This window comes from Umezawaea sp., from assembly GCF_057122925.1.
The window spans coordinates 1-55,832 of the sequence record NZ_DBNGPQ010000157.1 but is presented as its reverse complement, the minus strand read 5'-3'; the positions used below and the strand labels follow the sequence as shown (position 1 = coordinate 55,832).

Sequence of the window (55,832 nt, the reverse complement as noted above, 5' to 3'; positions counted from 1 at the left end):
AGGGTTCGATCGGGTGAACATCGAACGTGTTCTTCTTCACCAATCGTTTTCTCCACGGGATCCGGCGCGGACGTCGAATGCGACACGCCCGAACCGACTCGTTTCGACGCTGGACCGGAAGCAGCAACGGCACGCGTCTCCGGGGGCGATGGCGCGCGGTCGCGGACGACGCGGGACGACCGTCCGGCCTGGACTTACGCCCCCGCGCGCCCAGCGCCGGAACTGTGGGAACGGCGGGCGCGCGGCGCCCCGGTCCGGGCCACTACCACCATTCGCCGGACGACGCAGCCACCCCCGTCCGCGTACGACGCCGCGTCCGCGGACTGTGCCAGGATCGGATGTCCCGCCGCTGCGGGCCGTTCTCGCCCCTACTACCACCCGCACTCCACGGGGAGACAGCGTTGACCTCCAGATCACCGAGCACGGCGGAGCTGGTCCACCTCGTGCTCGCCCGGTTCGGCGCGACCGACGCGGCGGGGGTGGCCCGCCTCTTCGCGCCCGAGGTGGAATGGCGCGCGCCGGACGTGACCAGCGCCCGGTGGACCAGCGGGATCCGCACCCGCCGCGAGGTCGAGTCGTTCTTCCTCTCCGCGTTCTCCGCGCTCGACCTGGAGGGGATCTCGGTGCACCGGCTCCTGGTGGACGGCGAGGACGCCGCGGTGCTCGGCCGGATGCGGTGGCGGCCCACGAGCACGTCCGACGTGGTCGACGCGGACTTCTCGCTGTCGCTGTCGGTCCACGACGGCGAGGTCGACGGCTGCTGGCTGCTGCACGACACCCTCGCCGTGGCGATGGCGCTCGGGGCCGTGCGGACGTGGTCGCCGTGACCGACGGCGCGGTCCAGGCGGCGGACACCCGCGGTCGGCTGCTGCGCGCCGCGGCCGAGGTGTTCGACCGGCACGGCTTCGCGGGGGCGAGGCTCCAGGCGGTGTGCGCCGGGGCGAACGTGACGAAGGGCGCGCTGTACTGCCACTTCCCGTCGAAGGAGGCGCTGGCGGTCGCGCTGGTCGAGCGGCAGTCGCTGCTGTGGCGCGACCTCGCGGACCAGGTGCTGGCGGGCCGCACGCGGCCCGCGCAGGCTCTGGTCGACCTGTCCTACGCCTTCGCCGACCGGGTCGACCACGACCTGACGGCCCGCGTCGGCACCCGGCTGCTGCACGAGGGCGCGCTGTTCGACCGCACCGCGGCGGGGCAGCTCATGGGGTGGGTGGCGGTGGTCAGGGACGTCCTGCGCCGCGCCGACCGGGCGGGCGAGCTGCGCGGCGGGCTGGTCCTGCGGCACGTCGCCGAGCAGGTCGTCTCGGGGCTGCTGGGCGCGCAGCTCCTGTCGCAGGCCTTCAGCGCCAGGCAGGACCTGCGGGTCCGGCTCGGCCGGTTCTGGCGGGCCACCCTCCCGCAGCTCGTCGTGCCGCACGTCCTGGACGCGCTGCGGTTCGACCACCCGCCCGCACCGGGTCCGCCCGCGCCGCGCACGTCGGCCGACGTGGCCGTGCGGTCACCGCGCTAGTCCGCGGCCGTGAAGCCGCTCAGCCCGAACTTGCGCTGGGCGCGCTGGTAGAAGGTCGTCCGGCCCAGCCGGACGACCTTCGCCGCGGCGGGCAGCACCTCGATGTCGATCACGGTGCCCGCGCCGACGTGGCCGATGAGCAGCCCGTCGGCCTCGACGCCCAGTTCGCCGCCGGTGACCTCCAGCGCCAGCTTCTCGCCGCCGGACAGGAACACCGCGCGGTTGAACGTGGAGTGCGGGGCGACGGGGGTGATCAGCAGGCCCTCGGCGCGCGGGGAGACGATCGGGCCGCCCGCGGAGAAGCTGTACGCGGTGGAGCCGGTCGGCGTGGCCACGACCACGGCGTCGGCGGAGTAGCTGACGAACGGGTGGCCCTCGACGTGCAGGCGCACGGCGGCCATGCCGTTGCCCGGCACCCGGATGAGCGCGATGTCGTTGAAGGCGACGGAGTTCTTGTCGCCGGTCACCGCGCGCAGGCCCGAGCGGGGTTCGGTGGTGTAGCGGTGCTCGTCGATGGCGCACAGGGCGTCGGACAGCTCGGGCGGGTCGATCTCGGCCAGGAACCCGAGCTTGCCGAGGTTCACCCCGAGCACCGGCGTCCGGTCCGGGATGCCGAGCCGCATGGCCCGCAGCATCGTGCCGTCGCCGCCGAGGCTGACCAGCAGGTCGACCCGTTCGGCGAGTTCGTCCGGGTCGACGGCGGAGACCGCGCCCCTGGCGCGCTCCACCTCCGACTCGACGCCGAACAGCTTGATGTCGCGGGACCGCGCCCAGTCGACCATGGTGCCGATCACCTGGGCGCAGTCCCTGCGCGGGTGCAGAACGAGACCCACCGCACCGATCTCCGTCATGACCCGGACTCTACGGGCGGGTCAGCTCGCCTGCGGGGCCTTCATCGCGAGGGTGGCGAGCATGTCGCGGCCCCGCTGGGCGTTGGCCGGGATGCTCAGCACGTCGTAGCGGCGCGCCACGACCTGGCTGGTCGACACGAAGTCGCGCTGCCCCCTCGTCGCGGCGTAGCGGGCGGCGGAGGTCACCATCCCGAACACGACACCGGCGACCAGGCCGATCAGGATCGGCGCGAACCCCGCGTTCGGCGTGAACAGGCTGAGGAGCAGACCTACGAACAGGCCGAGCCACGCGCCGGAGGCCGCGGCACTGCCGAGCACGCGACTCCAGGTCAGGCGCCCCGCGACGCGTTCGACCAGCATCGGCTCGACGCCGACGATGGTGATGCCCTGCACGGGGAACGCGCTGTCGGCGAGGTGGTCGACCGCGCGCTGGGCCTCCTGGTAGGTGCTGTAGGAAGCGATCGGCCATCCCTCGGGCAGCGTCGGGATGTTCACCGTCGACGGGGACTGCATGAACGCTGTCATCTCACTCACCTCTGTGAACGACCCCTCGTTGGGGCGTTTCGTGCCAGTACATCCCCTTCAACGCGCACGCCGCGCCGAATCGTGCCCCTCACGGGGACTTCACAGGGGATTCTCAGCCGACCCGGCCACCGTGTTAGCTTAGGTTTACCTAAACACTAGAACGAACGGGTGAACATGAAGCGCGCCGCCATCGGGCTCCTGACAGCCATCCTGACCGCTTCGCTGGCCGCCTGCGGCAGCGCCTCGACGCCGGAGACGGGCGGGACGTCCGGGGCCGCGGGCACCGCGTTCCCGGTGACCGTCGACACGGCGTTCGGCCAGGTCACCGTCGAGAAGGCGCCGACCCGCGTGGTCGCGCTCGGCTGGTCGGACGCCGAGACGGCGCTGGCGCTGGGCGTGCAGCCGGTCGGCGCGAGCGACTGGCTCGCGTTCGGCGGCGAGGGCGTCGGACCGTGGGCGAAGGGCCTCTACGAGAAGGCCCCGACGATCCTCGGCACCCAGGAGCTGAGCTTCGAGGCCGTGGCGGCGCTCCAGCCCGACCTGATCCTCAACACCCGCTCGAACCTCGACCAGAAGACCCACGAGACGCTGGCCAAGATCGCGCCGACCATCGCCGCGCCCAAGGACGTCATCCCCTACGGCACGACCTGGCGGCAGCAGACCGAGCTGGTCGCCAAGGCGCTCGGCAAGCCCGAGAAGGGCGCGGAGCTGATCGCGGGCGTCGAGAAGGAGTTCAAGGACGCCGCGGCGTTCGCCGGGAAGACCGCCGTGGTCGGCGCCTTCTTCGGCGGCAAGTACGGCGCCTACGTGCCGGGCGACAGCCGGGTGGACTTCATGAGGGAACTGGGCTTCGGCACCAAGAAGGACATCGACGCGCTGGCCGGGGGCACGTTCTACGTGGACATCTCCACCGAGCAGCTCGGCCTGCTCGACTCCGACCTCACGGTGATCTTCCCGATCGGCACCGACGCGGGCGTGCTGAAGGCCGACCCGGTGCTCAACGGCATCCCGTCGGCGAAGGCCGGGCACCTGGTGATCCTGGAGGACAAGGCCCTGTCGGACGCGTTCTCCAGCGGATCGACCCTCGGCACCTCCTACGCCATCAAGAACGCGGTGCCGCTTTTCTCCGCAGCATTGCGGAAGTAAGGCCTTTCCGCGCTTATCGACCGTGGGAACTTCTCTCCCACGGTCGAGAAATTCACTGACATCTCAGGTCAATTCACGGACTTGAGTCCCACTTTAGAGTGATCATCATTAGGGCATTGGAGTTAACCACTCCGGGTCGGCGCGCATCGTTCGCGCCGACCCGGGAAGTTCACCCGATATAGTGTGATCCGTCCACCATGTACACCGTGTGTGCCTGACAACAGCGCTGGTCACACCATGGAAGGACGCCGTTTTGGCCGCTTCCGCCTACACGTCGAGCCTGGTTAACGTCCTCACCGCAACGAACAATCCCATTGTTCGTGAATTGATTCCCACTACGCGCCCCGAACGGCGCGCAAGCGGATAGGCGGTATGACGGGTGACTGTGACGGACAACCCCTCGTCGGACGTGGACGCGACTCGTGCGCAATCGAGCTTGGCGACGGCCGCGGCCAGGAACCTGGCGACGACGACCAAGTCCGTGCCGCAGATGCAGGGCATATCCTCGCGGTGGCTGCTCAAGGTCCTGCCGTGGGTGCAGGCCGCGGGCGGTGCCTACCGGGTCAACCGGCGGCTGAGCTACGCGGTCGGCGACGGCCGCGTGACGTTCACCAACACCGGGTCCGAGATCCGGGTGATCCCGCAGGAGCTGTGCGAGCTCCCGCTGCTGCGCGGGTTCGACGACGACGCGGTGCTCGCCGCGCTGTCGCTCAAGTTCGTGCAGCGCGAGTACGCCCCCGGCGACCTCATCGTCGAGTCCGGGCAGCGCGCGGACGCGGTGTTCCTCATCGCGCACGGCAAGGTCAACAAGATCGGCGTCGGCGAGTTCGGCGACACGACCGCCCTCGGCGTCCTCGCCGACGGCGACCACTTCGGCGGCGACGTGCTGGCCGGTCCGCAGGGCGAGTGGGGCTTCACCGTCAAGGCGGTCACCCCCGTCACCGTGCTGACCCTGGACTGGCACTCGTTCGAGGAGATGAACGGCGCGGCGGGCGGCCTGCGCGAGCACATCCAGCACGCCCGTGCGCGCGGCGAGAACGCCAAGCGGGACGAGAGCGGCGAAGCGGCCATCGAGATGTCCTCGGGCCACGAGGGCGAGGTGGAGCTGCCCGCGACGTTCGTCGACTACGAGCTGTCCCCGCGCGAGTACGAGCTGAGCGTCGCCCAGACCGTCCTGCGCGTGCACAGCCGCGTCGCGGACCTCTACAACCAGCCGATGGACCAGGTCGAGCAGCAGCTCCGCCTGACCATCGAGGCGCTGCGCGAGCGCCAGGAGCACGAGCTGATCAACAACCGCGAGTTCGGCCTGCTGCACAACGCCGACCTGAGCCAGCGCATCCACACCCGCTCCGGCCCGCCCACCCCGGACGACATGGACGAGCTGCTGTCCACGGTGTGGAAGGAGCCCAGCTACTTCCTCGCCCACCCGAGGGCCATCGCCGCGTTCGGCCGCGAGTGCAGCAGGGTCGGCATCTACCCGGCGTCGACCGACCTCGGCGGCCACCAGGTCCCCTCGTGGCGAGGCGTCCCGATCCTGCCGTGCAACAAGATCGGCGTCAGCGCCACCCGCACCAGCTCGATCCTGCTGATGCGCGCGGGCGAGCAGAACCAGGGCGTCGTCGGCCTGCACCAGACCGGCCTGCCCGACGAGTACCAGCCGGGCCTGTCCGTGCGGTTCATGGGCATCGACGAGAAGGCGGTCATCTCCTACCTGGTCAGCGCCTACTACTCGGCGGCCGTGCTGGTCCCGGACGCGCTCGGCGTGCTGGAGAACGTCGAGATCGGGCGCGAGGGCTGAGAGCGGTCGAGTCCGTCCGGCGTAGGCAAGACAGGAGATGGGAACACACGTGACGGTGACAGATCCGGGTCTCGACGAGGTCGTGGCGCCTTCGAGCCTGAGCACGAGGGCCGCGCGCAACCTCGCGTCGACCACCAAGTCGGTCCCGCAGATGCAGGGCATCACCCCCCGGTGGCTGCTGCGCGCGCTCCCGTGGGTCGAGGCGGGCGGTGGCGCGTACCGGGTGAACCGCAGGCTCACCTACGCCGTCGGCGACGGGCGGGTGAGCTTCACCAGCACCGGGACCGCCGTGAAGGTGGTGCCGCAGGAGCTGCGCGAGCTGCCGGTGCTGCGCGAGTTCGCCGACGACGGCGTGCTCGCCGCGCTGGCCGAGCGGTTCCAGCAGCGCGAGTTCGCCGCGGGCGAGGTGGTCGTCCAGGCCGGGCGCGCGGCCGACGAGGTCGTGCTGATCGCGCACGGCAAGGTCAGCGCCACCGGTGTCGGCCAGTACGGCGAGGAGACCTCGCTCGGCGTGCTCGCCGACGGCGACCACTTCGGCGACGAGGTGCTCACCGGCACGGTCGACGAGTGGCCGTTCACGGTCAGGGCGGTCACGCCGGTGATCGTGCTCGTCCTGCCGTGGCGGGAGGTGCGGGCGCTCAACGGCCAGGCCGACGCGCTGCGCGCGCACATCGAGGCGTTCGTCGCGCGGTCCGGCAAGCCGAGCAACCGGGCCGGTGAGGCGTCCATCGAGCTGTCCTCCGGCCACGAGGGCGAGGTGGAGCTGCCCGGCACGTTCGTGGACTACGAGCTGTCGCCGCGCGAGTACGAGCTGAGCGTGGCCCAGACCGTGCTGCGGGTCCACACCCGCGTCGCGGACCTCTACAACAAGCCGATGGACCAGCTCCAGCAGCAGCTCCGGCTGACGGTGGAGGCGCTGCGGGAACGGCAGGAGCACGAGCTGCTGAACAACCCGGACTTCGGGCTGCTGCACAACGCGGACCTCAAGCAGCGGCTGCACACCCGCACCGGCCCGGTCACGCCGGACGACATGGACAACCTGATCAGCAGGCGCCGCAAGACCGCGTTCTTCCTGGCGCACCCGCGCACGATCGCCGCGTTCGGCCGCCAGCTCAACCAGCGCGGCCTGTACCCGACCCCGGTGGACTACCAGGGCACCAAGGTCAACACGTGGCGCGGGGTGCCGATCCTGCCCTCGAACAAGATCCCGATCAGCTCGCACGGCACCAGCTCGATCCTCGCGATGCGCGTGGGCGAGCAGGAGAACGGCGTCATCGGCCTGCACCAGACCGGTCTGCCCGACGAGTACGAGCCGGGCCTGTCGGTGCGGTTCACCGGGATCGACGAGAAGGCCGTCATGTCCTACCTCGTCAGCACGTACTACTCGGCGGCCGTCCTCGTTCCCGACGCGCTGGGCGTGCTCGAACACGTCGAGATCGACCGCTGACAGCGCTGATGGAGGACTGGCAATGACCGAAGTCGAGGACAAGCGGGCGATCCGCTCGGCGCACGAGGTGCTGTCGTGGAGCCGGTTCGGCGTGGAGCCCGCCCTGAAGGCGGCGGTCGAGAGGCTGCCCGAGTCGATGGGGATCATCGCCGGCTACCACTTCGGCTGGCGCGACGAGCACGGTCAGGCCACCGGCGCCAACGGCGGGAAGGCCATCCGCCCCGCCCTGACCCTGCTCGCGGCGGAAGCCGTGGGCGGGGTCGTCACCACCGCGATGAGCGCGGCGGTGGCGGTGGAACTCGTGCACAACTTCTCGCTGCTGCACGACGACGTGATGGACCACGACACGACGCGGCGGCACCGGCCCACGGCGTGGAGCGTGTTCGGGATCAACTCGGCGATCCTCGCGGGCGACTCGATGCTGATGCTCGCGCTGGACGAACTGGCGTCCAGCGGGCACCCGTCCGCCCAGCAGGGCATGCGGATGATCAGCGTCGCCGTGCAGAACCTGCTGGACGGGCAGGCCTCGGACCTCGCGTTCGAGGAGCGCGGGGACGTGGACCTGCTGGAGTGCGTGCGGATGGCCGAGGGGAAGACCGGCGCGCTGCTCGGGTGCGCCTGCGAGATCGGCGCGCTGTTCGGCGGCGGGAACCCCGATCAGGTGGCCCACCTGCGGGGGTTCGGCGAGGCGCTGGGGCTCGCGTTCCAGTTCGCCGACGACCTGCTGGGGATCTGGGGCGACCCGGAGGTGACCGGGAAGCCGGTGTTCTCCGACCTGCGGAACAGGAAGAAGTCGCTGCCGGTGGTGGCGGCGTTGAACTCCGGGACGGAGGCCGGGCGGGAGCTGGACGCGCTGTACCACTCGGACGTGCCGCTGTCCGGGGACGACCTTCGGCGGGCCGCCGACCTGGTGGACCTGGCCGGGGGGAGGGCGTGGAGCCGGGCTCGGGCCGATGACCTGCTGGATCGGGCTCGGGAGCACCTGACGGCGGCCGAGCCGTCGGCTCGCGCGGCCGCGGAGTTGGACGCCGTGGCTGAACTGGCGTCGCACCGGGACTTCTGAGGGTGGCGTCCGTGCCCCGCGTTCGTGGAACGCGGGGCACGGTGTTCCTCTCGGCAGCCTCGGCTTGCAGCGGGTGCGGCCGATGTGACTCGGGGACCCCTCGATGTGCCCCTTGATCGGCCATGGTCACCTATTCGTCGGCCTTCTTCGCCGACAGGGTGACTTCGACACCGCAATCCACGACTTCCCCGGCGCTGGGCGTCTGCCCGGTCGTGATCCAATTCCGGTCGTTGATCAGCAGCCTGCCCTGCCCACTGGCGTCGCGCTCCAGCAGCACGTACAGCCCGCTCGCCTGCATCGTGTCCTGAGCCGCCTGGTGCACCATCCCGACCACGTTCGGCACCGTGCACGTCTTCACCGCGGGCTTGCTCGGCTCGGCCGCGGACGTCCGCGTCATGACCTGCGTGGTGCTGACGGTCCCGCTCGACGGCCCCTGCGAGGGCGACGCCCCGCAACCCGCCACCAGGAACACGGGCACGGCGACCAGAACTAATCGGACCACGACCACGACAGACCTCCGATGCGTCGACTCGCCCGGCACCCCAGAGTGGCACGGGACGCTTCACCTTGCTTGAACATACCGCCCTGGTTATATTGCCGATATGGCATCTACGTTCGCGGTGCTGGCCGATCCCAGCCGCCGGGAGATCCTCGACCTGCTGCGCGCGGGCGAGCGCCCCGTGGGCGACCTGGTCGACCGGCTCACGCTCACCCAGCCGACGGTCTCCAAGCACCTGAAGGTGTTGCGGGAAGCGGGTTTGGTCGACGTGCGCCAGGAGGCGCAGCGGCGCTGGTACCGCATCCGACCCGCGCCTCTGGCCGAGGTCGACGCGTGGCTCGCGCCGTACCGGCGGATGTGGGAGAACAGCCTCGACGCCCTCGAACGCCACCTGGACGCGATGCCCGACGACCCGACCCCGCCCGACCCGACCCCGCCCGGCCCGACCCCGCACCACGCCACCCCGCCCGACCCGACCCCGCCAGACCCGAACCCGCACCACGCGGCCTCGCACCACGCGATCCCACCCACCTCGACCCCACGCGACCGGACCCCGCACCACCCGACCCCGCCGGACCCGACACCGCACGGCTCAAGTCCACCGGCCCCGAGCCGACCCCGCACCGCCCCGCACGAAGGGAACCAGGGATGACCGCGAAGCTGGAGACCCTCGGCGGAAGGCCCGTGCTGAGGTTCGAGCGGACGGTGGCGCACCCGCCCGCCAAGGTCTGGCGGGCGATCACCGAACCCGGTCACCTCGCCGCGTGGTTCCCGGCGGAGGTCGAGCTGGACCTCTCCCCCGGCGCGACCGTGACGTTCACGTTCCCCGACCAGGCGCCGGTGGACGGCACCAGCTCGGGCGAGGTGATCGAGGTCGACCCGCCCAGGGTGTTCGCGTTCAGCTGGAGCGGTGACGTCCTGCGCTTCGAGCTGTCGCCCAGCGGCTCCGGGTGCCTGATCCGGTTCAGCCAGGTGATCGGCGGCCACCGGAGTTCCGCCGGGCGGAACGCCGTCGGGTGGGACGTGTGCCTGGACGCGTTGGACGCCCTGCTGGACGGGCGGGAGTTCGAGGCGCCCACCGCGTGGCTGGAGCCGATGGAGGCGCGCATCCGGGAGTTCGGGCTGGACGAGGGATCGGTGGAGGGCAACCGGATCCGGTTCGTCCGCGACCTGGTGTGGAAGCCCGCGGGCGAGGTGTGGGCGCTGCTGGTGGAGGACTCCTCGCCCGTGGTGGGCGGGGAGCCGCCCGCGCGGGCGACGAACGCGTACGTGCCGGTCGAGCCGCTGACCGCGGTGTCGCCGCCGCACGTGCTGGCCTACGGGCCGGTGCGGTGGGAGGTCGTGCACGACCCGGAGCAGGGGACGCGGGTCGAGGTGACGCACGACCTGCCCGCCGGGGCGGACGCGGCCACCGCGCTGGCCGCCTGGCACGTCCACCTGGAGCTGTTCTTCGCGGCCTCGTTCGGCGAGGTCCGGTGCCCGTGGCCTGCGGAGCGGACCGAGGAGCTGCGCGAGCACTACGCCCGGCGAACCCTGCGCGGGAATAGTTGCAGCATCAACTAGGTTGGGCATCTACGTAGGTGACACATCAACCCAGGAGGCTCGCCGACATGACCAGGAGCACCTCGCAGCCGAAGGTGGACGTGCGGCGGTCCGCCGAGCGCGACGCGACCAGGATCTCGTGGCTGGACTCGAAGCACTCGTTCTCGTTCGGCCGGAACTACGACCCGGCCAACACCCACCACGGCCTGCTGCTGGTGAACAACGACGACGTCGTGACGCCGGGCTCCGGGTTCGAGACGCACCCGCACAAGGACATGGAGATCGTGACCTGGGTGCTGCGGGGGTCGCTCGTGCACCAGGACTCGACCGGGCACTCCGGGATCATCTACCCCGGCCTGGCCCAGCGGATGAGCGCGGGCAGCGGGATCATGCACTCGGAGAAGAACGACTCGTGGCGGCTCGAAGGGGCCACCCACCAGGAGCCGGTGCGCTTCGTGCAGATGTGGGTCGTGCCGGACGAGAACCGGATCACGCCGGGCTACGAGCAGTTGGAGATCGACGCCGAACTGCTCGGCGGCGGACTGGTGCCGGTCGCGTCCGGAATGGACGCCCACGACGGGGCGTCGGCGATCCGGATCAAGAACAGGTACGCCGCGCTGCACGCCGCCCGGCTCCAGCCGGGCCGGTCGGTCGAACTGCCCGACGCGCCGTACCTGCACCTGTTCGTGGCGCGCGGAGCGGTGACGCTGGAGGGCGCAGGCCCACTGGCCGAGGGCGACGCGGTCCGGTTCACCGCGACGGGCGGCCAGCGCGTCACGGCGACCGAGGACGCCGAGGTGCTGGTGTGGGAGATGCACGCCACCCTGGCGAGCTGACTAGCCTTCGCGGCATGGTGAGGACGCGGCTGTACCGCCTGGGTGTGCTCGTGGCGTCGGACTTCCCGCTGGACGAGGTGTCGGACCACGTCGGGGACCCGGACTCGGTGGTGTGGGTGGACTTCCACCGCCCCACCGAGTCGGACCTGGCGACGGTCGCGGGCGAGCTGGACCTGCACGCCCTCGCCGTCGAGGACGCGCTGACCAAGCACGAGCGGCCCAAGTTCGACCAGTACGACGGCCACGCGTTCCTGACGGTGAAGGCCGTCCGGTCCGACGGCGAGGAGCGGCTCGCGCTGACGGAGGTGTCCGCGTTCATCACCGAGCGGGCGCTGATCACGGTGCGGGACGAGTTCGACGTCGACGACGTGGTGCGGCGCTGGGACGAACCGGGCGGTGTCGAGGCGGTCGGCGTCGGCTACCTGCTGCACGGGCTGCTGGACGTGGTCGTGGACGGCCACCTCGCCGCGGCGCAGCGGTTGGACGACGAGGTCGAGGCCCTGGAGGACGCGCTGTTCGAGGAGCGGCCGGACCACGGGGCGGTGCAGCACCGGACCCTGGGACTGCGCAAGGACCTCGTCGCGCTGCGGCGGGCCGAGCTGCCGATGTCCGACGTGGTGGGCAGGCTGCTGCGCGCCGACGGACCGCTGGTCACCGACGAGCTGCGGCCGTACTTCCAGGACGTCCACGACCACGTCCTGCGGGTGGCGGACTGGACGGAGTCGCTGCGGGAGATGACGGCGACGCTGCGCGAGACCCAGCTGACCGCGCAGGGCAACGTGATGAACATGATCATGAAGAAGGTGACGAGCTGGGCGGCGATCATCGCCGTCCCGACCGCCATCACCGGCTTCTACGGGCAGAACCTGCCCTATCCGGGCTTCGAGCGGGCGTCGGGCTTCTGGGTGTCCACAGTGTCCATACTGGTGCTGTCCGGGGTGCTGTACCTGACGTTCAAGAAGCGCGACTGGTTGTGAGTCCACAGTGGAGGAATTGATGAAGACGCTGGAGCTGGCCGTGGTGTCGGCCGGGCTGAGCACCCCGTCGTCGACGCGGCTGCTGGCGGACCGGCTGACCGGGGCCGCCCGCGCGCACCTGCCCGGCGCGCGGGTGCACGTGGTCGAGCTGCGCGACGTCGCGACCGACATCGCCCACCACCTCACCAACGGCTTCGCGAGCCCGAAGCTCCAGGCCGAGCTGGACGCGGTCACCGGCGCCGACGGCGTGATCGCCGTGACCCCGATCTTCACCGCGTCCTACAGCGGCCTGTTCAAGTCGTTCTTCGACGTGGTCGACACCACCGCCCTGGTGGGCAAGCCCGTGCTGATCGGCGCGACGGGCGGCTCGGCGCGGCACTCGCTCGCGCTGGAGTTCGCCCTGCGCCCGCTGTTCGCCTACCTGCGCGCCACCGTGGCGCCCACGGCCGTGTTCGCCGCTCCCGAGGACTGGGGCTCGGGCGACCTCGCGCGGCGCGTCGACCGGGCCGCGGGTGAGCTGGCCGCGCTGGTGGCGGGACGGCCCGCACCGTCCACACCGGACGAACCGGCCGTCGTCCCCTTCGAGGAGCAGCTCGCCGCGCTGCGCGAGCGCTAGTCAGCCCAGGACGAACGGGAGCCCGGCCGCCAGGTCGCCGAGCTCGGCGCGCTCGGCCGCGGTCGGCTCGCGCCGCCCGGTGCCGATCCGCAGCACGTCGGCGTCGGGGAGCGACGCGGGGAACGCGCTCCCGGCGATCTCCTCCAGCACCTCCCGCGAGCGTGCCAGCCCTTCGGCGGGCGGCGGGTCGACGTCCGGCAGGTCGAGGTGGTGCAGCGTCCACTCCACGACGTACGCGGACAGGAAGTCCCGCACCGTGAGGACCTGGTCGCGGGTGCCGACTCGCGAGTCCGGGTCGGCGAGCCGCGCGGCCCGGCCCGCGGCGGAGCCGACGTCGTCGAGGTGGAACTTGAGCAGCCACGGCTCGCCGTACGCGGCGGCCAGCCGGGTGGTCAGCGCGTCGAGCGGGTCGTCACCCGTCGGCGGCACCCCGGAGACCTCCCAGTAGGTCACCGCGTTCCGCGTCGGCTCGGCGTCGGTGGGCGTCGCGAGGGTGATCAGGACGTCCTGCGCGTCGATCACCAGGTGGCACACCAGGTCCCGCACGAGCCAGCCCGCGCAGCCGGACGGCCGGTTGAAGGCCTCGTCCGGCAGGTCGGCCACGGCCGCGAGCAACGCCGTCCACGATCGCGAGAACTCCTCCACGGCCCGCAAACTAGCAGTGCGCGCCGATCGGTGGAACAACGCGGACGCCGGAACGCGGGTGGGGCGTCCCACCCGCACCTGACCAGCCGGCGGAGTCCGCAACCCGGCCTCGTCGACGAGGACCGAACCGGTCATGACCCGCATCGCGAGAACATCGCTGATCACGGCCTCCGCCCTGCTGCCGGCGGCCTGCTCGGGCGGCCGGGGCACGACCGGCTCAGCCGCCACGGCCCCGCGGGCCGGGTCCACCGCCGCGAGCCCGACCGCCGCGGGTTCCGCCGCGGGGACGTCGGGCGCCGACGTGTGCGGCTACCTGCGCGGCCGGACCCCGGCGTTGCGGGGGACCGGCTCCGAGGTGGGCGCCACGGCGAACCTGACCACGAACCTCCACTCGTGGTACGAGGAGCGGGGCGCCGCCCCCGGCGGCGCGGTGATCGACCGGCAGCTCGCGCAGGAGTGCCCCGACGTCGCCACCCGGGTGCACGAGCTGGCGGGCACCACGGGCTTCGCCACGCCGTAGCGGGCGGCGGCCGTCAGAGCCAGCCCCGTTCGCGGGCGATCGAGGCGGCCTCGGACCTGTTGCGCGCGTTGAGCTTCGCCATCGCCGTGGACAGGTAGTTGCGCACGGTTCCCTCGGCGAGGTGCAGGCGGCGCGCGATCTCCGCGTTGGACGCGCCGTCCACGACCTCGCGCAGCAGCTCGCGCTCGCGGTCGGTCAGCGGGTCCGCCGAGTCCCACGCCGCCACGGCCAGTTCCGGCGACACCACCCGCTCCCCCGCGTGCACCCTGCGCAGCGCGGCGGCGAGCTCGGCGATCGGCGCGTCCTTCAGCACGTACCCGAGCACGCCCGCCTCCAGCGCCCGCCGGAGGTACCCGCCGCGGGCGAACGTGGTCACGATCAGCACCCGCGTCGGGTCCCCCCTGCGGTGCAGCTCGGCCGCCACGTCCAACCCGGACCGGCCGGGCATCTCGATGTCGGTCAGCAGCACGTCGGGCCGGTGCTCCGCGACGGCCGCGAGCGCCGCGTCCCCGTCGGAGACCCCGGCGACGACCTCGACGTCCGGCTGGAGGTCCAGCAGCGCGGCGAACGCCCCGAGGACCATGCCCTGGTCCTCGGCGAGCACGACCCGGATCACGTGGCCACCCGCAGCGGCACGGCGATCGTCACGGTCGTGCCCTCGGTGCCGGTGCGGTGCACCCGGCCGCCCAGCGCGGCGATCCGCTCCCGCATCCCCGACAGCCCGTTGCCGTCGACGTCCTGACCGCCCACGCCGTCGTCGGCCACCACGACCCGCAGCTCGCCGTCGACGGCGTGGATGCCGACGTGGCACTCGCGGGCGCCCGCGTGCCGGGCGACGTTGGTGATCGCCTCCCGCACGGCCAGCGCCAGCTGGTGCTCGGTGGAGCCCACCAGCTCCAGGTCCGGGTCGCGCGTCACGCGCAGCTCGACCCCGGCGCTCGCGAGCGCCCCTCGTGCGGCGTCCAACTCGGCCTCCAGGCTGGCCTGCCGCCAGCCGCTCACGGTGGCCCGCACCTCGGCCAGGGCGTCGCGGGCGGTGCGCTCGATCTCCAGCACCTCCGCGCGGGCCCTGACCGGGTCGAGGTCCACCAGTTCCTTCACCAGCTGGGCGCGCATCACCACGGCGGTCAGCGAGTGCCCGAGCAGGTCGTGCAGGTCCCGCGCGATCCGCTCGCGCTCGGAGACCGTGGCCAGGTGCTCGATGCGGGCGTTGGCCATGCGCAGCTCGGTGTGGTCCCGCGACCGGGCCGCCTCGGCGATCTGCACCAGCCCGATCACCCAGATGAAGATCACCGGCGGGATGACGTTCCACAGCAGGTACGGCATCGGCACCGGGGAGATCGTGGCGGAGAACAGCGTCAGCGCGGTGAGGAAGCCCATCCACCGCAGCGCCGTCCGCCGCGTCTCCGTCAGCCCCGCGCACGCCGCCGCGTAGACGAACAGGATCGCCGCGCCCGCGTTGAACAGGATCGTGGCCGCACCGAGCGCGGTCGCGGGCACCGTCAGCCACCAGCGGGCCTGCCACGGGCGCAGCAGCGACATCGCGTACATCGGCAGGAAGCCGCCGATGATGACGCCCACCAGCACCCAGTCGCCCACGCCCGCGTCCGGGTCGAACGCGGGCTGGAACGCGGGCAGCACGAGGTAGACCAGGTGCACCCAGGTCCACACGCGCAGTCGTGAAGTCGTCATGGTCGAGCGAAACGATAGGACAGCGCGGCCAGCGCGCCGGTGACGGCCGTCGTGCCGAGCAGCACGAGGGCGTGCGGGAGCACCTCGCCGGGGCCGATCTGGGCCAGCGCGAGCCGGGCCAGGTGGTACGGCGGCAGGAACGGGGCCACGTGGCCGAGGAACGCGGGCAGGAACTCCAGGGGCATCCACAGCCCGGAGACGACGGCCGACGGCATCAGGATCGCGTTGAGGATCGCCGCGGCGGCGTTGGTGCTCGCCTGGAACCCGATCGCGAGCCCGAGCAGGGCGAACGGGAACGCCCCCAGCACGAGCACCACGCACAGCCGGACGAGCTGCCAGGGCGTCACCACCAGCGATCCGGTGGCCGCGGCGGCACCGGCCATGGCGACCAGCACGCCGACCGCGTACGGGAAGGACGCCACGACCTTGGCCGCGAGCGTCACCCCCAGCGGCACCGCGGAGACCTGCTTGGCCCGCAGCCAGCCGCGCTCCCGGTCCTTGGCCACGCCCATGCCGGGGTTCATCAGCGTCACCGCCAGCACGCCGAAGGTGCCGAACGTCGCGAGCATGCCGCCGTTCTGCCTGCCGAACACGGACACGAAGAGCACGAAGAACCCGACCGGCATGACGATCGAGAAGAACAGCGCCGCGGGCTCGCGGACGACACCCCTCAGGTCGTCCGCGAGCTCCACGGCGAAGACGCGGGGCAGGGACACGCGACGGGGTCCCCCGACGGGCACGGGCGGGGACGGGACGGTGGTGGTGGTCATGGCGCGGCTCCTGGGAGAACGGGGGTCGGGGACGGACCGGTCGGTCTTCACGCGGCGGACGCGAGGCTCAGCACGGCCTCCTCCAGGCCGGCGTGCTCGACCCGGAGGTCGGCCAGCGCCGGGTCCTCGGCGAGCAGCACGCGGAGGGCGTCCTCGGGCGCACGGGTCCGCAACCGCACCCGGTCGCCCTCGCGGCTCATCGACAGCACCCCCGGCAGCGCCAGCAGCCGGGCGTCGTCCAACGCCGTGGTGGCGATGACGGTCCGGTCGGGCAGCAGACCGATCAGTTCGTCCGGCGTCCCCGACGCCACGACCCGGCCCCGGTCCACCACGACGACCCGGTCGGCCACCGCGGCGGACTCCTCGATCAGGTGGGTGGTCACGAGCACGCCCACGCCACGGGCCCTCCGGTCGGCGACGGTCGCCCAGAACGCCCGCCGCGCGGCCACGTCGAGCCCCACCGTCGGCTCGTCCATCACCAGCAGCGCGGGCGCCCCGACGAGCGCCATCGCGAGCTGCAACCGCTGCCGCTGACCGCCGGACAGCTTCACGGCCCGCCGCCCGGCCAGCTCCACGAGCCCCAGTTCGGCCAGGACCGGCCCCGCGGCGGACCGGGGCACCCCGGCCCTGACCGCCGCTCCCACGACCAGTTCCCGCACCTTCGCCGTCGTCGGGAACCCCAGCGACTGCTGCACCACCCCGAGCGAGCGCCGGGTGGCCGCCACCCTCGGGTCGCCCCCGGCCAGGGACACGGTCCCGCCCTGGCGGGCCAGCAGCCCGATCACCAGGTTGACCAGCGTGGTCTTCCCCGCCCCGTTGGGCCCGAGCAGCGCGACGCACTCCCCCGCGTCGACCGCCAGGTCCACCCCGTCCAGCGCGACCGTCCCGCCGTAGCGGTGGCGCGCCCCCTGAACCTCCAGCACCGGTGTCATGCGCAGAGCCTGGCCGGACGCCTCCGCGGGCAGTAGTGCACGCGCGTCACCGAACCCGGATGACAAATGTCAACTCAAGATCGACAGTGGTCCAAGCACCAGGACACGGCTCTGCATCGTAAAAGGCCGAGGTCGTGCGAAGTCGGGAATCGAAGTGGTACGAAGGAGGGGTGCGGTGCTAATTCCACCCGGCATCCCGATCACCATCGGTGAATTGAACTCCGAAGTAGCAATAAATAAAACTTGCTTGATCCTTAACGGCACTTTAAATGCCCACTCCGGGGCCCGCGGGACCGCTCACGATCCGTAGTTCCGCCATCTGGAGCGGTCCGAGGACCAAGAACCCCGAGACAGCTCGTTGCTGAGTCGTTACAGTGCTATGGCCTCAGCGATCCTGGAGGCCGCCGACACCCGTCGACCGCTGCGGAGCTACTGATGAACGACTTCCGGGTCCGTCCCTACGCCCTCACGGGTGGTCGTACCCGCTCGGCCATCACGCTGGACATCGAGACCATCGTGACCACGAACGAGCAGGTCTCCCCCGACCCCCTGACCGGCACCGCCGAGCACAGGAGCATCTCCACGCTGTGCCGCGACCCGCACTCCGTCGCGGAGGTCTCAGCCCGTCTGAGGCTGCCGCTGGGGGTCGTCCGGGTCCTGCTGGCCGACATGTCCGACCTGAGCCTGATCACCGTCCACCACAACGACCAGGTGCAGGACAACCGGCCGTCGACGGCGCTGATGGAGCGGGTGCTGGTCGGTCTGCGGAACCTCTGAACTGCGGGAAGCCGCAGTCCTAGGTGGGGATGTGGAGCAGCGTCGCTCCACCGGCGTCGCGGACGACGAAGGCGCTGATCTCGTTCCAGCGCATGCCGACCCCCGCGTTGAGCTCGACGGCGGGCTTGTCGCCGTTGAGCGCGGGGGCTCCCACCAGCCACGACGTGACGGGCATCGTCCCGCCGTCGCGCGTGAGGGCCACCAGGTCGCACCGGCCGGGGCCCTTGGCGCCCGCGACCTCGAACTCGATGGACGTGCCCCACGCCTCGGGACGCGCGTGGATCTTCGCGGTCAGCCCGGTCTTGGGGTCGGAGCGGCTGAGCTCCTGGAACACGTCGGTCTCGTTGTTCGCCACGTTCGACTGCTTCGGCGCGCTACCGGTGTTCGGGCTGGTCTGGGCCACCGTGGAGGCGGTTCCCGAGGTGAGCTTGACGGTGGCGGCGGCGGTGCCACCCATCAGCAGCACGGCCACGGCGGCCGCGGCGAGCGCGTAGTTGCGCCGCTTGCGACCGCGGTCGATCGACACCGAGTCCAACATCGCGCGAACCGAGCGACCGTCCGGGCGTTCACCCGCGGTCCCCCGAAGGAGTCCTGCCTGGTCAGCCTCGTCCAAGAGGTCCGGCAGCACAGCGAAGTCCTTCAGGTCCAGCGCGCACTTCCGACACTGGGCGAGGTGGTTCTCGAAGGCGTCTACCTCGTCCTCGTCGAGGACACCGAGGACATACGCCGCCACGTCGATGTGGTCCGGCAGCGCTGTCACCTGGTCAGCCCCGATCCTGCAGTGCCCGCCGAAGGGCGCGAAGTGCGTAGTAAACCCTGGACTTCACCGTACCCGCGGGCACGCCGAGCACCTCGGCGGCCTCGCCGACGGTCCGGTCGCGCAGGTACGTCTCGAGGATAGCCTCCCGGTGCTCCTCGGTCAGTCCGCTCATCGCCTCGGCGACCACGATCGCGGACAGCGTGCGGTCCGCCTCGTCGCGCACCGGTGCTTCGTCCGAGGGCGTCAACTGGGACTCCTGGGGTCGCACGCTGCGCTTCCGCCGGTCGTCGATGACCAGCCGTCGCGCCACCGTGAACAGCCACGATCGGAGCAGCACGGGGTCGCGTTCGAGCTTCTCCGCGTTGCGCCAGGCCCGCACGAGGGTTTCCTGAACGATGTCCTCTGCCCATTGCCGGTCGTGACCGGTCAACCGCATGGCGTGTCCCAGCAGGGGACTGCCGAATTCTTGGTAGAGCCGCCGGATCAGTTCGTCTTCCAGACTTCCGTCCGGTTGCCACATCTGATCGCGCTCAGTTTGCGTACGTCTGTGCCGCGCCACGTCACGCATCTTGGCTTGAGTTCGCCTTCTAGTCGAGAGTTTTGACGGAAGAAAAGTTTTCTAATCGTTTGTGAACCTTCATCCGAGGCGGACCGTACTCCTCTGTATCCGCTCCTTCGGGTTGGGGTGACACATGTCGCCACTGCTCCGAATGGCGGATCCTGACAGGAGAGAAAGGTTCTACGTGATGCTGAGCAAACGCACAGGGCGGGTTCTGGTCCTCATCCCCGCCGCCGCAGCAGCCCTCGTAGCGACCTCGGCCTGTGGCGCGGTCACAGCGGCCCCTCCCACCCAGGCCGCCGTCGAGGCGGGCTACGCGCAGGCGGGCAACGGCACCGGCACCGGCAACATCGCGGCGGCTCCCCCGACCGCCGCTCCCCCGGACGCCGAGACGCCCGCCGCGGACGTCCCCGCCGTCGAGCCCACCAACGACTCGGCGAACCGGATGCTGTCGGCCTTCGCGTCCGCGCAGCTGGGCACCGTGGTCGTCAACGCCCACGGCTTCGCGGTCTACCGGTTCGACAAGGACACGACGAAGCCGTCGAAGTCGAACTGCGAGGGCGAGTGCGCGAAGACGTGGCCGCCCGTGCTCGCGACCAACCGCACGATGGTGTCGGAGCTGGACGCGGCCCTGGTGGGCCAGGTCGCCCGCGCCGACGGCAAGCTCCAGGTGACGTTCGCGGGCTCGCCGCTCTACACCTACACCGGCGACCGCGCGCCCGGCCGCACCAGCGGCCAGGGCAAGGGCGGCACCTGGTGGGCCGTCACGCCCACCGGTGCGAAGGCCGCGGGCACGGCGGGCACCGGCACACCGCCCTCCAGCGCGCCCGCCTCCGGCCCCGGCACCGAGAACTGAGGAGCGCGAACCCGTGACGGTCACCCGCTTCCTCGGCGTCCTCGGCGCGCTGCTGTTCGCGTTCGCGGTCGGCACGACCGGCTCCGCGACCGCGCAGGGCGAACCGGACCAGCGCACCCCGCTCGGCACGATCACCGCGGCGGACAAGGACTTGCTCATCAAGGTGAAGCAGGCCAGTCTGTGGGAGGGTCCGGTGGGCGAGGAAGCCCAGACCCGTTCGCAGAACCAGCGGGTCCGCGAGGTCGGGCTCCAGCTGGCGGCCGACCACCGCAAGCTCGACGAGCGCCTGGCCGCACTGGCCGGGCAGATGGGCGTCGCGCTGCCCGCGACGGTCAACCCGACCCAGCAGGGCTGGATCGACGAGCTGCGCGGCCTGAACGGCAAGGCCTTCGACACCGCGTTCGCGAACCGGCTGCGGGCCGCGCACGGCCAGGGCTTCGCCGAGGTGGCCGAGGTCCGGATGGGCACCCGCAACCAGGCGATCCGCGACTTCGCCCAGGCCACCAACGACATCGTCGCCAAGCACATGACGATGTTGGAGAGCACCGGTCTGGTGACCCAGGCCGGGATGTCCGACCCCGTCCCGGCGGGCGGGATGCCCGGCATGGCGGGGGATCCGGCTCTGGCGTCGGCGCGGACGGGGCTGCTGGGCGGCCTGTCCTCCGGCGGCGGCCCCGACCTGCTGATGATCGGGTTGATCGTCCTGGTCGGAGTGATCGTCACGGTCACGCTGCTGCGCCTGGTGAAGCCCGAGCACCCGGCGGACTGACCGGTCCACGTCGTCGGGGTCACGACCCCGGCTCTCCCTCTACCGAGGAGGAGGTGGTACTAGAAGCACCAACGACTTCCATCGCGGAACTGTTTCCACCCGCCCGTCCGTCCTGGCGTGAACACTCCTGCACGCCAGGCCGGGCGGGTCCCCCCACCACGATCAACCAGCACCACCCGAGGTCTTCTCCTCCTCGCCGTTCTCGGAGGTTTTCCGTGTTCAACCAGGTCCCGCTCCTGCTCGCTCAGGCAAGCGCCGACCAAGACGCCGGGGTGAAGAGCGTTGCTCAGCTCTCGGCACGTCTTGCCTACGCGACCATGTGCGCGACCCTCGCCTGGGGCGTGCTCATCGCCACCGGCTGGGCGCACAAGATCACCGGCACCCAGGGGCTCCGCAACACCCACATGGTGCTCGCGACCCTGGCGCTGGCGTTCGGCAGCCTCCACGCGATCTGCTTCACGCTGTTGAAGACCGTCGACTTCGGACTGCTCAAGGTCCTCGTCCCGTTCGCCAACGGCGGCCTGGTGCGGCACGCGCTCGGCATCGTCGGGCTCGAACTGATGATGGCCATCGCCTTCACGGTGGGGTTGAGGAAGAAGGCCCTGTACCGCAAGTGGTTGCGGTTCCACCAGATGGCCTACGTGGCCGTCACCCTCACCGTCGTCCACTCGTGGTTCGGGGCCATCGCCAACGGCAACCTGGCGATCCTGTGGCTCGCGGGACTGACGATCCTCATCCCGACCGCTACGATCGCCATCGCGCGCTTCCTGCCGCCCGATGTCCTGATGCGACTGGGGATGATGGAGCCCGAGCCCGGCTTCGAACCCGAGCCGACGGGCGGCGGAAACGCCATGGATGTCAGCGTCGACAACCACCGGTGCCACAGGTACGGCGTGTGCCAGGCCGAGGCGCCGGAAGTGTTCCAACTCATCGAGGACAACAGGCTGACCTACGAGCGCAGGCCTTCGCCCGAGCTGTACGCGAAGGTCCGCACGGCGGCCAGGTCCTGCCCCATGCGGGCGATCGAACTGCGGGAGCGTGTGCGGTGAAGGCGGAAGAACGGGTGGTCATCGTCGGCGGTGGCCTAGCTGGGCTCCGGGCCGGAGAACGCCTGCGGGAGCTGGGTTTCAACGGCGAGCTGATGATCCTGTCGGCGGAGCGGCACAAGCCGTACCACAGACCCGCACTGTCGAAGGAGGTCATCACCGGCGAGCTGAACCCGCGCGAGCTGGGCTTCAAGATCAGCGACGAGATGGACGCGACCTGGCGGCTGGGCGTGCCCGCCGAGTCCCTGGACACCAGCAGGCGCGTCGTCGGCCTCCCCGGCGGCGAGGAGGTCCGCTACGACGGCCTGATCATCGCGACCGGCGTGGAGTCGCGGCACATGCCCGGCGCCCCGCGCCAGGACGAGCGCGTCCACGTGCTGCGGACCGTCGACGACGCCATCGCGATCCGCAACTCCATCGCCTCGACCCAGGGCCTCGTCGTCGTCATCGGCGGCGGCCTGATCGGCTGCGAGATCGCGGCCTCCGTGCGCGGCATGGGCCGCGACGTGGCCATCATCAACCGGAGCGACACGCTGCTGGGCGGCGCGACCGGCAAGGTGATCGGCGACTACATCACCGACACGCACCGCGCCAAGGGCACGCGCCTGGCGATGGGCGTGAAGATCCTGCACTGGATGCGCCAGGCCAACGGCATCGCGATCCACCTGTCCGACGGCCAGGTGCTCTTCGCCGCCGTCGTGGTGCTCGCGGTCGGCTCGGTGCCCTCGATCTCGTGGCTGCGCGGTTCCGGCCTGGTGCTGGAGGACGGCGTCATGTGCGAGACGAGCTGCCACGTGGTCGGCGGCACGGACGTGGTGGCCTGCGGTGACGTCGCCCGCTGGCCGAACCTGCGCTTCGGCGGCGTGCAGCGCCGCGTCGAGCACTGGCTGAACGCGGTGGAGATGGGCCGGGCGGCCGCGGAGAACCTGCTGGTGGGCCGGGAGAGCTCCCGCCCGTACACGCCGGTGCCGCGCTTCTGGACCGAGCAGTACGGCATGCGCATCCAGGGCGCGGGTCTGGCGTCGCTGGCGACGGACACGACGACGTTGTCGCAGCCGACCGGCGACCACCGCACGATCACCGGCTTCATCAAGGACGGCAAGCTCGTCGCGATGGTCGCGCTCGACTCCCCCGGCGCCCTGATCCGCCTGTCGCCCCAGCTCTTCCAGCAGAACACCGTCACCCGGCCCGACCGCCAGGAGACGCTCACGCAGCACCTCCAGCGGCGCGAGCAGCCCCAGCCGGTGGCCGAGCAGCCGCGCCAGGAGGTGCCGAGGCCCGCGCCGCAGCCCGTCGTGCAGGAGCCGCCGAGGCGCGAGCCCCCGCCGCGGTACGAGCCGCAGCCGGAGCCCCAGTACCCGCAGTACGCCGCCCCGGCGGCGGAGTACCACCCGGAGCTGGAGGACCAGGAGCAGGAGCGGGAGCTGGAGGCCGCGATGGCCGAGGCGTTCCTGCCGAGGCGCACGCAGGCCCCGCGCTCCCGGTCCGGCGGGCAGCCGAGGCTGCTGGTCCGCTCCGGCGGCGGAGGCGGTCGCAGCAGCGCCCGTCCACCCCGCTAGCACCACCGCCCGCCCGCTGCCCCGTGCCCCCGGTTCGTCCAGGGGCACGGGGCAGCGGTGTGTCCGGACCGGGCTGCGGCCGATGTGGACCGTGCCGCCCCCTGCGCGGCTCCGAGCCGCGCGGCCCACGATGATGGTGGACGGCGGAGGGACGCCGGACCACGCCGGTGCGGACACTGTTCACCCGCACGACCAACCGGGGTAATGAGGGGTCCTCAGCATTCCGGGGAACACTTGGCGCCGAACAGGCGAACGACCGCGGGGAGTTGTGGTGTTGATGCGGACGAACAGGACCGGGGCAGTCACCGTCGTGGGGATTCCCGCGCGCGACGAGGCGGCCACCGTCGCCGCGGTCGCCCGAGCCGCCGACGCGGGCCTGCGGGCGGCGTTCCCCGACGGCCGCAACGTCGTGGTGCTGGCCGACAACGGCAGCACGGACGGCACGGCCGAGCGCTTCGAGGCGACCGAGCTGGCCGTCGAGAAGGTCGTCGTCCGGTCCGGCGGGATCGGCACCGGCAAGGGCACCAACGTGTTCGAGATCCTCGACCAGGGCGCGCTGCACGGCGCCGACCGGGTGCTGCTGCTCGACGCCGACGTCCGGTCGACCGAACCGGAGTGGATCGACCGGCTGGCGTGCGCCGTGGACGGACCGGAGCCGACGATCGCCGTGCCCGCGTACCGGCGCAACCGGTTCGAGGCCAACACCACCAACCACCTCGCCAGCCCGCTGCTGGCCGCCGTGTACGGCGTGCACGTGCAGCAGCCCATCGGCGGCGAGTTCGCGTTCAACCGCGCGTTCGTCGAGCGCGCCAGGACGTGGGCGCGGCCCGCCAGCTCCTACCTGTACGGCATCGACGTGTGGCTGACGGCGAACGCGCTGCGGGAGGGCCTGCGCGTGGTCGAGGTCCCGCTGGGGCGCAAGCTGCACAACTCGCCGTTCCCGAAGATCCTGCGGCTGCCCCAGCAGGTGCTGGACTCGCTGTTCCACGTCCTGCGGCACACCGACGGCGTCCGTCCGCCCGAGCGGCGCGACCCGGTCGCCCGCGCGGCCGTCGACAGCGCGTCCGTGCGCCCCGATCCGGTCGTGGTGGCGCACGTGACCCACCAGGTCGGGCGGTACCTGGGCGACCACTGGGCCGGCGTGCGCGACCTGTTCCCGGCCGCGCGGGACCTCGGGGCCGCGCCGTGGGGGCTGCGGGTCGGCACGGACGAGTGGCCGCTGCTGCTGGCCGACGCCGTCGTCGGGGTCGCGGCGGGCGACCTGGAGTCCACCCGCGACCACCTGGTGGCGCTGTACGTGAACCGCGTGCTGACGTTCTGGGACGAGATCGAGGGCCTGGACGGGCCCGGGATCGACGCGCTGCTCGACCGGCAGGCCGCGGCGACGGTCGAGGCGGTGGGGGCGAGGGCCGTCGTGTTCGACCGAACGGCCGTGCCCCCGGTGTTCCACGAGAACCACTGGGTGGGGTACAACGAGGAGTCCGGGCGGCCCCTGGGGTGGAGCGTCCCGGCCTGACGTAACGGACCGGCGCGCGGAAGCGCTCAACAGGCATGAGCCAACGCGGCGGCCTGCCGAGCAGCGGGCGATCGAGGTGGCCCGTGGCCCTGCTGCTGCTGGCCGCGGTGTTCCTGGCGCTGGCCGTCTGGAACGGTGTGCTGGCCGTGGGCGACTCGGCTCTCTGGCGCAGCGTCACGGCGGCGGCGTGCGGACTGTGCGCCGTCGCCCTGGTGGTGATCGCCGTCAACGATCGGCGGAGGTGGCCCGGCGACCGATAAGGTCGACGGCATGGTCTTCTTCGGCGCCCTGCTGGCCCTGCTGGGCTTGGCGACGCTCGCGTTCCGCGACGCCGACGTCCTCGGCGTGCCCCCGCTCGGACTCGGGCTCGGGCTGCTCGTGATCGGCGCGGTCTCGATCGGGCTCGGCTTCCTCCGGCGCGCGCGAGCACGCCGCAGGCGCGTCGCGCGCGGCGAACCGGAGCCGATCGGCACCGTGTTCGACCGCGCGCGAGCCCTGCCCCGGCTGTTGAGGGCGGCGCGCAAGGACGGCTACCAGGGTCTGCCGAAGGGCCGCATGGCCCTCTGGGGCTTCGCGCTGGTGTACCTGGTCTCCCCGATCGACGTGATCCCGGAGCTGCTGCCGATCATCGGGGTGACCGACGACGCGGGTGTCGCCGTGTGGCTGCTCACCAGCGTGTCGGCCGCGACCGGGGTGTACCTGCGGTGGGAGAAGGACCGCAAGGGGCGGGCGGGGCTGCCGCCGAGCTAGTCGGCTCCCCGCTGTGCCCGCCGTCCGTAGACGGTGGCCCACTGGGAGAACACCCGGCGTGACCGCTCGACGTCGAGCGCCAGTTCGTCGAGGCACGCGCTCTTGTGCCGGAAGCGCTCGACGGCCCCCTCCTCCTCCGCGAAGACGGCCGACACGTCGTTCTCGGTGTAGACCACGGGAGCCAGCCCCCGGCCGAACGTCATCAGGTTGTAGGAGTGCCCGAGCGCCCAGTGCCCGCCCGCCGCCAGCGGGACGACCCTCGGGTGCAGGCGCTTCCACCCGCACATGAACACCAGCCGCATCATCTGGTCGTGCATGACCCGGTCGCCGCCGACGACCGACCGCAGCGCGGTCTCGTGGATGTAGCACGTCGTCTCGGGCGAGCGCTCGCCCGTGAGGACCGCCTGGCGCTCCACGCGGATCCGCACGACCGCGTCCAGTTCGGCGTCCGACAGGGCACCGGACGTGGCCACGACCGCGCGGGCGTACGCCTCGGTCTGGAGCAGACCGGGGACCACCATCGGGTCGTACCCCTGCATGGTCAGCGCGGCCCGCTCGTGGATCGTCACGCACGTCAGGCGATCCGGGACCCGGTCCTCCAACGGCCGGGCGAACAGCCCGACGTCCTGTTCGGAGGCGATGCGCCGGACCCGGTCCCTGGTCCGCCGGTCAGCGCCCAGCCTCCCCAGCAGCGTGCCGTAGTCCCAGGGGTCGGCGCCGCGCCACCCGTTCTCCAGCTTGGAGAGCTTGCCCAGCGACCACCCCAGTTCCTCGGCGACCGCGGTGGCCGTCAGGTTGGCGCGCTTGCGGGCCAGGTGGAGTTCCCAGCCCAGTTCCCTGCTGCGCGCGGTGGTCGGCCGGGCGTGGCGCTCGGCGTCGAGAGGTGCGTCCATGGCAGCCGAAGTTAACGCCAGGTGCGCCCGGAACCGTTGTCCAGAGCGACATTCCACTCCAAGGGGTCACTTTCAGGGGGTGTGTGGCCACCGGCCAAGAGTTGTCGGAGCACCCCGATCCACCAGATGACCGTCAGCGCGATCACGGTGGGGTTCTTGACGAACAGCAGCAGCGCCAACCCGTCCCGCCCGACGAGCGCCTCGGCGGCGACGTCGAACACCAGGAACGCCGCCGAGAGCAGTCCGGCCTGGAGCACGAGCGCCCGCCACCGGGTCCGGACGAACCGCCGAGCGTTGCCCCACCTCCACTCCAGGCCGCGGAAGGCGACCCGCCACACCAGGACGACGAGCAGCACGCGCGCGACCACCACCACCCCTTCCGACACGAGCGCCCACGGAGCCGGGAGCGGGGTAACGACTCCCGCCATCGGCCTCAACACGAGAACCCACGGCACCCGGAGCGGCGCCAGGAACGCAACCGGGAACGCAACCGGGAGCGAAGTCGGGGACGGGAGCGAAGTCGGGGACGGGAGCGGCAGCGAGGCCAGGAGCGAGAGCGAGGTCGGGAGCGGCAGTGAGGTCGGGAGCGGGAGCGAGGTCGGAAGCGGGAGCGGGAGCGGCGCAAGTGTCCACAGCGCGGGGATCGGTGTGTCCCAGCCGATCACCAGCAGTCGTTGCACGGACGCCACCAACGACAGGCCCACGATCGGCGCGAAGTGCCGGAGGTAGCAGTGCCACACCCACCTCGGCACTTCCGACGACCGCCGGACCTCCTCACCCCAGGTGCTCGCCATGACCTTTCACCCCTCTCAAAGTTTTAGTTGAGTATAGTAAAATGTCGACCTGGGTAAAGTACTGGTTCATGGACAGGGACGCGGAGGCCGGACGTGAGCTGAGCACGGCGGTGGTGATGTTCCACGAGGCCGTCGGTCAGCGGCTCGGGGTGAGCGCGGGCGATCAGCGGGCGCTGACGCTGCTGCGCGGCGGCCCGATGTCCGCCGGGGCGCTGGCCAAGGAGATCGGCCTCACCCCCGGCGCGGTCACCGGCATGGTCGACCGCCTGGAGCGCGCGGGTCTGGTGCGGCGCGAGGTGGACCCGGACGACCGCAGGCGGGTGGTGATCACCCCCACCGAGTCCGGTCGCGGAGGGCACAGCGGGGTGTTCGCCGACCTGGGTGCCGCGATGGCCGCGATGATGACCCGCTACTCCCCCGAGGAGCAGCGGGTCATCTCGGACTTCGTCTCCCGCACGGTCGACGTGCTCAAGGAGCAGACGGCCAAGCTCACCAGGGATTCCCCGCCGAACTGACCGACTCCGGCAGGTCGCGCCGACCGACCCCGGCAGGTCGCGGAACGACCGGGCAACCACGCCGATCACCCCGACGACCCGGCGGGCCGCACTGCCGGCCCCGGAAGCCGCCCCGGCCAACCGGGGAACCACGCGACGACGCCACCGCAGCGGTCGCTCGACGACCGCGCTCACCCGCAACCGGCCGAAACATCCACTGTGGACAGTCACGTCGGGGGTTTCGCGGCCAGCACGTCCACCGACGTGATGACCGGTCGCGCGCTGAACAACCCACCGCCCCTGGCCACGATCGCCTGACGCACCCCACCCCGCGGAAGAACTTGGCGCGCCTCCCCCGCCTCGACCGCGCCGAAGATCCGTCCCACCACGAAACCGGAGCCGGAACCGGAGCCGGAACCGGTGCTCGTCCGCCGCTCGGACGAGCACCACCCGCCGGGAAACTCGACCAGCCGACCAAGGCCTCCCAGCGCCGCCACCCGACCGTCACGGGGCGTGGACACCCCCGCACGGGACGCGCGGGGTCGTTCGAGCAGCTGCTCACGGCCCCACGCACCAGACGGCCGAACGAGCCGGGATCGCACACATCGCGCCACGATCCGCACGCCGAACGCCAACCCCGCCAACGCGGCATCCCCACCAACGCGCCAACCCCACCGACGCGCCAACCCCGCCAACGCGGCGTCCCCGCCCACACCGTGCCCCCGCCCACACCGGGCCCCGTGCCGTCCAGCGACCGCCCCGACGCCGCACTACCGTCGACCGCGTGACGGTGACGGGTGCGGTGGACTGGGTGATGGACCGGACGATCGGTCCGGGGTACTCGCGGCTGGGGTTCGAGGCCCGCAGGCACTTCTGGCCCGCCGACCCGCCGGAGGGCGCGCTCGCGGGCCGCGTGGCGCTGGTGACCGGGGCGAACTCGGGGCTGGGCAAGGCGGCGGCCGAGGGGCTGGCGCGGCTCGGCGCGGTCGTGCGCCTGGTGGTGCGCGACGCGGCCAGGGGCGAGCGGGCGAAGGCGGAGATCCAGGCGGCCGTGCCCGGCGCGGAGCTGCACGTCGACCGCTGCGACCTGAGCGACCTGACCGACGTGCGGAAGTTCGGGGAGGCCTTCACCGGGCGGCTCGACGTGCTGGTCCACAACGCGGGTGTCCTGCCGCCCAGGCGCGAGGAGACCGCCGACGGCCACGAGGTGGCCCTGGCGACGGCCGTGCTGGGCCCGCACCTGCTGACCGGGCTGCTCTCCCCCGCGCTCACGGCGTCCCCGGACGGCCGCGTGGTCTTCGTGTCCTCCGGCGGCATGTACAGCCAGCCGCTGCGGGTGGACGACCCGGAGTACCGCGAGGGCGCGTTCTCGGGCGCGAAGGCCTACTCCAGGGTCAAGCGGATGCAGGTCGTGCTCGCCGAGCTGTGGGCGGACGAGCTGGGGGGCGACGGCGTGGTCGTGCACAGCATGCACCCCGGCTGGGCGGACACGCCCGGTGTCACCACGTCGCTGCCGACGTTCCACCGGCTCACGAAGCCGCTGCTGCGCTCCCCGGAGCAGGGCGCGGACACGATCGTCTGGCTGGCCGCGTCGGTCGAGGCGGGCCGGGAGAACGGGAAGTTCTGGCACGACCGCCGGGTGCGGTCGACCCACTACCTGCCGTGGCGGCGGGAGTCGGAGGCCGACCGGCGGGCGCTGTGGGCGTTCTGCGAGTCCGCTACCCGGTAGCCCGCCGCCGGTACCGGCCGGGCGCCAGGCCGTACTCGCGCTTGAACGCCTTGGCGAAGGCGAACTCCGAGCCGTACCCCGCCCTGCTCGCCACGGCGCTGAGCGGCGCGTCCGTCTCGCGCAGCAGCCTGGCCGCCCCGGTCATGCGCCAGCGGGTCAGGTAGGTCAGCGGCGGTTCGCCGGTGAGCGCGGTGAACCGCCGGGCGAACGGGGCGCGGGACAGGCCGGAGAGGGCGGCCAGCGACCGCACGGTCCACGGCGCGGCCGGGTCGTCGTGCATGGCCGCCAGGGCCGGTGCGACGGCCGGGTCGCGCAGCGCGGCGGCCCAGCCCGCCGCCGCGCCCTCCGGCCGCCCCTCCTCCAGCCACGCCCGCAGGATGTAGAGGAGCAGCGAGTCGACCAGTGCCGTCACGATCCCGTCCGAGCCGCCGCGCGGGTGCTCCAGCTCGGAGCCGAGCAGCGCGACGGCGGCGGTGAGCTGCGGGTGCTCGCCGGTCCGCAGGTGGATGACCGTGGGCAGGTGGCCGACCAGCGGGTGGGGTCGGGCCCGGTCGAGGTGGTAGGTGCCGCACAGCAGCCGCGTCCGCGGCCCGTCGGCGCCGACCCGCAGCGAGCGGATCGGCGAGGGCCCGTCGAACCGCTCCTCGGCGACGTGCTCGCCGGGGGTGCGCGGGTCGTCGGCGAGCACGTGGTCGCTCGACTCCGACAGGAACACCACGTCGCCCTCGGCCAGCCGGACGGGCGGGGCGCCGCCCAGGTCGACCAGCCAGCAGGAGCCGTGCAGCACCACGTGGAAGCCCGTGCCCCGCATGTGCAGGCCCCACGGCGCGCGGGCGTCGGTCCGCACCGACGACGGACGCCCGGTCCGCACGGACTCCACCACCTCGGTCAGGACGTCCACGGTCAGACCACCAGGACGATCTTGCCCCTGGTGTGCCCGGACTCGACCAGCTCGTGCGCCGCCGCGACGTCGGCCAGCGGGAACGTGCGGCTCACGTGCGGCCGGACCAGCCCCCGGTCGACCAGGTCGGTGATCGCCTCCAGGCCCGCTCGGTCCGGGGCGACCGTCAGGCCCTCGAACCGCCGCCCGGCCGCGACGACCCTCTCGGCGAGCGCCTGGTCGTGCTGCTCGTTGACGGTGACGAGGACCCCGCCGGGCCGCAGCACGGTCAGGGAGCGGTCGGACTGGCGGACCGAGTCGAACACCACGTCCAGGCCGCTCAGGACGGTGGTGAAGTCGGTGGCCCGGTAGTCGACCACCTCGTCCGCGCCGAGGCCGCGGACGAACTCGTGGCCGGACGCGCCCGCGAGGGCGGTCACGTGCGCCCCCAGCGCCTTCGCGATCTGCACCACGAGGTGCCCGACGCCGCCCGCCGCGCCGTGCACCAGCACCCGCTGCCCCGCCGCGAGCCCCGCCCTCGACAGCGCCTGCCACGCGGTGAGCGCGGCCATCGGGAGGGCCGCGGCGTGCACGTGGTCCAGCCGGGCGGGCTTGGGCGCCAGCTCGTCGGCCCGCGCCGCGACGTGCTCGGCGTAGGCGCTCGCGGCGGCGGGGAACGCGGGCATCCCGTAGACCTCGTCGCCGACCGCGTACCCGGCGTCGGGACCGACCTCCTCGACCTCGCCCGAGACGTCCCAGCCGACGGTGAACGGCGGCGTGCCGAACGACGGGAAGTCACCTCGGCGGACGATCGCGTCAGCCGGGTTGACCCCGCTCGCCCGCACCCGCACCAGCACCTCTCCGGGACCGGGCACCGGCCGGGCCGCCTCCACCAGCCGCAGCACCTCGGGACCGCCGAACTCGGTCTGGACCACCGCGCGCATGACCTGCTCCTCCGTCGTCGTCGTTCTCGTCGAGGACAACGCTAGGCACGGGTTCGGAGACGAACAATGTCCTGTCGTCCGCCGCACATGTCCGATCGTCTCGCTCACGGCGCGGCGGCCGGGCCACTGCGGGGACCGCCGAGTTGTCCACCGGTTGTCAGGCATCCACCGCGCGGCGGCGTTCGGACACGACCGTGCACTACAACGGGTAGCGGTGACCGGTGCGCGCCGGCCGGGTGGTCCGGTCACCGGTCGGGCCCGACCTGGAGCGGCCGGAGGCCGTGCAGGGGGGTCTCCAGGTCGGGCTCGACCGCTCACGCGGCCCGGATGCCCGCCAGGAGGTCGGTGATCGCGGCCATGATGCGCGCGGTCGCCTTGTCCAGGACCTCCTTGGACAGCGGCAGGTCGTAGAGGTCGGACAGGTCGACCTCCGGTCCGGCGACGACGTCCACCCGCTTGCGGGGCAGCGGCCGGGGCAGGAAGGAGCCCCTGGGCAGCAGGCGCTGGGTGCCCCACTGCGCGACGGGGACCACCGGCTTGCGGCTGATCAGGGCCGCCCGCGCCACGCCGGACTTGCCCGCCATCGGCCACCCGTCGGGGTCGTTGGTGAACGTGCCCTCGGGGTACACGGCCACGCACTCGCCCCTGGCGACCGCTCCCCGGGCGCCGCTGAGGGCCTCGCCCGCGCGGTTCGTGCCGCGGTCGACGGGCACGTGCCCGCCCGACCGCATGATGGACCCCACCAGCGGCAGCCGCCACAGGCTCGCCTTCGCCAGGTAGCGGGGCACCCGGCCGGACACCAGGGCGAACACCGTCGAGCTGACCGGGTCGGCGAACGAGATGTGGTTGAACGCCAGCAGCACGCCACCGGTCTTCGGCACGTGCTCGTGACCGGTCATCCGCATGGGGATGAACAGCACCACGACCGGCCACAGGACGTCGATGGCGAGCCCGAACCAGAACCCGCGGCCACGCCTGGGCAGGGTGCGGGTCAGCGCGGCCATCCGGCGCACGGTCAGCGCCTCCGAGGACTCGTTCACACCAGGATCTTCGGTGGTGGTCAGGAAGCGGTTCCAGCCGGGTCCTGGTCAGGCGCTTGCCGGGGCGCCACGGGGGGTAGTGAACGCTCGCCTTCGCGGCCCCGCTGATCTCGGTCGACTACTCTCCCCGCTCGTGCCCAGCCTCACCGAAGCGGAACCGGTCGCCATCGCGACCCGGCCGGTCCGCGTGCTGCTCGTCGAGGACGACGAGGGGGACGCGGTCCTCGTCGAAGCCCTGCTGGAGGACGTCGACGCACCGGTCGAACTGTCCCGCGCCCGCAGCCTCCAGGAAGCCGAGAAGCTGCTCCCGTCGGCCGACTGCGTCCTGCTCGACCTGGGCCTGCCCGACACGACCGGGTTGGACGGCCTGCGCCGCCTGCTCGTGCTCTCCGCCCCCGCGGCGATCATCGTCCTCACCGGCCTCACCGACGAGCAGCAGGGGACGCGGGCGGTCGCGGCGGGCGCCCAGGACTACCTGGTCAAGGGCCAGGTCGACGGTGAGATGCTGATCAGGGGCATCCGCTACGCCGTCGAGCGCAAGCGCGCCGAGGAGGTCACCCGGCAGCTGCGCGACGAGCAGCTCCACGCGGCCGAGAAGACCCGCCTGGAGCGCGGCCTGCTGCCGTCGCCGATCATGCACGGCGAGGACCTGGCGATGGAGTCCCGCTACCGGCCCGGCGGCAGCCGGATGCTGCTGGGCGGCGACTTCTTCGACGCGGTCCGGATGCCCGACGGCACGCTCCAGCTCATCATCGGCGACGTCTGCGGCCACGGGCCCGACGAGGCCGCGCTGGGGGTGTGCCTGCGCATTGCGTGGCGCGCGCTCGTGCTGGCCGAGCAGGAGCCGTGGAAGGTGCTGCGCACGCTGCACCAGATCCTCGTGCACGAACGCCACCAGCCCGGCCTGTTCACCACGGCCTGCATGGTGACGATCTCGCCGGACCGCCGCTGGGCGCGCGTCTACCTCGCGGGCCACCCGGAACCGATGCTGCTCGTCGGCGACAGCGTCGTGGAGCTGCCGCGCGACCGCGCGGGCCTGCCGCTGGGCGTGCTCCCCGACAGCACGTGGAGCGGCCTGGACGTGCCGCTGCCGCCGAACTGGACGCTGATGCTCTACACCGACGGACTCGTCGAGGGACGGGTCGTCGGCGACACCGAGCGGCTCGGCTCGGAACGACTGATCTCGATCATCGAGGGCATGGCCGGGAACGACCCGGACTGGCCGCGTCGGCAACGCTGGCTCCTCGACACGCTCATCTCGCGCGTCGAGGACCTCAACGGAGGCGAGCTCGACGACGACATGGCCGTCCTGCTGCTCTCGGAAAGGACCTGATGACCTCGCCGGACCACACCACCCGGTGGCCAGCCAAGCGGTTGCTGTTCGCCGCCGTGGCGATCCTGATCCTCGTGTCCGGCGGCGCCGTGGGCGCCATCGCCCTGTCGCTGTCCCAGCTGACCGACGCGCGCGTGCTCGTGCTGGAGCAGATCGGCCCGGCCAGGCGGCACGTGCAGGAGCTGTCGACCGCGTACGTCAACCAGGAGACCGGGGTGCGCGGCTTCGCGCTGAGCGGCCGGGACGAGTTCCTGGCCCCCTACCTCTCCGGGCAGGCGGACGAGCGCGCCGCCTTCGGGTCGGCCCGCTCCCGCCTCGGTGACGCGTTCCCCCGGTACTCCGCCGAGCTGGACCGGATCCAGGGGCTCGCGGTGACGTGGCGCACGTCCTACGCCGAGCCGGTGGTCGCCCAGATCCGCGCCACGGGCCCCAGCCTGGAGTCCGCGTCCACCGAGCAGGGCAAGACGCTGTTCGACGGTGTCCGGACCGCGGCCAAGGACCTGGAGTCCAGGCTGGCCGTCGAGGTCGACGGCGCGCGGGCCCGGCTCGACCGGGCGGCCGACACGCTCCTGTGGCTCGCCATGGGCGTCGGCCTGCTGATGGTCGTGCTCATCGCGGGCGTGGCCGTCGTGCTGTACCGGATCCTGATCATGCCGCTGGCGGGCCTGGCCGAACAGGTCCGCACCGTGGCCTCCGGTGAGTTCCAGAGCGAGGTCGACGTCACCGGGCCGCGCGAGATCGTGATGCTCGGCCACGACATCGACGGGATGCGCCGCCGGATCGTGCAGGACCTGGACTCGGTCAGGACGGCCCACGAGCAGCTGGACGCCCAGTCCACCGAGTTGCAGCGGTCCAACGCCGAGCTGGAGCAGTTCGCCTACGTGGCCTCGCACGACCTCCAGGAGCCGCTGCGCAAGGTCGCGAGCTTCTGCCAGTTGCTGGAGCGCCGCTACGGCGGCCAGCTCGACGAGCGCGCCGACCAGTACATCGGCTTCGCCGTCGACGGCGCCAAGCGGATGCAGGTGCTGATCAACGACCTGCTGGCGTTCTCGCGGGTCGGCCGCATGGCGCGCGAGCACACCCTGGTCGACGTCGGGGAACTGGTGGACCAGGTGGTCGGCACGCTGTCCCCCGCCATCCAGGAGTCGGGGGCGGTGATCGACGTCCCCGAGGACCTGCCTACTGTGCGCGGTGAGGCGTCGCTGCTGGGCGGGGTCTTCCAGAACCTCGTGGGCAACGCCCTCAAGTTCCGCGGCGACGAACCGCCGGTCGTGACGCTCACCGTCGAGCGCACGGACGACCTCTGGACGTTCACCTGCCGCGACAACGGCATCGGGATCGACACGGAGTACGCCGAACGGATCTTCGTCATCTTCCAGCGGCTGCACCACAAGGACGCATATCCGGGTACGGGTATCGGCCTGGCCATGTGTCGCAAGATCATCGAGTACCACGGTGGCACCATCTGGCTGGACACCAGCCAGGACACCGGCACCACCTTCAAGTTCACGTTGCCCGTCGTCGAGGAATCCGAGACCCCCCATGAGTGACTCACTGAGCGTGATCGACGTCCTGCTGGTCGAGGACGATCCCGGCGACGCGTTGATGACGCAGGAAGCCTTCGAGCACCACAAGATCCGCAACTCGCTGCACATCGTCCGCGACGGTGTCGAGGCGCTCCAGTTCCTGCGCCGCGAGGGCGAGCACGCGAACGCCCCCAGGCCGGGCCTGATCCTGCTCGACCTGAACCTGCCGCGCATGGACGGCCGCGAGGTGCTGGCCGAGGTCAAGGCCGACGAGCGCTTCCGGTCCATCCCCGTGGTCGTGCTGACCACGTCGGAGGCCGAGGAGGACATCCTCCGCAGCTACAACCTGCACGCCAACGCCTACGTGACCAAGCCGGTGGACTTCGACCGGTTCATCGAGGTCGTGCGGCAGATCGACGACTTCTTCGTCACGGTCGTCAAGCTTCCTCGTTGACCCTGGTTTGGCCCGTCGCCGCGTCGGGTAGTTGACCTTCATGAACAAGGGGTCCAGCGCGCGCGGCAAGTTCGACACCCTCCGTCCTCCGGGTCGGTCGCGACGGGGACGGCCGTCGCAACCGGCCCCCCGTCGCTGACCCCTCAGCGCAGCCGGTGGACGCTGACCGCGTAGTCACCACCGGTGTACGGCTCGCGGTCCCACGTGGACCAGCGGTCCTCCCGTTCCAGCCCGGCCTCGGCGCACCACGCGTCGTAGTCGGGCAGTGACGGCCAGGTCGGACGCAGGCTGAACCCCGCGACCAGCCTGCCGCGGGGTTCGAGGTGCGCGGCGCAGGACGCGACCAGGGCCGCGCGGACGTCGGCCGCCGCGTACGGGATCACGTTGCCCGCGAGCACGACCACGTCGAACCGCTCGCCGAGGTCCATCACGTCCAGGCCCACGTGCTCCCAGCGCAGTCCGGGGGCCTTGGCGCGGGCGGCGGCGACCATGTCGGCGTCCACGTCCACACCGACCACGCGCACCCCGCGCCGGTCCAGCTCGACGCCGACGCGGCCGGTGCCGCAGCCGCCGTCGAGCACCGCCGAGGGCGCGTAGGCCATGACGAGCGCGACCTCGCCGTGCGGGTCCTGGCCCGACTCGGCCATGCGCGTCCAGCGGTCGTCGTAGGTGCCGAGGTCGACCCGGTCGCGCCAGCCGGACCAGTCCTCGGGCGGTGTGGTGGTCATTCCGGCGAGACTAGTGCCGCGACCGGCGGCCTGATGCGACCACGAGCGGCAGTTGTCGCACACGACTCGTCACGACCCGCGCTTCCGTTCGCGGGTTCCAGCGCTGTCCACCGCCGTGTGCGGGTCCTGCTCGTCACCTGGCCTCGGCGCGGACGTGGTCGTCACGAGGTCGAGCGGTGACGGTGCGGGCCCTTCTCCGGACCGAGCCGCCACTGCTGACCGGAAACGACATCAAGAACGCTCCGACGACCGCCTTGAGCACGACCACGTCCTGGCTGCACCCGATCACGTCGCGTGCCGCCGTGCCACGGCGGCACGCGGTCGGGGTGACGGGTCAGCGGTGGGTGGCGGTGCCTCCGGGGTTGGTGCCGTCGCCTTCGACGTCCTCGTCCGTCCTACTGGCTCGGGGAGACGTTGGTCTGGTAGCCACCCGCCATGTTGCCGGGCGGGGAGAAGACCAGGGCGATGTAGGTCTCGTACCAATCTCCGCCCTTGCCGTACACGCGGCCGGCACCGACCTTGGTGCTGCCCTTCCAGACGAGCTGGGTGAAGTGGCCGGTCTTGGAGGAGTCGGTGGGGGCGGGCAGGGTGAAGTCGTAGTCCTTGATCTCGCCGTACCAGCTGCCGGTCGCGCCGGTGGCCGCTCCCACGGTGGGCGCGGAGGACGCCTGCCAGGACAGGTTCTCGCCCAGCCCGTCGCGCAGGCCGGCGTGTCCGTGGTTGAGGTAGGGCTCGGTGGAGACCGCCGCGGCGCGGGACTTGGCGTACTCGACCAACTCCGGGTCGAGCTGGACGGGCGGCGCGCCGTGCTTGGCGCGGTACTGGTTGACGCTCTCCAGGATGCTGTCGAGGAATTCCTGGTCGGTGTGGTCGGGGAACGCGGCTCTGGATCCCATGGCGGTGTTGTCCTCTCCTTCAGCGGTGCGGCCGTCGGGCGGCGATGCCGTCCGGGGAGCGGTGAGGTCGATGCCGGTCCGGGTGTTGACGAAGATCGTCGGCTCACCCACCGGCGGGCAACGGGTTCGGGCGGTCCTGGATCGCGAAGCCCTGGCCGGAGAGCGGCCCTGCCCAGACGGGTGGCGCGCCCCCGACGCGGGCCTGCACCAGGAACGGCACCGGAACCACACGACGCCGGGAAAACACGGTTCGACTTCCTTTCGGGTCGGTTCGAAACGGCAGGCGAAGACGGCGGAACGCGGTCGCGTCGCGCGGTGGTCGGCATCAGGCTTGCTTCTGTGAGGTCGACCACTGCGGTCGGCGCGTTACTCCCGAGAACTCGCTGGACGCACGCAGGACGGAGTTGTCCAATACCTCCCATCGCCCTGATCAATGGCGCGCTCGGCATCGCCAGCAGGCAAAACGGCCAACCGGACATGCCTTGACCACGCACGAACAACCAGGGCGCCGCCATCCAGTCCCGTCGACGTCGCCCGATCGGCGCTTTCCTGACAAATGTCGCGAAAATTGCGGATATCTAGATCGATGCACTCACTCCCACGCAGTCCGAATGGCTCAACTCTTTCCGAGTCGCGCATTTTCTGACACGGGGTTGGCGTTCTCCGGCGACGTTCCGAACCGCTCCCCGGTGGCCGGGACGACGCTCAAGCGGGCGGACCCGAGAGCCCGCGGCCGCCGTTCCGCGGCGCGCGGCTGTACGCGGAAGCCGGTGCCGTGCGGTTGCCGGACTTCTTCCCGATGGCGCTGGCGGACGAGCTCGGTCTGCGGCGCAGGCTGTTCTTCAACGCCGACGTGGGTGAGCCACCGGTCGTTCACCGGCGAGGTGTGGCGCAGCGGTCCCGCGAACGACGACGCGAACTCGGGCACGCCCAACCGCGAGGTCGAGACGTTCACCGCCGACGTCGCCGTCGCCACGATCCCGTTCCCAGCCCTGCGGCACGTCGCCGTCGAGCCCCTGATGTCCTCCCCCAAGCGGCGGGCGGTCATCGAACCGCGCTACGACTCGGCGACCGAGGTGCTGCTGGAGTTGGCCGCGGGCGTGGGACCCTGCTCTGAGCGCCGAACACGGGGCGCACCGGATCACACCTTCAGCGACGCGCTCAGCCTGGTGTCTCCGTAGTCGTGGCCGACCTCGACCGTGTAGCCGCCGGTCATCGTCACCCACGCCCCGTCCTCCCACGCCTCCACGGCGCGCCTCGGCAGCTCGACCACGGCCTCCGCGGTCTCCCCCGCCCCGGCCTCGACGGAGGCGAAGCCCGCCAGCCAGCGGGTCGGGCGGTCGGCTGCGGGCGCGTCCGGCACCAGGTACACCTGCACGACCTCCCGGCCGGACCGCGTCCCCGTGTTGCGCAGGAGGACCGTCACGGTGGCGAAGGCGTCCGACGGCGTGACGGTCACCGACGTGTACTCCCACGTCGTGTAGCCGAGCCCGGCGCCGAACCAGAACGCGGGCGCGACGGGGCGGCCCTCCCACGCCCGGTAGCCGATGAACAGGCCCTCCCGGTAGGCCAGGACGCCGTCCACGGGGTCGACGTCGAGGACGGGGCAGTCGTCCATGCGGGCTGGCCAGGTCGTGGGCAGGCGGCCCGCGGGTTCGGTGCGGCCGAAGAGGACGTCCGCCAGCGCGGCGCCCGCCTCCTGGCCGGGGAACCACGTGAGCAGCACGGCGGCCACCTCGTCGATCCACGGCATCTCCACCGGGGAGCCCGCGTTGACGACCACGACGGTGCGGGGGTTGACCGCGGCGACGGCGGCGACCATGTCGTCCTGCCTGCCGGGCAGCGCGAGGGAGCGGCGGTCGAAGCCCTCGGACTCGACCTCCTCGGTGGTGGCGACGACCACGACGGCGACCTGGGCCGCCGCCGCGGCCACGACGGCCCGCTGGATCAGCTCGTCGTCGGTGGGACCGGGTTCGGCGTGGCCGAGGGTGATGCCGACGACCGCGCCGATGCCCTTGCGGACCCAGGTCTTGTGCTTCAGCGTCACCAGGACCGGGCCCTCGACGACGGTCGCCACGCGCGTCTCCGGGTGCAGCAGGATGCCCGCCGCCGGGTCGTCGTCGTAGGCGACCTGCCTGTCGTCGTGGAGGACCTCGCCGTCGACGGTCAGGACGAACTCGCCGACACCGCCGACGCCGAAGCTGTGCTCGCCGAACACCAGCGGGCGGAACCAGGCGCTCAGTTCGACCGAGTCGAGCAGCGCGCCGTCGACGCCGTCCGGCATCTTGCCGGTCCAGCCCGTGACGGCGGCCTCCAGCAGCAGCCTGCCCAGCTCCGCGCCCGAGGCGTCGCGGAAGACGATCCGGAACCCCGCCTCGCCGGTCTCCGGGTCCGTCCACTCCGGACCGCGGGCGGGCGGGAGCTTGGTGCGCGGGTCGACGCCGGGTTCGTAGGTCAGCTCGACGCCCCGTGCGCGCAGACCGTCCAGCGGGGACACGACGTGCGGCGGGAACACGGTGACGCTGCCGCCGCCGAGGATGCGGGCCTCCTCGGCGGCCACGCCGATGAGCGCGACCGTCGGCGAGGCGAGGGGCAGGGTGCCGTCGTTGCGCAGCAGCACGAACGAGCGCTCGGCGACCTCCTTGGCCAGCGCGTCGCCGTCGACCACGGCCTCCGGCCGCACCGGCACGGCGGGCTCGACGCCCTCCAGCAGCCCGACGCGGCCCGCCAGGCGCAGGACGCGGCGGACCATCTCGTCCACGACGGACTCGGGGACCTCACCCGCGCGCACCGCGTCGACCAGCTTGGCGCCCCACGGGTTGCCGGGGCCGGGCATGGCGACGTCGAGGCCGCCCAGCGCGGTGCCGACGGTGGTCTTCGCGGCGGTCCAGTCCGACACGACGACGCCGTCGAACCCCCACTCCCCCTTGAGCAGACCGTTCTGGAGGGCGTCGTTCTCGGACATGGTGCGGCCGTTGACGCCGTTGTAGGCGCACATGACGGCCCACACGCCGGCGCGGTGCACGATCGCCTCGAACGGCGCCAGGTACACCTCGCGCAGGGTGCGGTCGTCGACGGCCGCGTCGAGGACGAACCTGGCGGTCTCGGAGTCGTTGGCCACGAAGTGCTTCACGGTCGCGCCGACGCCGCCGTCCTGCACGCCGAGGACGTAGCCGACGCCGATCTCCGCGGTCAGCAGCGGGTCCTCGGAGTAGCACTCGAAGTGCCTGCCGCCCAGCGGGGTGCGGTGCAGGTTCACGGTCGGCGCGAGCAGCAGGTGCGCGCCCTTGCGCCGGGCCTCCTGGGCCAGCAGGCGGCCGACGCGGCGGGCGAGGGCCGGGTCCCAGGTGGCGGCGAGCGCGGTCGGGCTGGGGAGCACGACGGCCGGGTCGTCGGGACCCCAGCCGGTGCCGCGGACGCCGATCGGCCCGTCCGACATGACCAGCGAGCCGAGGCCGATGGCGGGCACGGCGGGCAGCGACCACACGTCCTGGCCCGCCAGGAGGCTCACCTTGGTCTCCAGGTCCAGCGCGGCCAGGGCGGTCTCGATCGGGCTCACTTGTTCTCCTACCGAGCGGGCGGTCGGTTCGTTATCCGCACGTTACCCGCAGCAGGCGGCCAGCGGTACCGGTACCGCCGAGGCCAGCAGGGCCACCACCGGCTCGGGGTCGAGCGCGGTCGACCGGACGAGCCGGGTGGCGTAGTCGCGGAACGCGGCCACCATGTCCACCTCGTCCGGCCGCAGCAGCCACTGGAGCTGGAGGCCGTCCATCACCGCGACGACCTCGGTGGCCAGCAGGGCGCAGTCGACGCCGGGGCGCATCGCCGCGGCGCCCGCGAGCAGACCGGCCTCGACGGACGCCGTGACGCGCCCGTACCGGTCGGTGAACCAGGCCCTCGCCGGGTGGCCGTCGGTGACGCTCTCCCCGGACAGCGCGGTGTAGATCTGCACCAGGCCGCCGAGCCTGCGGTTGCGGTCGACCAGCCGGAGCAGGCTCACCAGCAGCCGGGGCCCGGTGCGGCCGTCCGGGTCGAGTTCGGCCAGCCACTCCCGGTCCAGCCGGTCGCGGGCCTCCAGCACGGCCGTCAGCAGGTGCCGCTTGGTCGGGAAGTGGTGCAGCAGCCCGGTCTGGCTGATGCCCACCTGTTCGGCGATCCCGGCCAGCGAGGCCCGGTGGTAGCCGTGGTCGGCGAAGACCACCATCGCCGCGTACAGGATCTGCTCACGGCGGGCGTCGCCCCGTGTCACCATCAGGCCAGCGTAGCGCTGTAGTGCCCGACTCCGTCCACAGTGGACGCGGTGAGCCGTCCGTCGCGCACCAGCACGTCGAGGTGCGCCGCCGTCTCGCCCACCGCCAGCACCTGGTTGAACAGGTTCAGCTCGTCGAACCTCCGCTGCCTGCCGGTCCAGCCGAGCCGGCGGGCGGTCTCGTGCGCGGTGGCCGTGCCGCCCGCGACCGACTCGACCGTGGCGTCCAGCCGGTCGGCGTGGTGCTGGAGCAGCTCGTCCACGCGGGCGTGGACGCTGCCGGTCACGGGGCCGTGCGCGGGCAGCAGCCGCAGGTCCGGGTACTCGCGCACCAGGCGGAGCGAGTCGAGGTAGTCGCCGAGCGGCAGCGCGGGGCGCGCGGGCTCGAAGCCGATCGACGGGGTGATGTGCGGCAGGACGTGGTCGCCCGCGAACAGCAGCGACGACTCCCGGTCGACGAACACCACGTGCCCGGCCGTGTGGCCCGGCGTCGGCACGGTCTCCAGCACCCGCTTCGACAGCTCGACCGGGGTCGCCCCGGTCAGCCACTCGTCCGGTGCCTCGTAGTCCGCGGACGCCCTGACCTCCATCGGCACGGCCAGCGCGGCCCACCGCTCGGCCAGGTCGGGAGCGCCCCAGCGGCGCAGGTTCCGCACCTGCCCCCCGGCCCGGCCCGAGATCACCCGTTCGATGGACGGCTGCTCGCCGAGCCCCAGCGCGACGTGCGTGCCGAACCGCCTCCGCAGCGCCACGGCCATCGTGTAGTGGTCGCGGTGCATGTGGGTGACGAGGAACCGGCGGACGTCGGCGAAGTCGTACCCGAGGGTGCCGAGCGAGACCTCCAGCAGGTCGGTGGCCTCGTCCAGCGCCCACCCGGCGTCGATCATCACGACGCCGTCCCCGTCGTCGATCGCGTACACGTTCACCGTGTGCAGGCCGTCGTTCGGCAGCGGCAGCGGGATCCGGAACACGCCCGGCGCCACCTCGAAGACACCCGGCTCCGTCCAGTCAGTCATGGTTACCGGACGGTAGCACGTGGTCAGAGGCCGAAGTGGGCCCTGCGCCCCTCGGGCACCAGGTCCAGGTACTCGGGGTGCTTCGCGATGTAGCCCTTCACGAACGGGCACTGCGGCAGCACGGCGACCCCCGCGCCGCGGGCGTCGTTCAGCACGTGCTTGACCAGCGTGGACGCGAGCCCCTTGCCCGCGAACGCGTCGTCGATCACGGTGTGCGTGAACATGATCGAGCCCTCGGAGCGCCGGTACTCGGCGTACCCGGCGAGCGCGCCGTCGTGCACGACCTCGTACCGGTGCAGTTGCACGTTGTCCACCACGGTCGCCATCGGTTGACCTCCACCTCGTCGCGGATACCTCGGAGCTGTACACGCGACCCGTCGGCGATCGGGTCGACGGTGTGACGGTGATCATCTCCACTGGCCGGTCCGCCCACCGTAGTCCGGCGGGGCAGGATGGCACGATGGACGTCTACCTGCTGATCCTCGGCGACCACCTGCCCGACCCGGTGACCGGGGTCGTCGTCAGCGAGGCCTCCCGGCTCCAGGCCGTCGTGGAGCAGGCCGTCGTGGCGGAGGGCGCGGGCTTCACCGGTGTCGCGATCGGCGAGCACCACTTCACCCGCTACATCGTGTCCGCGCCGGAGCTGCTGCTCGCCACGATCGCCGCCCGCACGACGACGCTGCGCCTGTCGACCGGCGTGACCCTGCTCGCGCACCGCGACCCGGTGCTCGTCGCCGAGGAGCTGGCGACGCTGGACGTGCTGTCGCTCGGCCGCGCGGAACTGGTCGTCGCGCGGGGCGTGTCGCCGCGCACGGACGCGGTGTTCGGCATCCAGTCCGACGAGCTGCGCGTCCGGTTCGACGAGAACCTGCGGCTGCTGCTGCGGCTGCTCGCGGAGCCGGACGTCACGTGGGAGGGCCGGTTCCGGCCGCCGTTGCAGGGCGTGACGACGACGCCGAGGCCGTTGCAGCGCCCGCACCCCCCGGTGTGGATCGGCAGCGGCTCCGCGGTGTCGGCGGACCTCGGTGCCGAACTCGGGATGCCGCTGATGCTGCCGAGCACGCTGCGCGACCCCGGCACGCACGTGCCGGTCGTGCGGCGGTACCGGGAAGCCATGGGGGACAACGGTCGCGTCGCGCTGCCGAGCCACGTGTTCGTCGCGCCGTCGTCGGCGGACGCCCGCCGCCGGTGGCGGCCCTACCTCGGCGGCTACGCGCGCTTCGCCGACCCGTGGCGCGGTGACGGCGACGTGGACGTGGACGCGCTGATGGAGGGCGCGGCCGTGTGCGGCGACCCCGGCGAGGTCGCCGACCGGCTCAACGAGCTGGCGGGTCTGCTGGGCCTCGACGCGCACCTCGTGATGGTGGACGTCGGCGGTCTGCCGCACGGCGAGGTCCTCGACGCCATCCGCCTGTTCGGAGCCGAGGTCCTCCCCCGTTTGCACCGCGCTGCTCCACCGGACGGAAGGACCAAAGACTCTGTGGCACAAGGCTTTCCGGGAGGAACATAGCGCGCGGAGCGTCCCTCGGCCGAGGAGGTTCGTCTCTGCCCTGCGTCACCTCCTCGTACCGGGACGCCGAACCTCCGTCCCGAGGAGCTGACGCAGATGACCGTGATGGAACCGAACGCCGCGTACGCGGGCCAGGAACTCCCGTACGACCTCCAGGTGGGCGCCGACGAAGCGGTCAGGGAACACCACCAGTCCCCGGTGGTGACGGCGGACCCGAGTGCCCCGTCATCGGCCGCCGGACTGGACGAACGACCTCCCGAACCGCACCTCACCGCCGACGAGGTGCTGCAGCGCATCGAATCCCGGACCCTCGAACCCGAGGCCGCCCCCACGCCGATCGTCCTGCCCACCAGGGCGGCCAGCGGCCGGTACCGCTCCCCCGCCCTCGGGTTCCAGCTGGAGATGCGCGTCGACATCGACGGCAGGCGCCCGCTGCGCAAGCTGAGCGGCGACTACTACAGCGTTTCCGGTGCCACGACGACGTACTTCGGCTCGTGGACGGTCGACGCCGTGACGATCACGTCGACCCCGACCCTGGTGACCGTCGTCGGCACCGCCCGCACCACGTGGACCACGACCTACACCGTCGCGAGGGTGACCATCCCGCGCGTCACCATCTTCCAGCCCGCGCCCGCCGCGACCATCCGCTGGTCGACCCCGACCGGGACGGCGGGCGCAACCTACGTGTGCGCGTGGGAGTCCGGCGCCTTCCGGACCGTCGAGCTGGAGCAGGACTGCGAGGCGGGCGTCACCGCCTTCACCTCGTACAACACGGGTTCGCTGCCCAGCGGCGGGCCCGCGCGCACGCTGAGCGTCGCGGGCGCGTACGCCGAGGCGGGCGTGCAGATGGTCGACACCGGCGCGACGAACGCGATCGCCACGTCGAGCAGCCACATCTGGACGAACGCGAGCCTGCACAACGCGATGGTCACCCACTTCTCGCGCTACCAGGAGCAGTCCCAGTTCAAGGTGTGGCTGCTGCACGCCATGCGGCACGAGCTCGGTGTCGGGCTTCGCGGCATCATGTTCGACCAGCAGGGACTCCAGCGCCAGGGGTGCGCCAGCTTCTACCAGGCCATCTCGGCGGGCACGGCCGCGAACCTGCGCGAGCAGCTGTACGTGCACACCCACGAGCTGGGCCACTGCTTCAACCTGTTCCACTCCTTCCACAAGACGTTCATGACGCCGCCGCTGCCGAACCGGCCCGGCAGCCTGTCGTGGATGAACTACCCGCAGAACTACGCCCCCGGCGGCGGAGCCCCCGGCGGTTCCGCGGCGTTCTGGGGCGCGTTCCCGTTCCAGTTCGACGACCTCGAACTCGCGCACGTGCGGCACGGCTTCCGCAACAACGTGATCATGGGCGGCAACCCGTTCGGCACGGGCGCGGCGCTGGAGGTCGACAACGGCTTCGCCGACCCGGTCGTGGACACCAGCGGGCTGGAGCTGCGGATCGCGGTCACCCCGGACCGGCCGGTGCTCGGCACGCCGGTGGTGCTGGAGATCAAGCTCGTCGTCGAGCGCAGGCAGCTCGTGCACGAGCGCCAGCAGCTGCACCCGAAGTACCGCTTCGTGCAGGTGGCGATCAGCAGGCCGCGCGGCGACGTGGTCGTGCACCAGCCGCCCGTCAGCCACTGCGCGCTGCCCGACCTCGTGGTGGCCGCGCACGGCGAGGTGCAGCCGATCAGCGCGTACATCGGCTACGACGCCGCGGTGGGGCAGGTCTTCGAGGACCCCGGCACCTACCGGATCCGCGCCTCCTACGTGGCGCCCGACGGTTCGCTGATCGTGTCGAACGCGACGTCGGTGCGGATCGCCGCCCCGCGCACCGAGCAGTCCGAGCAGGTCGCCGACCTGCTGCTCACCGACCAGGCGGGCATGGTGATGACGCTGCTCGGCTCCGACTCGCCGCACCTGGAGGAAGGCAGGCGGGCGCTGGAGGTCGTGTCGTCCGACCACCCCGACCACCCGGCCGCGCTCTACACCAAGCTGGCGATGGGCATCAACGCGTCGAGGCCGTACACCGAGGTGCTCGACAACGGCGAGGTGCGCGTGCGGGACCGCGACGTCGCACGGGGCGAGAACCTGCTGCGGCAGGTCGTCGACGCCTCGCGCGGCGACGAGGGCGTGGACGACCTCACGGTCTACCAGGCCCTGGCGTACCTGTCCGACGCCTACCTGGCCGAGGGCGACGACGGCCGGGCTCGGGCTCTGCGCGACGACGCGAGGCAGCTCGCCGAGTCCAAGAACGAGCCCGCGTCGGTGCTGAGGTCGTTGGGGTGACCGGGCAGGTCGAGGTCGAGCTCGGCACCGGGTTCAGCGACGACGCCGTCGTCGTGCTCCTGGACGGAGCGGAGGTGTGGCGGAGCGACGGGGTCACGACGAACTACTCGGTCGGACTGGCCGGCGTCGTGCGCCTGCCCGACGACGTGGCCGGGACGCTGGAGGTCCGCGTGCGGAACGAGGCGCGGAGCACGCGGATCGAACCCGGTGAGCACCGGCTGCGCGTCGACCTCGACCCCTCCGGGGCGCCGCGGTTGCGCGACGCCCCGGAAGGCCCGGTCTTCTAGCCGGGTCTCACGGGCGCGGCTCGGTCGCCGCGCCCGTGAGACCCTCGGCGGTCCGCCGCGCCCGCGGGCGCGGCGGCCGTCGGGCACCGCTCACCGCCGCGCGAGACCGCGCAGCGGTTCCGGCAGCGGCTCGGTGTGCAGCACGCCGAGCCGCTGCGTCGCGCGCGTGAGCGCCACGTACCGCTCCCCCGGTGTCATCCGGTGCGGCTCCACCACCAGGACCGTGTCGAACTCCAGCCCCTTCGCCTCGCGCGGCGTGATCACCGGGCCGTCCAGCTCGACGTCCTCCGGCGCGATCACGGTGACCGTGCCCTCGTGCGGCTCGGCGAGAGCGCGGGCCACCGCGGCGGGCAGGTCGTCGACGAGTTCGGCCCAGGGCGCGATGCCGTTGTGCCGCACGGACTTCGGCGGGATCGCGCTCGGGTCGACCTCGGCCAGCGCGGCCGTGGCGACGTCCATGATCTCGGCGGGCGTGCGGTAGTTGACCGCCAGCCCGCGGTAGACCCAGCGGTCGGCGGCGTACCGGTCCAGCGCCTCCGACCAGCTCCGCGCGCCCGCGGCGGACTGCCGCTGCGACAGGTCGCCGACGATCGTGAAGGACTTGCTGGGGCAGCGCCGGAACAGCAGGCGCCAGTCCATTTCGGACAGTTCCTGCGCCTCGTCGACGACGACGTGCCCGTAGGTCCACTCGCGATCGGCCGCGGCGCGCTCGGCGAGGTAGCGGTGGTCGCGCTCGGTGTGCCGCCGCGCCAGGTGCTCGGCGTCGATGAGGTCGACCGCGCGCAGCAGGTCCGGGTCCATCGTCGGGTCGGTGTCCAGGATCTCCAGCACGCCCTTGGCGTACTCCTCCTCGGCCTTCTCCTCCTTGGGCTGCAACGGCTTCTCACCCAGCAGCTCGGCGGCCTCGTCCAGCAGCGGCACGTCCGACACCGTCCACGCCCTGCCGATCTCGCGGTGCAGCTCCGGCACGCCCAGCTCCGCGCAGCGCTCGGCCGACTCGTAGAACTCGGCCAGCAGGCGGCGCGGGGTGAGCGCGGGCCACAGCACGTCGACCGCGGCGCGCAGGTCGCGGTGGGCGAACAGCTCCCGCCGCACGTCGCGCCGGACGGCGTCCCACGGCTCGTCGATGGCGGCCAGCGCCACCTCCAGCAGGACGTCCACCAGCGCCTCGTGGAACACCGCCCTGGTGTGGTTGTGCAGCATCCCCGCCGCGCGGGCCGTCGCGCGCGCCTTGGCCGTCAGCTCCGCGTCCAGGTCGACGACGGCGTGCTCCAGCTCGATCGGGATCGGCTCGTCCGGCAGCTCCTGCCGCTGCGCCACGGCCGCGGCCAGCACCTCCAGGACGTCCAAGCTGCCCTTGATCCGCTGGATCTCGGGCACGTCCTCGCGCACGGTCCGCAGCTTCGGCATCAGGTCGCCGGGCGAGGCGAACACCACGTCGGTCTCGCCGAGCGACGGCAGGACGTTGCCGATGTAGCTCAGGAACCCCGAGTTGGGGCCGACGATCAGCACGCCGCGCTTGGCGAGCCGGTCGCGCTGGGTGTAGAGCAGGTACGCGACGCGGTGCAGCGCGACGGCGGTCTTCCCGGTGCCGGGGCCGCCCTCGACCACCAGCACGCCGGGGTGGTCGAGCCGGATGATCTCGTCCTGCTCGGCCTGGATCGTCGCGACGATGTCGCGCATGACCTCCGCGCGCGGCGCGTCCAGCGCGGCGTTCAGCGCGACGCCGTCCAGTGCCAGCTCGTCGTCGTGGAAGTCGTGCAGCCGCCGACCGCGCGTGTGGAAGTGCCGCCTCCTGGTCAGGCCTTCCGGCGCGGCGGCCGTGGCCACGTAGAACGGCCGTGCGGCGGGAGCGCGCCAGTCGGTGAGCAGCGGCTCGTACTCGTCGCCCTCGTCGAACAACCCGATCCGGCCGATGTAGGTGCGACCGCCGTCGGCGTGGTCGGTCCGACCGAAGCACAGCCCGTCGTCGGCGATGCGCAGCCTGCTGAGCTGGTCGGACAGCGTCCGCACGGCGACCTCGCGCCCCCAGCGCTGGGCGGTCGTGTCGGAGAGCGCCTCCTCCAGCGCACGCAGGGCGACGGCCCTCTGCGCGTCCAGCTTCTCGTACAGGAATGCGACGCGTTCGCGTTCCGCGAGCAATTCCTCCATGTGCCGCCCGATCCTTCCGTGCTACAATGAATGCATAAGTCGACGGATTTCAAAAATGAGCCGACTTTCTATTCTCTCCCCTTTGTCAAGCGAGCACGGGCATCGTGAGAACGCCGCGCCCGGCGGTGGCGGGGGCAGGTCAGCGCGGTCGTGGGGCGGTGCCCGTCACAGGGCGGTCAGGGATTCGGCCACCGGTACGCGCTGGCGCTTGAGCGGCACGATCAGCGGTGTCCCGGTCTCCGGGTCGGGCACGACCCGGCACGGCAGGCCGAACACGTCCTCCACCAGGTCGGCCGTGACGATCTCGGACGGGTCGCCCTGCGCCACGATCCCCTCGCCCGGCTTCATGGCGATCAGGTGGGTCGCGTAGCGGCACGCCTGGTTGAGGTCGTGCAGCACCGCCACGAGCGTGTGGCCGTTCTCCTCGTGCAGGTCGGCGCACAGGTCGAGCACCTCGATCTGGTGCGCGATGTCGAGGAACGTCGTCGGCTCGTCCAGCAGCAGGATCGCGGTCTCCTGCGCCAGCACCATCGCGAGCCACACCCGCTGCCGCTGGCCGCCGGACAGCTCGTCGAGCATCCGGCCGGCCAGGTCGAGCACGTTGGTCAGCCGCATCGCCTCGGTGACCACCTCCTCGTCCCGCACCGACCACTGCTTGAGCAGCCGCTGGTGCGGGTACCGGCCACGCGCGACCAGTTCGCCGACGGTGATGCCGCCGGGCGCGATGGACGTCTGCGGCAGCAGGCCGAGCCTGCGCGCGACCTCCTTGGACCGGTAGGTCGTGATGACCTCGCCGTCGAGGTACACCGCGCCCGAGGTCGGCTTCAGCATCCGCGCCAACGCCTTCAGCAGCGTCGACTTGCCGCACGCGTTCGGGCCGACGATGACCGTGAACGACCCGTCGGGGATGACGACGCCGAGCCCCTCGGCGACCGTGCGCTCGTCGTAGGCGAGCGTCAGGCCCTCCGCACGCAGTCGCGTCATCGTGCGATCCCCCTTCGCCATTCGTGCGCCAGCAGCCAGATCAGGTAGAGCCCGCCGATGGCTCCGGTCGCGATGCCGACCGGGAGCTGGGCGGGGGAGAAGAGGCGCTGCACCGCGAGGTCGCCCGCGACGAGCAGCAGCGCGCCCATGAGCGCCGCCGGGACGAGCCCGGCGCCCGCGGACCCGGTGAGCCTGCGGGCGAGCTGCGGCGCGGCCAGCGCGAGGAACGACACGGGCCCGGCGGCGGCGGTCGCCACGGCGGCCAGCCCGACGCTGATCGCGATCAGCGCGAACCGGGTGCGCTCGGCGTCGACGCCCAGGCCGCGCGCGGTGGCGTCGCCCATCTCCAGCAGCGCCAGCCGCCGCCCGAAGTACAGGGCGAGCGGCAGCAGCACGGCGACGGCGGAGCCGACCACCCGCACGTGGTCCCAGCCGCGGCCGTTGAGCCCGCCGACCTGCCACGCCTGGGCGGCGATGGCGTCCGACAGCGACGCGCGGGTGATCAGGTACTGGTTGAGCGACAGCATGATGAAGCTGACCCCGATGCCGATGAGGATCAGCCGGAAGCCCTGGACGCCCTGCTTGAACGCCAGCAGGTAGACGACGACCGACGTGGCCACGCCGCCGACCAGCGCGCCCGCGCCGACCTCGGCCATGCCGCCGTCGACCAGGACGATCACCAGGATCGCGCCGGTCGCCGACCCCTGGACGAACCCGAGGATGTCCGGGCTCGCGAGGGGGTTGCCGGACAGGCCTTGCAGGATCCCGCCGCTGACCGCGAGCGCGATCCCGACCAGGATCCCGGTCAGCAGCCGGGGCAGCCGCAGCGTGAGGACGATGAAGTCCGACGCGCCGTCGCCCCGGCCGATCAGGGAGTTCGCCACCTCCGCGACGGTCAGCTCGAAGTCGCCGCTGGTGAGCGTCACCAGTCCGACGCCGATGACGGCGAGGAGCAGGGCGAGGCTCACCAGGACGGTGCGGTCGGCGAACCGGAACGAGACGTGCCTGGTCCGGACGACCCTGCCGCGCACCTTCACGGGCGCGCTCACAGGTGGGCCAGCTTGCGGCGACGGCACAGGGCGATGAACACCGGGGCGCCGAGGAACGCGGTGACGATGCCCACCTGGAGTTCGGCGGGCGCGATGACGACGCGGCCGACGACGTCCGCGCCGATCAGCAGGATGGGCGCCAGCACGATCGAGTACGGCAGCACCCACCGCTGGTCGGACCCGGCGATCATCCTGGCCACGTGCGGGATGGTGAGCCCGATGAACGCGATGGGGCCCGCGGCGGCCGTGGCCGCGCCGCACAGCAGGGTGACCGCGAGCGCGCCGAGCGCGCGGGTGCGGCCGAGGTTCGCGCCCAGCGCCTTGCCGGTGTGGTCGCCGAGCGCCAGCACGTTGAGGGACCTGGCGAGGCCGAGCGCGAGCCCGACGCCGACCAGGATGAACGGGGCGACCTGCGTGACGGCGTCCATCTTGCGGCCCGCCAGCGCGCCGACGTTCCAGAAGCGGAAGGAGTTGAACGCCTCGGCGTCGAGCACCAGCACGGCGGAGACGAACGCCACCAGGACGGCGGTGATCGCCGCGCCCGCCAGCACGAGCCGTTCCGGCGTCGCGGCGGAGCGGCCGGACGAGCCGAGCACGTAGACGACGACCGAGGCCGCGGCGGCACCCGCGAAGGCGAACCAGATGTAGCCGGTGACGCTCGTGACGCCGGTGAACGCGATGGCGACCACGACGGCGGCCGACGCGCCCATCTCGACGCCGAGCAGGCCGGGGTCGGCGAGCGGGTTGCGGGTCAGCGCCTGCATCAGCGCGCCCGCCAGGCCGAGGGCCCCGCCGACGAGCAGCCCCATCAGTCCGCGGGGGACGCGCAGGTCGTGGATGATGACGGCCTCGTCGGAGCCGTCGTCGTGCAGCAGCACCTGCCAGGTCTCGGCGAACGGGATGTCGCGCGTGCCGACCCACAGGCTCAGGACGAAGACGAACACCAGCACGCCGACGGCGACGAGCAGTCCCGCCGCGCGAGCCACGTGGCTGGTGCCACCTCGTGGCCGGACCTGCTCCGCGGTGCCCACCGCACCTCCCCTGTGTCGAGGCCGACCTCCTGGCCACCCGCCAGATTAGCGTAGCCTTACCTACCGTCCCGTTCGGCCGTCCGAATGCATGAGGTGGGGTAGTGCGCGCCGGAGAACCTACGGGTCGCGACGTCCTGAAGTCCGCGATCAAGGGCCAGTGGCGCAACGTCACCGCGGCGTCGGTGGCCGGAGCGGGCCACCAGGCGGGTGAGGCGCTCGTGCCGGTGATCATCGGCGTGGTGATCGACCGCGCGGTGTCGACCGGCGCCACCGCCGAGCTGGTGTGGTGGCTGGTGGCGCTCGGTGTGGTGTTCGCGGTGCTGTCGTTCAGCTTCCGCGTCAGCCTGCACGCCGGGGAACTCGCCTCCGAGCAGGCCGCGCACGCACTGCGCCTGCGGGTGACCGAGCGGGTGCTCGACCACCGCGGCGGCGCCGAGACCGGGAGGCTCGCGGGCGGGCTGGTCACCATCGCGACCAGCGACGCGCTGCGGGTCGGCCACGTGAACCGCGCGCTGCCCACGGCCGTCGCGGCGGGCACCGGCCTGCTGGTCGGCGCGGTCGCGCTGCTGCGGGTCTCCCTGGTCCTGGGCCTGGTCGTGCTGATCGCCACGCCCGTGCTCCTGGGTCTCGCGCACCTGCTCGGCAAGCCCCTGGAGCGGCGCAGCGAAGCCGAGCAGGAACGGGCCGCGAACGCGTCCGGCATCGCTGCCGACCTGGTCGCGGGCCTGCGGGCGCTCAAGGGCATCGGCGCCGAGCGCGCCGCCGTCGACCGCTACCGCGGCACCAGCCAGGGCTCGAAGAGCGCGGCGATCCGCTCGGCCACCGCGCAGGCGTGGCTGGACGGCTCGATGCTCGCGGTCACCGGGCTGCTGCTGGCGCTGATCGCGCTGGTCGGCGGCACGCTCGCCGCCAACGGCTCCATCACGGTCGGCGAGCTGGTCGCCGCCGTCGGCCTCGCCCAGTTCCTGCTGTGGCCGCTGAACGTCATCTCGTGGGTCAACGGCGCGCTGGCGATGGGTCGGGCCTCGGCCGACCGGATCGCCTCGGTGCTGTCCGCGCCCTCCGCCCTGGGGGCCGGGTCCGCCGACGTGGCCACGCCGGTCGCGGGCGGCGTCCGGCTGCGCGGCCTCACGCACGGCACGCTGCGCGGTGTCGACCTGGACATCGCGCCGGGTGAGCTGGTCGGCGTCGTGGCGGCCGACCCGGCCGACGCCACGGCGCTGCTGCACTGCCTGGGCCGCGAGGTCGACCCGGTGTCGGGGTCGGTGGAGCTGGACGGCGTCCCGCTGTCCACGGTGGACCCGGCGAACGCGAGGGCGGCGATCCTCGTGGCCGCCCACGAGGCGGACCTGTTCTCCGACAGCGTGGTGGACAACATCCGCGCCGTGACGGCCCGGCAGGCCGACGTCGAGCTGGCGATGACCGCCGCGGCCGTGGACGACGTCGTCGAGGCGCTGCCGCAGGGCGCGGACACGGTCGTGGCCGAGCGCGGCAGGTCGCTGTCCGGCGGGCAGCGCCAGCGGGTCGCCCTGGCCCGCGCGCTGGCCGCCGCTCCCCCGGTGCTGGTGGTGCACGACCCGACGACCGCGATCGACGCGGTCACGGAGATGGCGCTGGCGCGGGGGATCCGCGAGGTGCGGCTCGGCCGCACCACCATCGTCGTGACGACCAGCCCGGCGCTGCTCGCCGTCGCGGACCGGGTCGTCGTGCTGACCGGCGGCGAGCTGACCGCCGAGGGCACGCACGCGTCCCTCGTGGCGCACGCCGACTACCGCGCCGCGGTGCTGTCGTGACCCCTCCCACCGGACCCGAGACCGAGGCGGCACCCCGCATGGACGACCGCGAACTCCTGCCCACCGCGAGCGCCGCGCGGACGTGGGCCGCCGTGCGGGCCCTGCTGCGCGAACGCCGCCTGCTCGCCGCCGCCACGATCACCGTGCTGCTCGCGGGCACAGGCGTGGGCCTGGCCACCGCGCCGCTGCTGGGCGACATCGTCGACCTGGTCGCCACCCGGCAGCCGTCGACCGCGATCACCGCGCCCGTCGTGCTGCTGGCGCTGGTCGCCGTCGCCCAGGGCGTCGCGACCGCGGTCGGCGCGGCGCTGATCTCCCGCCTCGGGGAGGGGATGCTGGCCCAGTTGCGCGAGCGGTTCATCGACCGCGCGCTGAACCTGCCGCTGGAGCAGGTCGAGCGGGCCGGGTCGGGCGACCTGACGGCGCGGGTGACCGGTGACGTCACGAAGATCGCCGAGGCCGTGCGGCAGGCGCTGCCGCTGATGGCGCGGTCGGCGCTGACGATCGTGCTGACGCTGGGCGCGCTGGCCGTGCTGGACTGGCGGTTCGCGCTGGCGGTGCTCGTCGCCGCGCCCGTGCAGGTCCTCACGCTGCGCTGGTACGGCCGCGGCGCCAGGACCATGTACGGCGCCGAGCGGATCGCGATCGGCGAGCAGCAGCAACAGCTCCTGGAGACCATCGGCGGCTCGTCGACCGTGCGCGCCTTCGGGTTGGCCGACGACCACGTGCGGCGGGTGACCGAGCGGTCGAGCCACGCGGTCGGGATGACCATGCGGTGCATCAGGCTGCTGGGCGGGTTCTTCAGCAGGCTCAACCTGGCCGAGTACGTCGGCCTGTCGGCGCTGCTGGTCACCGGTTTCTTCCTGGTGGGCAACGGCTCCGCGACCATCGGCACCGCCACGGCCGCCGCGCTGTACTTCCACAGCCTGTTCAACCCCATCAACGCGGCCCTGTCGCTCGCCGACGACGCCCAGTCCGCCGCCGCCAGCCTGTCGCGGCTCGTCGGCGTGGCCGACCGGCCCGAGGTGGCGCCGGACGACACCGGCGAGGCGCTGACCGACACGACCGTCAAGGTCTCCTCCGTCAGCCACGCCTACGAGACCGGCCACGAGGTGCTGGTGGACGTCTCGGTCGACGTGGCGCCCGGTGAACGGGTCGCGCTCGTCGGCGCGAGCGGCGCGGGCAAGACCACCCTGGCCAAGCTGATCGCGGGCGTGCACCAGCCGACGCGCGGCACGATCACGTTCGGCGGCACCGACATCGTCGACCTCGGTCCGGCCACGACCCGGCGGGCCATCGCGCTCATCACGCAGGAGGTCCACGTCTTCTCCGGTCCCCTCAGCGACGACCTGCGCCTGGCCAAGCCCACCGCCACCGACGCCGAGGTGGACGCCGCGCTGGACCGCGTCGGCGCGCTCGCGTGGGCGCGGGCGCTGCCCGACGGCCTGGCCACCGTCGTCGGCGAGGGCGGCCACCGCCTCACCCCCGCCCAGCGCCAGCAGCTCGCCCTGGCCCGCCTGGTGCTGGCCGACCCCGAGGTCGCCGTGCTCGACGAGGCGACCGCCGAGGCGGGCAGCGCCGGCGCGCGCGTGCTCGAACGCGCCATCGACCAGGCGTCGGCCGGCCGTACGACCCTCGTCGTCGCCCACCGCCTCACCCAGGCCGCGTCGGCGGACCGGATCGTGGTCATGGACGGCGGCCGCGTCGTCGAGACCGGCACCCACGCCGAGCTCCTGACCGCGGGCGGCCGCTACGCGGCGTTGTGGCGCGCCTGGTCGGACGGGCGGTCCTGAGAGGGTCGCGCCGATGGCGA

The 55,832-nt window shown here is 72.4% G+C and carries 56 protein-coding genes and 1 pseudogene; 31 read left to right on the top strand and 26 right to left on the bottom strand.

Annotated elements, in window-relative coordinates:
- Positions 1-401 precede the first annotated feature (401 nt).
- Together AC156L_RS35730 and AC156L_RS35725 are read left to right on the top strand one after the other, a co-directional pair.
- Positions 402-827, top strand: a complete 426-nt coding sequence (locus tag AC156L_RS35730) for a nuclear transport factor 2 family protein (protein ID WP_330879435.1) — start codon at positions 402-404, stop codon at positions 825-827.
- The gene (locus tag AC156L_RS35725; protein ID WP_330879434.1) at positions 824-1,507 is read left to right on the top strand and encodes a ScbR family autoregulator-binding transcription factor; all 684 of its coding nucleotides are present in this window, start codon (positions 824-826) and stop codon (positions 1,505-1,507) included. Before AC156L_RS35730 ends, AC156L_RS35725 begins: the two co-directional genes overlap by 4 nt.
- Here AC156L_RS35725 and AC156L_RS35720 read toward each other — a convergent pair.
- Complete coding sequence (locus tag AC156L_RS35720) at positions 1,504-2,358, bottom strand: NAD(+)/NADH kinase (RefSeq protein ID WP_330879433.1); 855 nt, start codon at positions 2,356-2,358, stop codon at positions 1,504-1,506. The two genes, AC156L_RS35725 and AC156L_RS35720, sit on opposite strands and share 4 nt — an antisense overlap.
- A gap of 21 nt (positions 2,359-2,379) precedes the next feature.
- On the bottom strand, positions 2,380-2,883 hold the full coding sequence (locus AC156L_RS35715) for a YflT domain-containing protein (protein ID WP_330879432.1): 504 nt from the start codon (positions 2,881-2,883) through the stop codon (positions 2,380-2,382).
- 174 nt (positions 2,884-3,057) lie between these two features.
- On the opposite strand from AC156L_RS35715, the gene AC156L_RS35710 reads away from it, so the two are divergent.
- The 4 genes from AC156L_RS35710 (at position 3,058) to AC156L_RS35695 (ending at position 8,337) form a co-directional block, all read left to right on the top strand.
- Entirely contained in the window at positions 3,058-4,029 is a 972-nt protein-coding gene (locus AC156L_RS35710) for an iron-siderophore ABC transporter substrate-binding protein (protein ID WP_330879437.1), read from the top strand.
- Positions 4,030-4,408: 379 nt separating this feature from the next.
- Positions 4,409-5,827, top strand: a complete 1,419-nt coding sequence (locus AC156L_RS35705) for a family 2B encapsulin nanocompartment shell protein (RefSeq protein ID WP_330879431.1) — start codon at positions 4,409-4,411, stop codon at positions 5,825-5,827.
- A gap of 49 nt (positions 5,828-5,876) precedes the next feature.
- Positions 5,877-7,274 carry a family 2B encapsulin nanocompartment shell protein gene (locus AC156L_RS35700; RefSeq protein WP_330879430.1) on the top strand — a complete coding sequence of 466 codons (1,398 nt, stop codon included), beginning with the start codon at positions 5,877-5,879 and terminating at the stop codon, positions 7,272-7,274.
- Between the two features lie 22 nt (positions 7,275-7,296).
- The gene (locus tag AC156L_RS35695; protein WP_330879429.1) at positions 7,297-8,337 is read left to right on the top strand and encodes a family 2 encapsulin nanocompartment cargo protein polyprenyl transferase; all 1,041 of its coding nucleotides are present in this window, start codon (positions 7,297-7,299) and stop codon (positions 8,335-8,337) included.
- Positions 8,338-8,467: 130 nt separating this feature from the next.
- On the opposite strand, the gene AC156L_RS35690 is transcribed toward AC156L_RS35695, so the two are convergent.
- Positions 8,468-8,839, bottom strand: a complete 372-nt coding sequence (locus AC156L_RS35690; protein ID WP_330879428.1) for a PASTA domain-containing protein — start codon at positions 8,837-8,839, stop codon at positions 8,468-8,470.
- Positions 8,840-8,939: 100 nt separating this feature from the next.
- Here AC156L_RS35690 and AC156L_RS35685 point away from each other — a divergent pair.
- The 5 genes and pseudogenes from AC156L_RS35685 to AC156L_RS35665 all read left to right on the top strand — a co-directional run.
- Positions 8,940-9,245 (top strand): annotated as a pseudogene (locus tag AC156L_RS35685) (ArsR/SmtB family transcription factor); the annotation flags it as partial.
- 239 nt (positions 9,246-9,484) lie between these two features.
- On the top strand, positions 9,485-10,399 hold the full coding sequence (locus AC156L_RS35680; protein WP_330879427.1) for an SRPBCC family protein: 915 nt from the start codon (positions 9,485-9,487) through the stop codon (positions 10,397-10,399).
- 47 nt (positions 10,400-10,446) lie between these two features.
- Positions 10,447-11,214 carry a pirin family protein gene (locus AC156L_RS35675; RefSeq protein WP_484407657.1) on the top strand — a complete coding sequence of 256 codons (768 nt, stop codon included), beginning with the start codon at positions 10,447-10,449 and terminating at the stop codon, positions 11,212-11,214.
- Positions 11,215-11,228: 14 nt separating this feature from the next.
- Complete coding sequence (locus tag AC156L_RS35670) at positions 11,229-12,191, top strand: magnesium transporter CorA family protein (protein WP_330878569.1); 963 nt, start codon at positions 11,229-11,231, stop codon at positions 12,189-12,191.
- Between the two features lie 19 nt (positions 12,192-12,210).
- Positions 12,211-12,807: an FMN reductase gene (locus AC156L_RS35665; protein ID WP_330878570.1), complete on the top strand. Its 597-nt coding sequence runs from the start codon at positions 12,211-12,213 to the stop codon at positions 12,805-12,807.
- Here the strand turns inward: AC156L_RS35665 and AC156L_RS35660 are convergent, their stop codons facing one another.
- The gene (locus AC156L_RS35660; protein ID WP_330878571.1) at positions 12,808-13,452 is read right to left on the bottom strand and encodes a maleylpyruvate isomerase N-terminal domain-containing protein; all 645 of its coding nucleotides are present in this window, start codon (positions 13,450-13,452) and stop codon (positions 12,808-12,810) included.
- Positions 13,453-13,585: 133 nt separating this feature from the next.
- Here AC156L_RS35660 and AC156L_RS35655 point away from each other — a divergent pair, with 133 nt between their 5' ends.
- Positions 13,586-13,972 carry a hypothetical protein gene (locus tag AC156L_RS35655; protein WP_330878572.1) on the top strand — a complete coding sequence of 129 codons (387 nt, stop codon included), beginning with the start codon at positions 13,586-13,588 and terminating at the stop codon, positions 13,970-13,972.
- A 13-nt stretch (positions 13,973-13,985) separates the two neighbouring features.
- Here the strand turns inward: AC156L_RS35655 and AC156L_RS35650 are convergent, their stop codons facing one another.
- From AC156L_RS35650 to AC156L_RS35635, 4 genes are read right to left on the bottom strand one after another with little or no spacing between them, the layout of a single operon-like run.
- Positions 13,986-14,588, bottom strand: a complete 603-nt coding sequence (locus AC156L_RS35650) for a response regulator transcription factor (protein WP_330878573.1) — start codon at positions 14,586-14,588, stop codon at positions 13,986-13,988.
- Positions 14,585-15,664, bottom strand: coding sequence for a sensor histidine kinase (locus AC156L_RS35645; protein ID WP_330878574.1), 1,080 nt, complete (start codon positions 15,662-15,664; stop codon positions 14,585-14,587). The genes AC156L_RS35650 and AC156L_RS35645 overlap by 4 nt, the downstream gene beginning before the upstream one ends.
- Positions 15,661-16,434, bottom strand: a complete 774-nt coding sequence (locus tag AC156L_RS35640; protein WP_330878575.1) for an ABC transporter permease — start codon at positions 16,432-16,434, stop codon at positions 15,661-15,663. Before AC156L_RS35640 ends, AC156L_RS35645 begins: the two co-directional genes overlap by 4 nt.
- A gap of 47 nt (positions 16,435-16,481) precedes the next feature.
- Positions 16,482-17,366, bottom strand: coding sequence for an ABC transporter ATP-binding protein (locus tag AC156L_RS35635; protein WP_330878576.1), 885 nt, complete (start codon positions 17,364-17,366; stop codon positions 16,482-16,484).
- Positions 17,367-17,801: 435 nt separating this feature from the next.
- Here AC156L_RS35635 and AC156L_RS35630 point away from each other — a divergent pair, with 435 nt between their 5' ends.
- A complete protein-coding gene (locus tag AC156L_RS35630) occupies positions 17,802-18,143 on the top strand; it encodes a DUF742 domain-containing protein (protein WP_330878577.1) in 342 nt (113 codons plus the stop codon).
- A gap of 19 nt (positions 18,144-18,162) precedes the next feature.
- Here AC156L_RS35630 and AC156L_RS35625 read toward each other — a convergent pair whose 3' ends face one another.
- Both AC156L_RS35625 and AC156L_RS35620 read right to left on the bottom strand, forming a co-directional pair.
- Positions 18,163-18,903, bottom strand: a complete 741-nt coding sequence (locus tag AC156L_RS35625; protein WP_330878578.1) for an anti-sigma factor family protein — start codon at positions 18,901-18,903, stop codon at positions 18,163-18,165.
- A gap of 4 nt (positions 18,904-18,907) precedes the next feature.
- Positions 18,908-19,471 (bottom strand): sigma-70 family RNA polymerase sigma factor, encoded by a 564-nt coding sequence (locus AC156L_RS35620; RefSeq protein ID WP_106191637.1) that lies wholly within the window; start codon positions 19,469-19,471, stop codon positions 18,908-18,910.
- A 178-nt stretch (positions 19,472-19,649) separates the two neighbouring features.
- On the opposite strand from AC156L_RS35620, the gene AC156L_RS35615 reads away from it, so the two are divergent.
- The 7 genes from AC156L_RS35615 (at position 19,650) to AC156L_RS35585 (ending at position 25,958) form a co-directional block, all read left to right on the top strand.
- The gene (locus AC156L_RS35615) at positions 19,650-20,318 is read left to right on the top strand and encodes a COG4315 family predicted lipoprotein (RefSeq protein WP_330878579.1); all 669 of its coding nucleotides are present in this window, start codon (positions 19,650-19,652) and stop codon (positions 20,316-20,318) included.
- 13 nt (positions 20,319-20,331) lie between these two features.
- Positions 20,332-21,087, top strand: coding sequence for a DUF4142 domain-containing protein (locus tag AC156L_RS35610; protein WP_330878580.1), 756 nt, complete (start codon positions 20,332-20,334; stop codon positions 21,085-21,087).
- A 272-nt stretch (positions 21,088-21,359) separates the two neighbouring features.
- Positions 21,360-22,136: a ferredoxin gene (locus AC156L_RS35605; RefSeq protein ID WP_330878582.1), complete on the top strand. Its 777-nt coding sequence runs from the start codon at positions 21,360-21,362 to the stop codon at positions 22,134-22,136.
- Positions 22,133-23,692, top strand: a complete 1,560-nt coding sequence (locus tag AC156L_RS35600; protein WP_330878583.1) for an FAD-dependent oxidoreductase — start codon at positions 22,133-22,135, stop codon at positions 23,690-23,692. Before AC156L_RS35605 ends, AC156L_RS35600 begins: the two co-directional genes overlap by 4 nt.
- 277 nt (positions 23,693-23,969) lie before the next feature.
- The gene (locus AC156L_RS35595) at positions 23,970-25,208 is read left to right on the top strand and encodes a glycosyltransferase (RefSeq protein ID WP_330878584.1); all 1,239 of its coding nucleotides are present in this window, start codon (positions 23,970-23,972) and stop codon (positions 25,206-25,208) included.
- Positions 25,209-25,291: 83 nt separating this feature from the next.
- Positions 25,292-25,468: a hypothetical protein gene (locus tag AC156L_RS35590; RefSeq protein WP_330878585.1), complete on the top strand. Its 177-nt coding sequence runs from the start codon at positions 25,292-25,294 to the stop codon at positions 25,466-25,468.
- A gap of 10 nt (positions 25,469-25,478) precedes the next feature.
- Entirely contained in the window at positions 25,479-25,958 is a 480-nt protein-coding gene (locus AC156L_RS35585) for a YkvA family protein (protein WP_330878586.1), read from the top strand.
- On the opposite strand, the gene AC156L_RS35580 is transcribed toward AC156L_RS35585, so the two are convergent.
- Positions 25,955-26,851: a helix-turn-helix domain-containing protein gene (locus AC156L_RS35580; protein ID WP_330878587.1), complete on the bottom strand. Its 897-nt coding sequence runs from the start codon at positions 26,849-26,851 to the stop codon at positions 25,955-25,957. The genes AC156L_RS35585 and AC156L_RS35580 overlap by 4 nt on opposite strands.
- A gap of 11 nt (positions 26,852-26,862) precedes the next feature.
- Positions 26,863-27,279, bottom strand: a complete 417-nt coding sequence (locus tag AC156L_RS35575) for a hypothetical protein (protein ID WP_484407655.1) — start codon at positions 27,277-27,279, stop codon at positions 26,863-26,865.
- A 407-nt stretch (positions 27,280-27,686) separates the two neighbouring features.
- Between AC156L_RS35575 and AC156L_RS35570 the strand changes: the two genes are divergently transcribed.
- On the top strand, positions 27,687-28,160 hold the full coding sequence (locus AC156L_RS35570) for a MarR family transcriptional regulator (protein ID WP_330878589.1): 474 nt from the start codon (positions 27,687-27,689) through the stop codon (positions 28,158-28,160).
- A gap of 206 nt (positions 28,161-28,366) precedes the next feature.
- Here the strand turns inward: AC156L_RS35570 and AC156L_RS35565 are convergent, their stop codons facing one another.
- Positions 28,367-28,660 (bottom strand): hypothetical protein, encoded by a 294-nt coding sequence (locus AC156L_RS35565; protein ID WP_330878590.1) that lies wholly within the window; start codon positions 28,658-28,660, stop codon positions 28,367-28,369.
- 293 nt (positions 28,661-28,953) lie between these two features.
- On the opposite strand from AC156L_RS35565, the gene AC156L_RS35560 reads away from it, so the two are divergent.
- On the top strand, positions 28,954-29,868 hold the full coding sequence (locus AC156L_RS35560; RefSeq protein WP_414720014.1) for an SDR family NAD(P)-dependent oxidoreductase: 915 nt from the start codon (positions 28,954-28,956) through the stop codon (positions 29,866-29,868).
- Here AC156L_RS35560 and AC156L_RS35555 read toward each other — a convergent pair.
- From AC156L_RS35555 to AC156L_RS35545, 3 genes are all read right to left on the bottom strand, one after another.
- A complete protein-coding gene (locus AC156L_RS35555; RefSeq protein WP_330878592.1) occupies positions 29,858-30,769 on the bottom strand; it encodes an AraC family transcriptional regulator in 912 nt (303 codons plus the stop codon). The two genes, AC156L_RS35560 and AC156L_RS35555, sit on opposite strands and share 11 nt — an antisense overlap.
- 2 nt (positions 30,770-30,771) lie before the next feature.
- Positions 30,772-31,692: an NADP-dependent oxidoreductase gene (locus tag AC156L_RS35550; RefSeq protein WP_330878593.1), complete on the bottom strand. Its 921-nt coding sequence runs from the start codon at positions 31,690-31,692 to the stop codon at positions 30,772-30,774.
- 314 nt (positions 31,693-32,006) lie between these two features.
- On the bottom strand, positions 32,007-32,696 hold the full coding sequence (locus AC156L_RS35545) for a lysophospholipid acyltransferase family protein (protein ID WP_330878668.1): 690 nt from the start codon (positions 32,694-32,696) through the stop codon (positions 32,007-32,009).
- Between the two features lie 169 nt (positions 32,697-32,865).
- Here AC156L_RS35545 and AC156L_RS35540 point away from each other — a divergent pair, with 169 nt between their 5' ends.
- From AC156L_RS35540 to AC156L_RS35530, 3 genes are read left to right on the top strand one after another with little or no spacing between them, the layout of a single operon-like run.
- On the top strand, positions 32,866-34,065 hold the full coding sequence (locus tag AC156L_RS35540; protein ID WP_330878594.1) for a PP2C family protein-serine/threonine phosphatase: 1,200 nt from the start codon (positions 32,866-32,868) through the stop codon (positions 34,063-34,065).
- Positions 34,065-35,615, top strand: a complete 1,551-nt coding sequence (locus tag AC156L_RS35535) for a sensor histidine kinase (protein WP_330878595.1) — start codon at positions 34,065-34,067, stop codon at positions 35,613-35,615. The genes AC156L_RS35540 and AC156L_RS35535 overlap by 1 nt, the downstream gene beginning before the upstream one ends.
- Positions 35,608-36,045: a response regulator gene (locus tag AC156L_RS35530; protein ID WP_330878596.1), complete on the top strand. Its 438-nt coding sequence runs from the start codon at positions 35,608-35,610 to the stop codon at positions 36,043-36,045. The genes AC156L_RS35535 and AC156L_RS35530 overlap by 8 nt, the downstream gene beginning before the upstream one ends.
- Positions 36,046-36,188: 143 nt before the next feature.
- Here AC156L_RS35530 and AC156L_RS35525 read toward each other — a convergent pair whose 3' ends face one another.
- Together AC156L_RS35525 and AC156L_RS35520 are read right to left on the bottom strand one after the other, a co-directional pair.
- Positions 36,189-36,773 carry a class I SAM-dependent methyltransferase gene (locus AC156L_RS35525; protein WP_330878597.1) on the bottom strand — a complete coding sequence of 195 codons (585 nt, stop codon included), beginning with the start codon at positions 36,771-36,773 and terminating at the stop codon, positions 36,189-36,191.
- A gap of 395 nt (positions 36,774-37,168) precedes the next feature.
- A complete protein-coding gene (locus AC156L_RS35520) occupies positions 37,169-37,669 on the bottom strand; it encodes a CAP family protein (RefSeq protein WP_330878598.1) in 501 nt (166 codons plus the stop codon).
- Positions 37,670-38,526: 857 nt separating this feature from the next.
- Between AC156L_RS35520 and AC156L_RS35515 the strand changes: the two genes are divergently transcribed.
- Positions 38,527-38,850 carry a hypothetical protein gene (locus AC156L_RS35515; protein WP_330878599.1) on the top strand — a complete coding sequence of 108 codons (324 nt, stop codon included), beginning with the start codon at positions 38,527-38,529 and terminating at the stop codon, positions 38,848-38,850.
- Here AC156L_RS35515 and AC156L_RS35510 read toward each other — a convergent pair.
- The 4 genes from AC156L_RS35510 to AC156L_RS35495 are packed head-to-tail and all read right to left on the bottom strand — an operon-like array spanning position 38,811 to position 43,260.
- Positions 38,811-41,228 carry a beta-glucosidase family protein gene (locus tag AC156L_RS35510; RefSeq protein WP_330878600.1) on the bottom strand — a complete coding sequence of 806 codons (2,418 nt, stop codon included), beginning with the start codon at positions 41,226-41,228 and terminating at the stop codon, positions 38,811-38,813. The genes AC156L_RS35515 and AC156L_RS35510 overlap by 40 nt on opposite strands.
- 42 nt (positions 41,229-41,270) lie before the next feature.
- Positions 41,271-41,921 carry a TetR/AcrR family transcriptional regulator gene (locus AC156L_RS35505; protein WP_330878601.1) on the bottom strand — a complete coding sequence of 217 codons (651 nt, stop codon included), beginning with the start codon at positions 41,919-41,921 and terminating at the stop codon, positions 41,271-41,273.
- Positions 41,921-42,934: an MBL fold metallo-hydrolase gene (locus tag AC156L_RS35500; RefSeq protein WP_330878602.1), complete on the bottom strand. Its 1,014-nt coding sequence runs from the start codon at positions 42,932-42,934 to the stop codon at positions 41,921-41,923. The genes AC156L_RS35505 and AC156L_RS35500 overlap by 1 nt, the downstream gene beginning before the upstream one ends.
- 23 nt (positions 42,935-42,957) lie before the next feature.
- Positions 42,958-43,260, bottom strand: a complete 303-nt coding sequence (locus AC156L_RS35495) for a GNAT family N-acetyltransferase (protein WP_330878603.1) — start codon at positions 43,258-43,260, stop codon at positions 42,958-42,960.
- Between the two features lie 134 nt (positions 43,261-43,394).
- Here AC156L_RS35495 and AC156L_RS35490 point away from each other — a divergent pair, with 134 nt between their 5' ends.
- The 3 genes from AC156L_RS35490 to AC156L_RS35480 all read left to right on the top strand — a co-directional run bounded on the left by AC156L_RS35490 (position 43,395) and on the right by AC156L_RS35480 (position 47,011).
- Positions 43,395-44,444 (top strand): LLM class flavin-dependent oxidoreductase, encoded by a 1,050-nt coding sequence (locus tag AC156L_RS35490; protein WP_330878604.1) that lies wholly within the window; start codon positions 43,395-43,397, stop codon positions 44,442-44,444.
- 96 nt (positions 44,445-44,540) lie between these two features.
- A complete protein-coding gene (locus AC156L_RS35485; protein WP_330878605.1) occupies positions 44,541-46,724 on the top strand; it encodes a hypothetical protein in 2,184 nt (727 codons plus the stop codon).
- Positions 46,721-47,011 carry a hypothetical protein gene (locus AC156L_RS35480; RefSeq protein ID WP_330878606.1) on the top strand — a complete coding sequence of 97 codons (291 nt, stop codon included), beginning with the start codon at positions 46,721-46,723 and terminating at the stop codon, positions 47,009-47,011. The genes AC156L_RS35485 and AC156L_RS35480 overlap by 4 nt, the downstream gene beginning before the upstream one ends.
- A 90-nt stretch (positions 47,012-47,101) precedes the next feature.
- Here the strand turns inward: AC156L_RS35480 and AC156L_RS35475 are convergent, their stop codons facing one another.
- The 4 genes from AC156L_RS35475 to AC156L_RS35460 form a co-directional block, all read right to left on the bottom strand.
- A complete protein-coding gene (locus AC156L_RS35475; RefSeq protein ID WP_484407652.1) occupies positions 47,102-49,162 on the bottom strand; it encodes a helicase in 2,061 nt (686 codons plus the stop codon).
- Between the two features lie 165 nt (positions 49,163-49,327).
- Positions 49,328-50,146 carry an ABC transporter ATP-binding protein gene (locus AC156L_RS35470; RefSeq protein ID WP_330878608.1) on the bottom strand — a complete coding sequence of 273 codons (819 nt, stop codon included), beginning with the start codon at positions 50,144-50,146 and terminating at the stop codon, positions 49,328-49,330.
- Positions 50,143-51,195, bottom strand: coding sequence for a FecCD family ABC transporter permease (locus AC156L_RS35465; protein ID WP_330878609.1), 1,053 nt, complete (start codon positions 51,193-51,195; stop codon positions 50,143-50,145). The genes AC156L_RS35470 and AC156L_RS35465 overlap by 4 nt, the downstream gene beginning before the upstream one ends.
- The gene (locus AC156L_RS35460) at positions 51,192-52,226 is read right to left on the bottom strand and encodes a FecCD family ABC transporter permease (protein ID WP_330878610.1); all 1,035 of its coding nucleotides are present in this window, start codon (positions 52,224-52,226) and stop codon (positions 51,192-51,194) included. The genes AC156L_RS35465 and AC156L_RS35460 overlap by 4 nt, the downstream gene beginning before the upstream one ends.
- A 101-nt stretch (positions 52,227-52,327) precedes the next feature.
- On the opposite strand from AC156L_RS35460, the gene AC156L_RS35455 reads away from it, so the two are divergent.
- Positions 52,328-54,019, top strand: coding sequence for an ABC transporter ATP-binding protein (locus AC156L_RS35455; protein WP_330878611.1), 1,692 nt, complete (start codon positions 52,328-52,330; stop codon positions 54,017-54,019).
- 38 nt (positions 54,020-54,057) lie between these two features.
- Positions 54,058-55,812, top strand: a complete 1,755-nt coding sequence (locus AC156L_RS35450) for an ABC transporter ATP-binding protein (RefSeq protein WP_484407661.1) — start codon at positions 54,058-54,060, stop codon at positions 55,810-55,812.
- Positions 55,813-55,832 lie beyond the last annotated feature (20 nt).

Bases quoted from the DNA above. Each gene is read 5' to 3' on its own strand.
- AC156L_RS35720 (WP_330879433.1), bottom strand. From the start codon at position 2,358: ATGACGGAGATCGGTGCGGTGGGTCTCGTTCTGCACCCGCGCAGGGAC.
- AC156L_RS35715 (WP_330879432.1), bottom strand. From the start codon at position 2,883: ATGACAGCGTTCATGCAGTCCCCGTCGACGGTGAACATCCCGACGCTG.
- AC156L_RS35710 (WP_330879437.1), top strand. From the start codon at position 3,058: ATGAAGCGCGCCGCCATCGGGCTCCTGACAGCCATCCTGACCGCTTCG.
- AC156L_RS35695 (WP_330879429.1), top strand. From the start codon at position 7,297: ATGACCGAAGTCGAGGACAAGCGGGCGATCCGCTCGGCGCACGAGGTG.
- AC156L_RS35680 (WP_330879427.1), top strand. From the start codon at position 9,485: ATGACCGCGAAGCTGGAGACCCTCGGCGGAAGGCCCGTGCTGAGGTTC.
- AC156L_RS35675 (WP_484407657.1), top strand. From the start codon at position 10,447: ATGACCAGGAGCACCTCGCAGCCGAAGGTGGACGTGCGGCGGTCCGCC.
- AC156L_RS35670 (WP_330878569.1), top strand. From the start codon at position 11,229: ATGGTGAGGACGCGGCTGTACCGCCTGGGTGTGCTCGTGGCGTCGGAC.
- AC156L_RS35665 (WP_330878570.1), top strand. From the start codon at position 12,211: ATGAAGACGCTGGAGCTGGCCGTGGTGTCGGCCGGGCTGAGCACCCCG.
- AC156L_RS35655 (WP_330878572.1), top strand. From the start codon at position 13,586: ATGACCCGCATCGCGAGAACATCGCTGATCACGGCCTCCGCCCTGCTG.
- AC156L_RS35645 (WP_330878574.1), bottom strand. From the start codon at position 15,664: ATGACGACTTCACGACTGCGCGTGTGGACCTGGGTGCACCTGGTCTAC.
- AC156L_RS35640 (WP_330878575.1), bottom strand. From the start codon at position 16,434: ATGACCACCACCACCGTCCCGTCCCCGCCCGTGCCCGTCGGGGGACCC.
- AC156L_RS35635 (WP_330878576.1), bottom strand. From the start codon at position 17,366: ATGACACCGGTGCTGGAGGTTCAGGGGGCGCGCCACCGCTACGGCGGG.
- AC156L_RS35630 (WP_330878577.1), top strand. From the start codon at position 17,802: ATGAACGACTTCCGGGTCCGTCCCTACGCCCTCACGGGTGGTCGTACC.
- AC156L_RS35620 (WP_106191637.1), bottom strand. From the start codon at position 19,471: ATGCGTGACGTGGCGCGGCACAGACGTACGCAAACTGAGCGCGATCAG.
- AC156L_RS35615 (WP_330878579.1), top strand. From the start codon at position 19,650: ATGCTGAGCAAACGCACAGGGCGGGTTCTGGTCCTCATCCCCGCCGCC.
- AC156L_RS35595 (WP_330878584.1), top strand. From the start codon at position 23,970: ATGCGGACGAACAGGACCGGGGCAGTCACCGTCGTGGGGATTCCCGCG.
- AC156L_RS35585 (WP_330878586.1), top strand. From the start codon at position 25,479: ATGGTCTTCTTCGGCGCCCTGCTGGCCCTGCTGGGCTTGGCGACGCTC.
- AC156L_RS35580 (WP_330878587.1), bottom strand. From the start codon at position 26,851: ATGGACGCACCTCTCGACGCCGAGCGCCACGCCCGGCCGACCACCGCG.
- AC156L_RS35575 (WP_484407655.1), bottom strand. From the start codon at position 27,279: ATGGCGGGAGTCGTTACCCCGCTCCCGGCTCCGTGGGCGCTCGTGTCG.
- AC156L_RS35570 (WP_330878589.1), top strand. From the start codon at position 27,687: ATGTCGACCTGGGTAAAGTACTGGTTCATGGACAGGGACGCGGAGGCC.
- AC156L_RS35560 (WP_414720014.1), top strand. From the start codon at position 28,954: ATGGACCGGACGATCGGTCCGGGGTACTCGCGGCTGGGGTTCGAGGCC.
- AC156L_RS35550 (WP_330878593.1), bottom strand. From the start codon at position 31,692: ATGCGCGCGGTGGTCCAGACCGAGTTCGGCGGTCCCGAGGTGCTGCGG.
- AC156L_RS35545 (WP_330878668.1), bottom strand. From the start codon at position 32,696: ATGGCCGCGCTGACCCGCACCCTGCCCAGGCGTGGCCGCGGGTTCTGG.
- AC156L_RS35535 (WP_330878595.1), top strand. From the start codon at position 34,065: ATGACCTCGCCGGACCACACCACCCGGTGGCCAGCCAAGCGGTTGCTG.
- AC156L_RS35530 (WP_330878596.1), top strand. From the start codon at position 35,608: ATGAGTGACTCACTGAGCGTGATCGACGTCCTGCTGGTCGAGGACGAT.
- AC156L_RS35525 (WP_330878597.1), bottom strand. From the start codon at position 36,773: ATGACCACCACACCGCCCGAGGACTGGTCCGGCTGGCGCGACCGGGTC.
- AC156L_RS35520 (WP_330878598.1), bottom strand. From the start codon at position 37,669: ATGGGATCCAGAGCCGCGTTCCCCGACCACACCGACCAGGAATTCCTC.
- AC156L_RS35505 (WP_330878601.1), bottom strand. From the start codon at position 41,921: ATGGTGACACGGGGCGACGCCCGCCGTGAGCAGATCCTGTACGCGGCG.
- AC156L_RS35500 (WP_330878602.1), bottom strand. From the start codon at position 42,934: ATGACTGACTGGACGGAGCCGGGTGTCTTCGAGGTGGCGCCGGGCGTG.
- AC156L_RS35495 (WP_330878603.1), bottom strand. From the start codon at position 43,260: ATGGCGACCGTGGTGGACAACGTGCAACTGCACCGGTACGAGGTCGTG.
- AC156L_RS35490 (WP_330878604.1), top strand. From the start codon at position 43,395: ATGGACGTCTACCTGCTGATCCTCGGCGACCACCTGCCCGACCCGGTG.
- AC156L_RS35485 (WP_330878605.1), top strand. From the start codon at position 44,541: ATGACCGTGATGGAACCGAACGCCGCGTACGCGGGCCAGGAACTCCCG.
- AC156L_RS35475 (WP_484407652.1), bottom strand. From the start codon at position 49,162: ATGGAGGAATTGCTCGCGGAACGCGAACGCGTCGCATTCCTGTACGAG.
- AC156L_RS35470 (WP_330878608.1), bottom strand. From the start codon at position 50,146: ATGACGCGACTGCGTGCGGAGGGCCTGACGCTCGCCTACGACGAGCGC.
- AC156L_RS35450 (WP_484407661.1), top strand. From the start codon at position 54,058: ATGGACGACCGCGAACTCCTGCCCACCGCGAGCGCCGCGCGGACGTGG.